At 65.9% G+C, this 57,671-nt stretch carries 27 protein-coding genes and 1 tRNA gene; 21 read left to right on the forward strand and 7 right to left on the reverse strand.

From position 1 onward, the window contains the following. Positions 1-515 precede the first annotated feature (515 nt). From HBE63_RS10470 to HBE63_RS10480, 3 genes are read left to right on the forward strand one after another with little or no spacing between them, the layout of a single operon-like run. Positions 516-746, forward strand: coding sequence for an MbtH family protein (locus HBE63_RS10470; protein WP_166904687.1), 231 nt, complete (start codon positions 516-518; stop codon positions 744-746). Continuing rightward, entirely contained in the window at positions 736-25,224 is a 24,489-nt protein-coding gene (locus HBE63_RS10475) for a non-ribosomal peptide synthase/polyketide synthase (RefSeq protein ID WP_371814953.1), read from the forward strand. Before HBE63_RS10470 ends, HBE63_RS10475 begins: the two co-directional genes overlap by 11 nt. Beyond that, a complete protein-coding gene (locus HBE63_RS10480; RefSeq protein ID WP_166904688.1) occupies positions 25,221-33,401 on the forward strand; it encodes a non-ribosomal peptide synthetase in 8,181 nt (2,726 codons plus the stop codon). The genes HBE63_RS10475 and HBE63_RS10480 overlap by 4 nt, the downstream gene beginning before the upstream one ends. Before the next feature lie 39 nt (positions 33,402-33,440). Here HBE63_RS10480 and HBE63_RS10485 read toward each other — a convergent pair whose 3' ends face one another. Beyond that, positions 33,441-34,115, reverse strand: a complete 675-nt coding sequence (locus HBE63_RS10485) for an isoprenylcysteine carboxylmethyltransferase family protein (RefSeq protein ID WP_166904689.1) — start codon at positions 34,113-34,115, stop codon at positions 33,441-33,443. 184 nt (positions 34,116-34,299) lie between these two features. Then, a tRNA-Leu gene (locus HBE63_RS10490) sits at positions 34,300-34,376 on the reverse strand. Positions 34,377-34,459: 83 nt separating this feature from the next. On the opposite strand from HBE63_RS10490, the gene HBE63_RS10495 reads away from it, so the two are divergent. The 7 genes from HBE63_RS10495 (at position 34,460) to HBE63_RS10525 (ending at position 40,726) form a co-directional block, all read left to right on the forward strand. Beyond that, complete coding sequence (locus HBE63_RS10495) at positions 34,460-35,086, forward strand: ANTAR domain-containing response regulator (RefSeq protein ID WP_166904690.1); 627 nt, start codon at positions 34,460-34,462, stop codon at positions 35,084-35,086. A 196-nt stretch (positions 35,087-35,282) separates the two neighbouring features. After that, a complete protein-coding gene (locus tag HBE63_RS10500) occupies positions 35,283-36,494 on the forward strand; it encodes a branched-chain amino acid ABC transporter substrate-binding protein (RefSeq protein WP_166904691.1) in 1,212 nt (403 codons plus the stop codon). An 84-nt stretch (positions 36,495-36,578) separates the two neighbouring features. Beyond that, positions 36,579-37,616, forward strand: a complete 1,038-nt coding sequence (locus HBE63_RS10505; RefSeq protein ID WP_166904692.1) for a branched-chain amino acid ABC transporter permease — start codon at positions 36,579-36,581, stop codon at positions 37,614-37,616. Then, positions 37,613-38,815, forward strand: a complete 1,203-nt coding sequence (locus HBE63_RS10510; RefSeq protein WP_166904693.1) for a branched-chain amino acid ABC transporter permease — start codon at positions 37,613-37,615, stop codon at positions 38,813-38,815. The genes HBE63_RS10505 and HBE63_RS10510 overlap by 4 nt, the downstream gene beginning before the upstream one ends. Further along, positions 38,812-39,666 carry an ABC transporter ATP-binding protein gene (locus HBE63_RS10515; RefSeq protein ID WP_166904694.1) on the forward strand — a complete coding sequence of 285 codons (855 nt, stop codon included), beginning with the start codon at positions 38,812-38,814 and terminating at the stop codon, positions 39,664-39,666. Before HBE63_RS10510 ends, HBE63_RS10515 begins: the two co-directional genes overlap by 4 nt. Then, complete coding sequence (locus tag HBE63_RS10520) at positions 39,650-40,396, forward strand: ABC transporter ATP-binding protein (RefSeq protein WP_166904695.1); 747 nt, start codon at positions 39,650-39,652, stop codon at positions 40,394-40,396. Before HBE63_RS10515 ends, HBE63_RS10520 begins: the two co-directional genes overlap by 17 nt. Before the next feature lie 3 nt (positions 40,397-40,399). After that, a complete protein-coding gene (locus HBE63_RS10525) occupies positions 40,400-40,726 on the forward strand; it encodes a YnfA family protein (protein ID WP_166904696.1) in 327 nt (108 codons plus the stop codon). A 5-nt stretch (positions 40,727-40,731) separates the two neighbouring features. Here HBE63_RS10525 and HBE63_RS10530 read toward each other — a convergent pair whose 3' ends face one another. Continuing rightward, complete coding sequence (locus HBE63_RS10530; RefSeq protein WP_166904697.1) at positions 40,732-41,451, reverse strand: FadR/GntR family transcriptional regulator; 720 nt, start codon at positions 41,449-41,451, stop codon at positions 40,732-40,734. A 123-nt stretch (positions 41,452-41,574) separates the two neighbouring features. On the opposite strand from HBE63_RS10530, the gene HBE63_RS10535 reads away from it, so the two are divergent. Both HBE63_RS10535 and HBE63_RS10540 read left to right on the forward strand, forming a co-directional pair. Beyond that, positions 41,575-42,090, forward strand: a complete 516-nt coding sequence (locus HBE63_RS10535; protein WP_166904698.1) for a gluconokinase — start codon at positions 41,575-41,577, stop codon at positions 42,088-42,090. After that, positions 42,087-43,535, forward strand: coding sequence for a GntP family permease (locus HBE63_RS10540; RefSeq protein ID WP_166904699.1), 1,449 nt, complete (start codon positions 42,087-42,089; stop codon positions 43,533-43,535). The genes HBE63_RS10535 and HBE63_RS10540 overlap by 4 nt, the downstream gene beginning before the upstream one ends. Positions 43,536-43,596: 61 nt before the next feature. Here HBE63_RS10540 and HBE63_RS10545 read toward each other — a convergent pair whose 3' ends face one another. Then, entirely contained in the window at positions 43,597-44,127 is a 531-nt protein-coding gene (locus tag HBE63_RS10545) for an RDD family protein (RefSeq protein ID WP_166904700.1), read from the reverse strand. A 9-nt stretch (positions 44,128-44,136) separates the two neighbouring features. After that, entirely contained in the window at positions 44,137-44,913 is a 777-nt protein-coding gene (locus HBE63_RS10550) for a DoxX family protein (protein ID WP_166909641.1), read from the reverse strand. A gap of 188 nt (positions 44,914-45,101) precedes the next feature. Here HBE63_RS10550 and HBE63_RS10555 point away from each other — a divergent pair, with 188 nt between their 5' ends. The 7 genes from HBE63_RS10555 (at position 45,102) to HBE63_RS10585 (ending at position 54,058) form a co-directional block, all read left to right on the forward strand. Further along, positions 45,102-45,920: an acyl-CoA thioesterase domain-containing protein gene (locus tag HBE63_RS10555; protein WP_166904701.1), complete on the forward strand. Its 819-nt coding sequence runs from the start codon at positions 45,102-45,104 to the stop codon at positions 45,918-45,920. Positions 45,921-46,348: 428 nt separating this feature from the next. Further along, complete coding sequence (locus tag HBE63_RS10560; RefSeq protein WP_243858597.1) at positions 46,349-47,983, forward strand: ABC transporter substrate-binding protein; 1,635 nt, start codon at positions 46,349-46,351, stop codon at positions 47,981-47,983. After that, positions 47,980-48,903, forward strand: a complete 924-nt coding sequence (locus tag HBE63_RS10565) for an ABC transporter permease (protein WP_166904703.1) — start codon at positions 47,980-47,982, stop codon at positions 48,901-48,903. The genes HBE63_RS10560 and HBE63_RS10565 overlap by 4 nt, the downstream gene beginning before the upstream one ends. Before the next feature lies 1 nt (position 48,904). After that, entirely contained in the window at positions 48,905-49,771 is an 867-nt protein-coding gene (locus tag HBE63_RS10570) for an ABC transporter permease (protein ID WP_166904704.1), read from the forward strand. After that, positions 49,768-51,477 (forward strand): ABC transporter ATP-binding protein, encoded by a 1,710-nt coding sequence (locus tag HBE63_RS10575; protein ID WP_208301340.1) that lies wholly within the window; start codon positions 49,768-49,770, stop codon positions 51,475-51,477. Before HBE63_RS10570 ends, HBE63_RS10575 begins: the two co-directional genes overlap by 4 nt. Then, complete coding sequence (locus HBE63_RS10580) at positions 51,474-52,844, forward strand: LLM class flavin-dependent oxidoreductase (protein ID WP_166904706.1); 1,371 nt, start codon at positions 51,474-51,476, stop codon at positions 52,842-52,844. The genes HBE63_RS10575 and HBE63_RS10580 overlap by 4 nt, the downstream gene beginning before the upstream one ends. Then, on the forward strand, positions 52,841-54,058 hold the full coding sequence (locus HBE63_RS10585; protein ID WP_166904707.1) for an acyl-CoA dehydrogenase family protein: 1,218 nt from the start codon (positions 52,841-52,843) through the stop codon (positions 54,056-54,058). The genes HBE63_RS10580 and HBE63_RS10585 overlap by 4 nt, the downstream gene beginning before the upstream one ends. A 48-nt stretch (positions 54,059-54,106) precedes the next feature. Here the strand turns inward: HBE63_RS10585 and HBE63_RS10590 are convergent, their stop codons facing one another. Both HBE63_RS10590 and HBE63_RS10595 read right to left on the reverse strand, forming a co-directional pair. Continuing rightward, a complete protein-coding gene (locus HBE63_RS10590; RefSeq protein WP_166904708.1) occupies positions 54,107-54,571 on the reverse strand; it encodes a hypothetical protein in 465 nt (154 codons plus the stop codon). 44 nt (positions 54,572-54,615) lie between these two features. Next, positions 54,616-55,968: an SRPBCC family protein gene (locus HBE63_RS10595; RefSeq protein WP_166904709.1), complete on the reverse strand. Its 1,353-nt coding sequence runs from the start codon at positions 55,966-55,968 to the stop codon at positions 54,616-54,618. 212 nt (positions 55,969-56,180) lie between these two features. Here HBE63_RS10595 and HBE63_RS10600 point away from each other — a divergent pair, with 212 nt between their 5' ends. Together HBE63_RS10600 and HBE63_RS10605 are read left to right on the forward strand one after the other, a co-directional pair. Continuing rightward, positions 56,181-56,798: a TetR/AcrR family transcriptional regulator gene (locus HBE63_RS10600; protein WP_166904710.1), complete on the forward strand. Its 618-nt coding sequence runs from the start codon at positions 56,181-56,183 to the stop codon at positions 56,796-56,798. Positions 56,799-56,833: 35 nt separating this feature from the next. After that, the gene (locus HBE63_RS10605; protein ID WP_166909643.1) at positions 56,834-57,667 is read left to right on the forward strand and encodes a DMT family transporter; all 834 of its coding nucleotides are present in this window, start codon (positions 56,834-56,836) and stop codon (positions 57,665-57,667) included. The last annotated feature ends 4 nt before the right edge of the window (positions 57,668-57,671 follow it).

Below are 57,671 nucleotides of genomic sequence, written 5' to 3' on the forward strand. Positions count from 1 at the left end.
AACCGTACGGTGTCGGGTTGGGTAACGGGCGCTTTCGGCGGAGACATCACCATCGCGGGTGACCCCGGCAGTGGCGGGCACGTTTGTCTTCAACCTGGTTCGGATGACGGCCATTAGTTCCCGTTCTCCGGGCGAAATGCTGTGCTGGCGCTCAGCATGTTTTGATCAGTTGAATTCGTCTCGCCGAAGGCTCGTAGGGGTCGAATCGGTGCTGCGATGTCGGCTCGCAGGGACCGGGGTTTCGTCGCTCAGCAAATATTTGTCCTGCGGCAGCAGCCACGTCAATCGGCGCTGGTGGCTGCGTGCGTAGTGGAGCAATGCGTTGCTGACCGTGCGCTAGTGGCTAATTCGCTATGTTAACGGTGCCGGTGGCGGAGCGCGCGGCATCGCGCGTAGTAGGCTGGGCGGCAGTCAGCAAATATTGACGATTTTCCTAAAACTGCTTGCTGACCCCCCTGTCTGCGTTAGGTTTAGAACGTGTTCCATTTAACTCGCCCTGATGGTCTGGAGAACTGGTGAGCATCAATCCATTCGACGACGACAACGGCAGTTTTTTCGTCCTGATCAACGACGAGGAGCAACACAGCTTGTGGCCGGCCTTTGCAGATGTTCCGGCCGGCTGGCGCGTGGTTTACGGCGAGGCGGATCGCGCCTCGTGCCTGGAGTACATCGAGCAACACTGGGCTGACATCCGGCCGAAGAGTCTCCGCGAGAGGTTGGCACAGGGTCGGACTGTTGATCAGTAAGTCGCCGGCTGGAACTTCTGGAAGTGATCGTGGGGCACTTCCGCTCACGCGAGGCCAGCTGGACATCTGGCTTTCCGAGGAGTCTGGGCGCGCTGGCGTCAAGTGGCAGCTCGGCATGCTTGCGCGGCTCGACGGCGCCATCGACCATGACGTGCTCGAACGGGCGATTCGTCACGTGGTCCGTGAGGCTGAACCCCTCAGAGCTACGTTTTCGGAGGTAGACGGCCAGGTTTTCCAGACGGTCGTCGACCACGATGTCGAGCTTGTGCGCCGTGACCTGATGGGCTCGACAGACCCGGTAGGGGACGCCTATCGGATGGTTTCAGCGATCCGGCGAACGCCGATGCCGCTTGACGGTCCGCTGTTCAAGTTCGCGTTGATGCAGACGCGGGCCGACGAGTTCTACTTTTTTGTGTGCTGCCACCACATCGCGATCGACGGCCTCGGCATGGGTCTCGTCATTCACCAGATTGCCGCTGCTTATACAGCAATCGATGCCGGCGAGCCGATACCGCCCACAATCTTCGGGCCACTGCAGAGCCTCATCGATTGCGAGTCCGAATACGAGGCTACCGACGATTACCTCGATGATCAGGCTTATTGGTCCAAGAATGTACCGCCTGAAGCTGAGCCTCGCCCCGGACCGGCCTCCGGAGTCGCAAACCCGGTCGATGAATACGAGCCTTCTGCGCCAATCCGATTGGATCGTTTCGCCGTCGGCAGGGCGCGCGAGCTGTCGAAAGCTCTCGGGGTGCGCCGGGCGTCGGTAATCGCCGCGGCGTACGGACTGCTGGTACATGGCGAGACCGGGGGATCCGAGGTTGTACTCGACTTTCCGGTGAGTCGACGGGTGCGTCCCGAAGTCATGCTGATGGCCGGGATGGTTTCCGGAGTTGTGCCACTGGTTTTGACAACGTCACCGGGGTCCACAGTCGCCGAGTTCTGCAAGCACGTCGACACGCGGATCCAGGAAGCGATGCGCCATCAGCGATTCCCGCTCCGCGCGATCGAGAACAAGGCGCGATTCCAAGGGACAGGACAGCCGTCGACCCGGGCCGCCATCAATTTCATCCCGACTATCCCGGTGGCCTATTTCGGTAGTGCTTTCGGGTCGGGGACGGTGACCCACACCGGCCTGGTGGATCAGTTCGGTCTGGTGTTCCTCCAGGAGGGTGAAGACCTCCTTCTCAGCATGACGGGCGTAGGGCAGCTGTTCGCCGGCCGTGATGCCCGCGATATCGCGGATCGTTTCGAACGGGTGCTGAGAGCGATGACGGCCGACTCGGGACGGACGATTTCGACGATCGACATCCGGGATGAGCTCGAAGAGCTTGACGGGTGGGGTAATCGGGCTGCCCTGGATGTGCCGGTCCTGCCGGCACTGTCGATTCCGGTGTTGTTCGCCGCGCAGGTGGCTCGCGATCCTGACGCGGTGGCGGTCAGTTTCGGCGATAGTTCGATGTCGTATCGCGGTCTTGATCATGCTGCGAATCGGTTGGCGCACTTGCTTGTCGAGCAGGGTGTCGGTCCGGGTCAGCGGGTGGCGTTGCTGTTTCCACGGTCCGTTGAGGCGATCGTGGCGATCTTGGGTGTGCTGAAAACGGGTGCGGCGTATGTGCCGATCGACCCGTCAGTGCCCGATGCTCGTCTGGAATTCGTGCTGGCCGATGCCCGCCTGGTCGTCGTCGTGACCACCGCCGAGCTGGCGGATCGGCTCGACGGACGTCCGTTGACGGTGATCGACGTTCACGACCGTGCGGTGTACGGCCAACCGAGTACTCCGCTGTCGGTGGTACCCGCGCCTGACGACATCGCGTATCTGATCTACACCTCGGGCACGACGGGTGTGCCCAAGGGTGTGGCGATTCCGCATCGGAATGTGACGCGGCTGTTGGATGCGATCGACGGTGATGTGGCGTTGTCGGCGGGTCAGGTGTGGACGCAGTTCCATTCGTTGGCGTTCGACTTCTCGGTGTGGGAGATTTTCGGGGCGCTGCTCCATGGTGGGCGGCTGGTGGTGGTGCCCGAATCGGTGACCCGTTCTCCTGAAGAATTGCACGCCTTACTCGTCGACCAACACGTCAGTGTGTTGAGTCAGACACCGTCGGCGTTCTACGCGCTGGCCGCGGTGGACACCGCCCGGCCGGAGAACCGGCTGGCACTCGAGGTGGTGGTGTTCGGTGGAGAGGCGCTGGAACCGGCCCGCCTGAGGCCGTGGCTGGCCGAACATCCGCGGTTGCCGCGGTTGATCAACATGTACGGGATCACCGAGACGACGGTGCATGCCACGTTCCGTGAGATCACCGCCGCCGATGCCGACGGCATCGCGAGTCCGATCGGCGTGCCGTTGGCCGATCTGGCGTTGTTCGTCCTCGATGACTGGATGCGTCCGGTGCCGGCCGGCGTGGTGGGCGAGTTGTATGTGGCCGGTGCGGGTTTGGGCTATGGCTATGTGGGGCGGGCACCGTTGACCTCGACGCGATTCGTGGCGTGCCCCTTCGGTTCACCGGGCACGCGGATGTATCGGACCGGGGATCTGGTCTGTTGGCATGCGGACGGGGAGCTCCAATACCTGGGGCGTGCCGATGAGCAGGTCAAGATTCGTGGCTATCGGATCGAGCTGGGTGAGATCGAGGCCGCGTTAACCGCTTTGGATGATGTCGAGCAGGCCGTCGTGATCGCCCGGGAGGACCGTCCCGGGGACAAACGGTTGGTCGGCTACATCGTTGGGACTGCCGATCCGTTCGCGGCGCGGACCGCGCTGGGGGAGATGCTGCCGTCCTACATGGTGCCCACCGCGGTGGTCGCCCTGGACGCCTTCCCGTTGACCGTCAACGGCAAGCTCGACAAGAAAGCCTTGCCCGCACCGGAATACCAACACATCGATGACTATCGGGCCCCGTCGACTCCCGTTGAAGAGATCCTGGCCGGCATCTACGCCCAGATCCTCGGACTCGAACGCGTCGGTGTCGACGCGTCGTTCTTCGAGATGGGCGGGGACAGCATCTTGTCGATGCAGGTGGCCTCACGCGCCCGGGCAGCAGGTCTGGTGTGTCGACCGCGAGACATTTTCGTCCAGCAGACCGTGGCCCGCCTGGCTCAGGTGGTCGGGACGTCCGGCATGGCGGACGGGCCGGCCGACGAGGGTCTCGGGCCCGTGTCAGCGACCCCGATCATGCGCTGGCTGAAGGGCCTGGAACGTACCGGCGGATCGATCGACGAGTTCAACCAGACGGTGCTGCTGCAGGCCCCCGCGGGCGTCACCGAAGCTGACGTCGTAATCCTGTTGCAGGCCTTGCTCGATCGGCACGGCATGCTCCGATTGCATGCCAGGGACGCCGCGGACGTGAGGAGCAAATCCTCTGCAGCCTCCGGCGGATGGTCGCTGACGGTGCCCGAGGCGGGTTCGGTCGACGCCGCTGGCTGCCTGCGCACGGTGGATGTGCTGTCGGACGAGTCACTGCTGGCGGCGAGGACGGCCTTGAACCCGTCCGCCGGTGCGATGTTGCGCGCACTCTGGGTGACCTCGACGGGTCAGCTGGTGTTGATCGTTCACCATCTGGCAGTCGACGGGGTGTCCTGGCGAATTATGTTGGAGGATCTCAACATCGCCTGGGCCCAGCACCGCGGCGGGCGGCCTCCGTCACTGCCGGAGGCGGGTACGTCGTTCGCCCGGTGGTCCGACCTTCTGTCTCATGCCGCGCAGCACCCGCAAGTTCTGGAGCAAGCGCAGGCGTGGCGGCAGATTGCCGCCACACGCGCAACGTTGCCCGCACCGCTACCTGCGGTTGATACTTACGCGACCGCCGGGCAGCTGTCGATGGCGCTGGACGCCGAGACCACTCACATGTTGCTCGGTGCAGTGCCCGCAGCGTTTCACGCTGGGGTGCACGACATCCTGTTGATCGCGTTCGGGTTGGCGGTGGCCGAATTCTCGCGCGCCGGCGCCGCGCCGATCGCCATCGATGTCGAGGGTCACGGTCGCCAGGAGGCGATGGCAGGTCTCGGTGGAATTCCCGCTCGGGATATCGACCTGTCCCGCGCGGTCGGATGGTTCACCACCAAATATCCGGTGTCGTTGAGCTTCGGCGGCCGTGGCGGCGGATTGTCGTGGGCCCAGGTGGTGTCCGGTGGTGCACCGCTCGGCGCGGTGGTCAAAGAAGCCAAAGAACAGCTTCGCGCCCTGCCTGAAGGGCTGACCTACGGCCTGCTGCGTTATCTGAACCCCGATACGGATCTGGCCGGACCCGACCCGGTAGTCGCGTTCAACTACCTTGGCCGCTTGGGTGGGGCCGCGGGCGATCCGTCCGGTGATGCCTGGCGGATCCGCCCCGACGGCTTGTCGTTGACCCGCGCCGCGGGGGCGGTGCCCACGTCACTCGGACATACCGTGGAACTCAACGCAGCCACCGTCGACACGGACACCGGGGTACAGCTGAACGCCGACTGGACCTGGGCGCTCTCGGCGCTCGATGACGAGCTGGTCAGTCGATTGGGCGAATTGTGGTTCGAGGCGCTGGCCGGTATCTGCGAGCACGTGCGACGCGGTGGCGGCGGGTTGACCCCGTCGGATATCGCCCCCGCCGAGCTGAGCCAGCCGCAGATTGACGAGCTGAGCGAGCAGTACCGGATCGCCGATGTGCTGCCGCTGACACCCTTGCAGCAGGGACTGCTGTTCCACGCCAGCACCGCACAAGGCTCAGACGACGTCTATGCGATGCAGCTCGACATCGCGCTGAGCGGCCCGCTCGATCAGCACCGCCTGTACGACGCGGTGCACACTGTGGTCGCGCGGCATCCGCATCTGGCGGCCCGATTCTGCGAACAGTTCGAGCAACCGGTCCAGGTCATTCTCGCTGATCCGGCGGTGCCCTGGCGGTATATCGAATTGGACGCCAAGGGCAGTGAAGTTGACGAACAGGTCCAGGGGATTTGTGCCGCCGAACGTGCCGCGGTGTGTGACCTCCGGAATGATTCTCCGTTTCGTGCCGCCCTCATTCGCGGTGCGGACGGCCGGCACCGGTTCGTCCTGACCACTCACCACATCGTCCTCGACGGCTGGTCGATGCCGATCATGCTGCAGGAGATCTTCGCAAGCGTCAGTGGACAGCGACTGCCCGCACCCGCGCCGTATCGCCGGTTTGTCACCTGGCTTGGTGAAAGGGATACCGCGGGCGCCCGTGCGGCGTGGCGTGAGATGTTGTCCGGCTTTGACACTCCGACGCTGGTCGGCCCGCCGGGACGAGAGGCACTGGGGCAGCGAGGCATTGAGTCATTCCGGCTGCCCGAAGGCATCACCCGGGCACTCGGCGACCTAGCCCGCTCGCAGCACACCACCGCCAACGTCGTGTTGCAGGGCGCCTGGGCGTTGTTGCTCAGCTCGCTGACCGGCCAGAATGACGTCGCATTCGGCACGACCGTCTCGGGACGCCCGGCCGAGGTCGTCGGCGTGGATTCGATGGTGGGACTGCTGATCAACACGGTGCCGGTGCGCGCCACCTTCACACCGGCAACCACCACCGCGGACTTGTTGCGTCAACTGCAAAGCGCGCATGTCGACACGCTCGAGCACCAGCACGTGGCGCTCAGCGAAATTCACCGTCTCACCGGCCAGGACAGGCTGTTCGACACCCTCCTGGTTTTCGAGAACTATCCGATCGACACGACCGCGTCGCTGGGCGTCGACGGCCTGAGCATCACCGAATTCGATTTCCGCGAGTCCAACCACTACCCGCTTGCGGTGCAAGCACTGCCCGGCCGGGAAATGCAGCTCCGCGTCGAATATGACACCGATGTTTTCGACCTCGGCACCATCGACGACCTGATGGAGCGGCTGAAGACCGTTCTGGCCTTTATGACCGCGGATCCAGGCCGGCCGTTGTCGTCGGTCGATCTGCTCGGTGAGGCTGCGCACACCCGCCTGGACGAGTGGAGCAACCTGGCGGCACTGACCGCTCCGGCTCAAACGTCGGCCTCGATGTCGATCCCGACGTTGTTCGCCGCGCAGGTCGCGCGCACCCCCGACGCGGTGGCAGTGACTTTCGACGGCCGGTCGATGACGTACCGGGAACTCGATGCGGCAGCCAACCGGCTCGCGCACCTGTTGTCCGGTCGCGGCGCCGGCCCGGGTGAAGTTGTGGCGCTGCTCTTCTCCCGGTCGGCTGAGGCCATCGTGGCGATTCTGGCAGTGCTGAAAACCGGTGCGGCCTATGTCCCGGTGGACCCTGCCCTGCCGCTCGCACGCATCGAGTTCATGGTGGCCGACGCCGCGCCGGTCGTCGCGGTCACCAACTCCGACCGGCGGTCACGCCTGGACGGGTGTGGCCTTCCCGTCATCGATGTCAACGACCCGGCCGTGGATGCCCAGCCCAGCACCGCGCCGTCGGGCCCGAGCTCCGATGACATCGCCTACATCATCTACACGTCGGGTACGACCGGTGTTCCGAAAGGCGTTGCCATCCCGCATCGCAACGTGCCCGGGCTGTTCGGATCGCTCGACGCCAACGTGTCGTCGGGACCCGACCAGGTGTGGACGCAGTGGCACTCGTACAGCTTCGACGTCTCGGTGTGGGAGATCTTCGGTGCGCTGCTGCACGGTGCGCGCTTGCTGGTGGTGCCCGAACCGGTGGCCGAATCACCCGAAGCCTTCCATCAGCTGCTGGTCGCCGAACGGGTCACAGTGCTGAGTCAGACGCCTTCGGCGGCGGGCATGATCTCGCCGCAGGGGCTGGAATCGGCGGCATTGGTGGTGGCCGGCGAGGCCTGTCCGCCTGAACTGGTAGACCGCTGGGCACCTGGTCGAGTGATGATCAACGCGTACGGCCCCACCGAGGCCACGGTGTACGCGTCGATCAGTGCACCGCTCGCGCCGGGGCCGGTGGTGCCGATCGGCCGTCCGGTGGCCGGGGGAGCGTTGTTCATCTTGGACGCCTGGTTGCGCCCGGTGCCGCCCGGGGTGGTCGGCGAGCTGTACATCGCGGGCCGCGGTGTGGGCGTTGGCTATTGGCGTCGGGCCGGTTTGACGTCGTCGCGCTTTGTGGCGTGCCCGTTCGGGGCGCCGGGATCCCGCATGTATCGCACCGGCGATCTTGTGCGGTGGGGCGACGACGGTGAAGTGCAATACCTCGGGCGTGCCGACGAGCAGGTCAAGATCCGCGGGTACCGCATCGAACTCGGTGAAGTGCAGGCCGCCCTGGCAGCTCTCGACGGGGTGACTCAAGCCGTCGTGATCGCGCGCGAGGACGACGGCGTCCCCGTACGTCTCGTCGGCTACATCACCGGCACCGCCGATCCGGTCCAGATCCGCGCCCAGGTGGCCGAGCGGCTCCCGAGCTACATGGTCCCGTCCGCGGTAGTGGCGATCGATACCGTGCCTCTGACGGTCAACGGAAAACTCGACAGACGTGCTCTACCGGCGCCGGACTACGTCGACTCCGATCACTATCGGGCACCGTCCAACCCGGTTGAAGAGATCCTGGCCGACGTCTATTCCCGTATCCTGGGCCTGCACCGGGTGGGCGTCGACGATTCGTTCTTCGATCTGGGTGGGGATTCGTTGTCCGCGATGCGCCTGGTCGCGGCGATCAACAAATCGCTGAATGCCGGCATTGCGGTGCGCTCGTTGTTCGACGCACCCACGGTCGCCGAGCTGGCCTCCCGTATCGGTGGGGAAGAGGCTCAGTTGGAGCCGTTGGTGGCCGGTGAGCGGCCCGCTGTGGTTCCGCTGTCCTTTGCCCAGTCACGGTTGTGGTTCCTGGACCAATTGCAGGGACCGTCACCGGTTTACAACATGACGGCCGCTTTCCGGATCAGCGGTGAACTGGATGTCGACGCGTTGCATGCGGCGCTGGCCGATGTGGTGGCCCGTCACGAGAGCTTGCGCACGCTGTTCGCCGCGCCCGAAGGCCTTCCCCGCCAGGTGGTGATCGCTACGGGACGTGAGGCAATCGCCTGGGACGTCGTCGATGCCACCGACTGGGCGCCGTCGCGACTGCAGGCGGCCATCGACGGCGCATCGCGTCATACCTTCGACCTCTCCACCGAGATTCCCTTGCGGGCGAGGCTGTTCCGCCTGGCCCAGGGCGAGCACGTGCTGGCGGCGGTGATCCACCACATCGCCGCTGACGGCTGGTCGATGACCCCGCTGGTAGCCGATCTGGGGGTGGCTTACGCCAGCCGGTGCGCGGGGCAGGCCCCCGACTGGGTGCCGCTGGCGGTGCAGTACGCCGATTACACGTTGTGGCAGCGCGCGCAGTTCGGTGACCTCGATGACTCCCAGAGCCGTATCGCCACCCAATTGACGTACTGGCGGGACGCGTTGGCGGGCATGCCCGAGCGCATCGACCTTCCGACCGATCGGCCGTACCCGCTGATGACCGATCAGCGTGGTGCCACGATCAGGGTCGACTGGCCGGCCGAGTTGCAACAGCAGGTGGCCCGGGTGGCGCGTGAGCACAACGCGACCGCCTTCATGGTTGTTCAGGCGGCGTTGCTGACCCTGATTTCCAAGCTCAGCGCGAGTTCCGATGTCGCGGTGGGTTTCCCGATTGCCGGTCGCCGTGATCCCGCGCTGGATGAACTGGTCGGCTTCTTCGTCAACACCTTGGTGCTGCGGGTCGACCTGGCCGGGGACCCGACTGTCACTGAGGTCCTGGCTCAGGTGCGCGCACGAAGCCTGGCCGCGTTCGACCACCAGGATGTGCCGTTCGAGGTGCTCGTCGAGCAACTGAACCCGACTCGGTCCCTGGCGCACCACCCGTTGATCCAGGTGGCGCTGGCATGGCAGAACCTCGGCGGGCACGACATCATCGATTCAACTGCCGGAATGACGTTGGGTGATTTACAGGTCACCCGGATGCCGGTGGATACCCACACCGCCCGAATGGATTTGAATTTCTCGCTGGCTGAACGCCGGACCGCGGCGGGTGAGCCTGCCGGCATCGGCGGCACGGTGGAATTCCGGACCGATGTGTTCGACGCCGAAACCATCGAAACACTGATCGCCCGGCTGCAGCGGGTGCTGACGGCCATGACTGCTGACCCGACGGTGCGGCTGTCGGCGGTGGACCTGCTCGACAACGATGAGCGCGCACGCCTGGCGGCGATCGGCAATCAGGCGACGCTGAACCGTCTGGCGTCCAGGGCCGTGTCGATTCCCGCGTTGTTCGCCGAGCACGTGGCGCGTACGCCCGAAACGGTGGCGGTCACCTGTGGTGCACGTTCGTGGACCTACCGGGAACTCGATGAATCCGCGAACCGGTTGGCGCACTTGCTGATCGGTCAGGGTGCCGCGCCCGGCCGGTGTGTCGCGCTGCTGTTCAGCCGGTCCGCCGAGGCGATTGTGGCGATCCTGGCGATCCTCAAAACCGGTGCGGCGTATCTGCCGATCGATCCGTCGGTGCCCGATACGCGGCTGGATTTCGTGCTGGACGACGCCTCGCCGGTGGCCGCGGTCACCACCGCCGATCTGGTCGACCGGTTGCAGGGGCGTGGCATGGCGGTCATCGACGCCGGCGCGACCCATCAGCCGGCGACCGGCAATCAGTCGAGCAGCGCACCGTCGATGCCGGGCGCAGACGACATCGCGTACCTGATCTACACCTCAGGCACCACAGGGGTGCCCAAGGGCGTTGCCATCACCCACCACAACGTGACGCAACTACTCGGGACGCTCGATGCCGGGTTGCCGTACCCCGGCGTGTGGCCGCAGTGCCATTCGTTGGCCTTCGATGTCTCGGTATGGGAGATTTTCGGCGCGTTGCTTCGTGGTGGACGGGTGGTGGTGGTGCCCGAGGAGATCACGGTCTCCCCGGAAGACTTCCACGCCTTGCTCGTTCGTGAACACGTCGACGTTCTCACCCAAACACCCTCGGCGGTACGGGTGTTGCCGACCGAGGGCTTGGAGTCGGCGGCGCTGGTCGTGGTCGGTGAAGCCTGCCCACCCGAGGTGGTGCAGCAGTGGGCTCCCGGGCGGGTGATGATCAATGCCTACGGTCCCACCGAGACCACGATGTGCGTGGCGATCAGTGCGCCTCTCGAACCTGGCCGCGGAGTGCCGATCGGCTCGCCGGTTCCCGGAGCCGCGTTGTTCGTGCTCGACGAGTCGTTGCGTCCGGTGCCGGCCGGTGTCGTCGGTGAGCTGTACGTCGCGGGCGTGGGCCTCGGATATGGCTATGTCGGCCGAAACGGGTTGACCGCCTCACGGTTTGTCGCCTGTCCGTTCGGCGGCTTTGGAACCCGCATGTATCGCACCGGAGACCTGGTGTGCTGGCGGCCCGATGGTCAGCTGGAATACCTGGGCCGCGCCGACGAGCAGGTCAAGATCCGTGGCTACCGCATCGAGCTCGGTGAAGTCCAGGCGGCTTTGGCCGGACTCGACGGCGTGGAGCAGGCAGTCGTGGTCGCCCGCGAGGACCGTCCCGGTGACAAGCGTCTCGTCGGCTACATCACCGGCACCGCCGATCCGGCAAGGGGCCGAGCAGAACTGGCCGAACGGCTGCCGGCCTACATGGTGCCCGTCGCGGTGGTGGTGCTGGATGCACTCCCGTTGACGGTGAACGGAAAACTCGACACCCGTGCACTTCCCGCTCCCGATTACCGTGAGGGCGAGCGTTATCGTGCCCCGTCCGACGCCGTGGAAGAGGTCCTGACCGGCATCTACGCCCAGGTTCTCGGGCTGGAGCGGGTCGGGGTCGACGACTCGTTCTTCGACCTTGGTGGCGACAGCATCTTGTCGATGCAGGTGGTTGCCCGGGCCCGGGCGGCCGGCCTGGTGTGCCGCCCGCGTGATGTCTTCGTCGAGCAGACGGTGGCCCGGTTGGCTCAGGTAACCGGAGCGGCCGCCGGATCGCATGGTCCGGTCGATGAAGGTGTCGGGCCGGTACCGGCCACCCCGATCATTCGGTGGCTGCAGGACGTCGAAGGCCCCGTCGATCAGTTCAACCAGACCCTGCTGGTGCAGGCCCCTGATGGGGTGACCGAGGCCGACGCCGTCATCATTTTGCAGGCCCTGCTGGACCGGCATGCCATGTTGCGACTGCGTGCCGGGGACGGCGGCGCCGGCAGATGGTCTTTGACTGCGCTCGAGCCGGGTTCGGTCGACGCGCGTGGATGCCTGCAATCAGTGGACGCACTGACGGACGACGAGCTGGTGGCGGCGCGGTCGCGATTGAACCCGGCCGCCGGGGTGATGCTCAGCGCGCTGTGGGTGTCCTCGACGACTCAGCTGGTGTTGGTGGTTCACCATCTCGCGGTCGACGGCGTGTCGTGGCGAATCATCCTCGAAGACCTCAACATCGCGTGGGCGCAGCACCGCGGCGGACAACCCGTAGCGCTGCCGCCGGCTGGAACGTCCTTCGCGCGGTGGGCAGAACTGCTGGACATCTGCGCCGGCCATTCGGACGTTGTGGCCCAGGCCTCGGTGTGGCGACGGGTGGCGGCAGCACCTCCGGTGTTGCCGGCGGTGCGCCCTGAGGCGGATACCTATGAGACCGCCGGGCAGTTGCCCGTGGCGTTGGACGTCGAGTCCACCCGCATGTTGCTCGGTGAGGTCTCGACGGCGTTCCACGCCGGCGTGCACGACATCTTGTTGATCGCGTTCGGGCTTGCGGTGGCTGAACTTTCAGGGACATTGGGCGCCTCGGACGTGCCGATCGCCGTCGATGTCGAAGGTCATGGGCGGCACGAAGACATCGCCGCTGACATCGACCTGTCGCGCACCGTCGGGTGGTTCACCACCAAATATCCGGTGGCTTTGAACTTCGCCGGCGGGTTGTCCTGGTCCCAGGTGATCGCGGGTGACGCGGCGTTGGGCGCCGTGGTCAAAGACGCCAAAGAGCAGCTTCGGGCCCTGCCGGACCCACTGACCTATGGGTTACTGCGCTACCTGAATCCCGAGGTTGACCTCGACGGGGCCGACCCGACAGTGGGATTCAACTACCTGGGGCGCCTCGGCGGCGGTTCCACCGACACGACCGATGGGCTGTGGCAACTCTGCGCCGAAGGCCTGTCCGCGACCGGCGCGGCCGCGGTGATACCGATGCCGTTGACGCACACCGTGGCGCTCAACGCCGGCACCGTCGACACCGATACCGGCCCGCATCTGCAGGCCAACTGGACCTGGGCGCGCTCGGTTGTCGACGAAGCTCAGATCGGCCGGCTCAGCCAACTCTGGTTGGAAGCCCTGGCCGGTATTTGCGAGCACGTCCGAAACGGCGGTGGCGGATTGACGCCGTCGGATATCGCGCCTGCCAGGCTCACCCAGCACGAGATCGACGAGTTGGCCCGGCAGTACCGGATCGCGGACATTCTGCCGCTGACCGCACTACAGCAGGGACTTGTCTTTCACAGCAGCACCGCAGAGGGACCCGACGACGATCTGTATGTCGTACAACTGGACATCACCGTCGCCGGCGTGCTCAACGAGCACCGGTTGCGCGATGCAGTACAGGCGGTGGCCAACCGCCATCCGCACCTGGCGGCCCGCTTCTGCGAGCAGTTCGATGAGCCGGTACAGATCATTCCGGCCGATCCCACTGCCGGTTGGCGGTATGTCGAATTGGGCACGGCGGCAACCGAGGAGCAGATCCAACAGGTCTGTGCCGAGGAACGCGCCGCGGTCTGCGATCTTGCACATCCGCCGGCCTTCCGGGTGGCGGTGATCCGCACGGCACACCACCGCCATCGGGTGGTGCTGACCAATCACCACATCGTGCTCGACGGCTGGTCGCTGCCGATCCTGCTGCAGGAGATCTTCGCCGGCTATCAAGGGCTTCGGCTGCCCCCGGCTGTGCCGTATCGCAGTTTCATCGAGTGGCTGGCCGATCGCGATGTCGCCGCCGCGCACGCGGCCTGGCGTGAGGTGCTGGCCGGCTTCGATACCCCCACCTTGGTCGGCCCGTCGCAGAAGTCGGGGCTGGGGCGTCGTGGCGTGCGGGCGCATCGGTTGTCGGAGCAGACCACCCGGGCGCTCAATGATCTGGCGCGCTCACACCACACCACCGTCAACATCGTGCTGCAGGGTGCGTGGGCGGTGCTGCTGAATTCCCTTACCGGCCAGCGTGACATCGCCTTCGGTACGGTTGTCTCGGGGCGGCCGGCCGAGCTGACCGGCGCGGAATCGATGGTGGGCCTGCTGATCAACACGGTGCCGGTGCGGGCAGACATCACCGCGGCGACCACCACCACCGATCTTCTCGATCGCCTGCAACGCGCGCAGACCAGAACCCTTGAGCACCAATATCTCTCGCTCAGCGAGATCCATCGCATCACCGACCACGACAGACTGTTCGACACCTTGTTCGTGTTCGAGAACTACCCGGTGGACGCCAGCGCCTTGTCCGGCGCGGACGACGGGCTGGAGATCACCGAGTTCACCAGCCACGAATCCACCGACTATCCGCTGACGATGCAGGCGATACCCGGCGACGAACTACGGCTGCGTCTCGAGTACGACACCGATGTTTTCGACCCGGCCGGCATCGAAGCCCTCACCAAGCGGATAGAGGCGGTCCTGGAGGCGATGACCGCTGCTCCCGGTCGCCAGTTGTCGGCGCTGGACCTGCTCGACGACGCCGAGCGGGCGCGCCTGGCGCGGTGGGGCAATCGCGCGGTGCTGTCCGACCTGGCGCAGCCTGCCTCGGTACCGGAGTTGTTCGCCGTGCAGGTGGCACGTGCGCCGGAGACGGTGGCAGTGGTCTGCGGGGACCGATCCCTGACCTACCGCGAACTCGACGAGGCCGCGAATCGGTTGGCGCACTTGCTCGTCAGCCAGGGCGTAGGCCCCGGCGAACGGGTGGCGTTGATGTTCCCCCGTTCGGCAGAGGCGATCGTGTCGGTCTTGGCGGTGCTCAAGGCCGGCGCGGCCTACCTGCCGATCGATCCGGCGCTGCCGACGGCCCGGGTCGAGTTCATGCTGACCGACGCCGCCCCGATCGCCGCGGTCACCACCGCAGAACTGATCGACCGGTTCGACGGGCACGGACTGATGGTTTTCGACGGCAGCAATATCAGCGACCCCGCCGTAGCGGCCCAGCCCAGCACGGCATTGACCCTGCCGGCTCCTGACGACCTGGCCCACATCATCTACACCTCGGGCACGACCGGCCAGCCCAAGGGAGTCGCGGTCACGCAGCGCAACGTGGCGCAGCTGTTCGACTCGCTGCAGATCGGCGTGCCGCTGGAGCCGGGACAGGTGTGGACGCAGTTCCACTCGTATGCGTTCGACTTCTCGGTGTGGGAGATCTGGGGTGCGCTGCTGCACGGCGGACGGCTGGTGGTGGTGCCCGACTCGGTGACGCGGTCACCGGAGGACTTCCACGCCATGTTGATCCGTGAACAGGTCACGGTGTTGACGCAGACCCCGTCGGCGGTGAGTGTGCTGCCGGTGCAAGGCCTGGAACGCACAGCGCTGGTGATCGGGGCCGAACCCTGCCCGCCGGCGTTGGTGGACCGCTGGGCGCCGGGGCGGGCGATGGTCAACGTCTACGGCCCCACCGAGACCACGATGTGGTTGTGCGCCAGCACGCCATTGGAGACGGGTTCGGGGGCGCCGCCGATCGGATCTCCGACGGCCTGGGCGGCATTCTTCGTACTGGACGAGTGGCTGCGCCCGGTGCCCGCAGGTGTGGTCGGCGAGTTGTATCTGTCGGGTGCCGGTGTCGGCGTGGGGTATTGGCGTCGCACGGGATTGACCGCGTCGCGTTTCATGGCGTGTCCGTTCGGAGAGCCCGGGTCGCGCATGTACCGCACCGGTGATCTGGTGCGCTGGCGCGCCGATGGGCAGCTGGACTACCTCGGCCGCGCCGATGAGCAGGTCAAGATCCGCGGGTACCGCATCGAGCTCGGCGAGATCCAGTCGGCGCTGGCCGCGCTCGAGGGAGTGGACCAGGCGGCGGTGATCGCCCGCGAGGACAAGCCGGGCGACAAGCGGCTGGTCGGCTACATCACCGGAACCGCCGATCCGATCGAAGCGCGCGCCGCGCTGGCCGAACGGCTGCCGGGTTACATGGTTCCCGCCTCGGTGGTCGCCCTGGCCGCGCTGCCGGTGACGGTGAACGGCAAACTCGATGCCCGGGCGCTGCCGGCCCCGGACTTTCAGGACGCCGGTCATTACCGCGCGCCGGCCGGCCCCGATGAGGAGATCCTGGCCGGAATCTTCGCCCGTGTCCTCGGCGTGGAGCGAGTGGGTGCCGATGACTCCTTCTTCGATCTGGGCGGCGATTCCGTCTCGACGATGCGCCTGGTGTCCGCGATCAACGCCGGCCTGGGCACGGAACTTTCGGTACGCACGGTGTTCGAAGCGCCTACCGTCGCCCAATTGGCGTTGTATGTCGGTGAACGCGCAGGGCGGCTGGAGCCGCTGGTGGCAGGTGAACGCCCCGACGTGATCCCACTGTCGTTCGCCCAGAACCGGTTGTGGTTCGTCGACCAGTTGCAGGGGCCGTCCCCGGTATACAACATGCCGGTCGGTCTGCAACTGCACGGGCGCCTCGACGCCGACGCGTTGGGTGCGGCGCTGGCCGATGTGGTGGCTCGCCACGAGAGCCTGCGGACGGTGTTCGACGCGCCGGATGGAACACCTCGGCAGGTGGTGACGTCCGTCGACACGGTCGACTTCGGTTGGGACGTCGTTGATGCCGGCGGATGGCCGGCGGGCGCCTTGGAAGAGGCCATCGGCGCCACGGTCCGGTACAGCTTCGACCTCGCTGCCGAAATCCCCTTGCGGGCAAAGCTGTTCCGCGTCGCCGAGGATGAGCACGTGCTGGTGGCGGTGGTGCACCATATCGCCGCCGACGGCTGGTCGCTCACCCCGCTGGTGCGTGATCTGAGCGTGGCGTACGCGGGCCGGAGCAGGGGAGAGGCTCCCGATTGGGAGCCGCTGGCGGTGCAGTACGTCGACTACACGTTGTGGCAGCGCGCGCAGCTCGGTGACCTCGACGACGCCGCCAGTCCGATCGCCGCACAGTTGGACTACTGGGAAGAGGCGCTGGCGGGCCTCCCTGAACACCTGGCGCTTCCCACCGACCGTCCCTACCCGCCGGTTGCCGACCAGCGCGGGTCCACTGTGGCGGTGGACTGGCCGGTCGAGTTGCAGCAGCGGGTGAACGAGGTGGCCGGCGAGTACAGCGCGACCAACTTCATGGTGATGCAGGCCGCGCTCGCCGTACTGTTGTCCAAGCTGGGCGCGAGTTCAGATGTGGCCGTTGGTTTCCCGATCGCCGGGCGCGGTAACGCAGCTCTTGATGAGCTGGTGGGCTTCTTCGTCAACAATTTGGTGCTACGGGTGGATCTGGACGGGGATCCCACGGTGGCGGAGTTGCTGGCCCAGGTGCGGATGCGCACCCTGGCCGCCTTCGAGCACCAGGACGTGCCGTTCGAAGTTCTGGTGGAGCGGCTCAATCCGACCCGGAGCCTGACCCACCACCCGGTGGTACAGGTGGCGTTGGCCTGGCAGAACCTTCCCTGGCAGGACACCGGTCCGGCGGATGGGCTGAGCCTGGGCGATCTGCAGGTGACGCCGCTTCCGGTGGACACCCAGACCTCCCGCATGGACCTGACCTTCTCCCTCGGAGAGCGTTGGACCTCCGACGGTGCGCCCGCCGGGATCGGCGGTGCGGTGGAATTCCGCACCGATGTGTTCGACGCGGGCAGTATCGAAACGCTGATCGCGCGGTGGCAGCGTGTGTTGGCGGCGATGACTGCGGACCCCACCCAGCGGCTCTCGTCCCTCGATCTGCTCGACGCGGCCGAGCATGCGCGCCTGGACGGCTGGGGTAACCGAGCGGTGTTGACGACGCCCGAGTTTGACCGGGCCGCCGTGTCGATTCCGGCCCTGTTCGCCGGGCAGGTTGCCCGTGCGCCCGAGGCGGTGGCGATCACCGTCGACGGTCGCAGCATGACCTATCTGGAACTCGATGATGCCGCAAACCGATTGACCCACAAGCTGACTGCCCATGGTGTCGGCCCGGGGGCGTGCGTCGCGTTGCTGGCCGAGCGCTCCGCTGAAGCGGTGGTGGCCATGCTGGCGGTGCTCAAGACCGGGGCGGCATATCTGCCGATCGACCCGGTTCAACCCGATGCGCGGATCGAATTCATGCTCGCCGATGCAGCGCCGGCCGCCGCGATCATCACCACCGGTCTGGCCGACCGGCTGGCCGGATGCGACGTACCGGTCATCGATGTCAGTGATACCGCCGATGCCGCACACCCCGAGCTCGACGGGCTCGCCGGCCTCCAACTCGCAGCGCCGAACCCGGACGATATCGCGTATCTGATCTACACCTCGGGCACCACCGGTGTCCCCAAAGGCGTGGCGATCACCCACCGCAACGTGACCGAACTGCTGGGGACACCGGACACCTTCCTGGCCGGGCGGACATGGACGCAGTGGCATTCCTACGCCTTCGACGCCTCGGTCGAGGAGATCTGGGGCGCGCTGTTGCACGGTGGACGGCTCGTCGTGGTGCCCGAATCGGTGGCTCGCTCACCAGAGGACCTGCAGATCCTGCTCGTTGCCGAACAGGTCGACGTGTTGAGCCAGACTCCGACGGCGGTGGCGATGCTGTCACCCGAGCGTCTGGGTGGGGTGACGTTGTTGGTGGCCGGTGAGGCCTGCCCGGCCGACGTGGTGGACCGTTGGGCACCCGGCCGCGTGATGGTCAACGCCTACGGCCCGACCGAGACCACGATATGTGCCTCCAGGACTACGCCTTTGAGCCCCGGGTCCGGGGCGCCGTCGATCGGTGCGCCGGTAGCGGGTGCGGCGCTGTTCGCGCTGGACGGATCGCTGCGCCGGGTGCCGCCCGGCGTGGTCGGCGAGTTGTACGTGGCGGGCCGCGGCGTGGGTCTCGGGTATGTCGGCCGGGCCGATCTGACCGGCTCGCGCTTTGTGGCCTGCCCGTTCGGGGCGCCAGGAACCCGCATGTATCGCACCGGCGACCTGGTGTTCTGGGACGCCGACGGTCAGTTGCGCTACGTGGGACGTGCCGATGAGCAGGTCAAGATCCGCGGGTATCGCATCGAGCTCGGCGAAGTTCAGGCCGTGCTGGCCGGGCTGGACGGTGTCGAGCAGGCGGCGGTGATCGCTCGTACGGACCGCCCCGACTCCTTGCGGCTGGTGGGCTACGTGACCGGAACAGCGGAGCCGGCCAAGCTGCGCGCCCAGCTGGCCGAGCAGCTCCCGGCCTACATGGTTCCGGCTGCCGTCGTGCAATTGGCGGCGTTGCCGTTGACCCCCAACGGAAAACTGAACACCCGTGCCCTGCCGGCACCCGAGTACCAGGACATCGACCACTACCGCGCCCCGGCGACCCCCACCGAGGAGATCCTGACCGAGATCTACGCCCGCGTGCTCGGCGTGGAGCGGGTCGGGGTCGACGATTCGTTCTTCGATCTCGGCGGAGATTCGCTTTCCGCGATGCGTCTGGTCGCCGCGGTCAACACCGCCCTGGACACGGGTCTTGCGGTGCGGGTGCTGTTCGAGGCACCCACGGTGGCACAACTGGCGCCCCGCATCGGAGGGGAAACGGCACGCCTGGATCCGCTGGTGGCTGCTCAGCGGCCCGCGGTGATTCCGCTGTCGTTCGCGCAGTCGCGACTGTGGTTCCTGGACCAATTGCAGGGCCCGTCACCGGTTTACAACATGGCGACCGCGCTCCGGATCGGCGGCGCACTGGATACCGAGGCGTTGGGTGTGGCGCTGGCCGATGTGGTGGCCCGTCACGAAAGCCTGCGTACCGTGTTCCCGGCCGTCGACGGAATTCCGCGGCAGTCGGTCCTGTCCGTCGAACACGCCCAGTTCGGCTGGGATGTTGTCGACGCCGCCGATTGGACGGCGGAGCAGCTGCACGCGGCCATCGGCGAAGCGGCCCGTCACACCTTTGACCTGTCCGCCGAAATACCGTTGCGGGCCCGGCTCTTCCGCCTCGCCGATGACGAACACGTCCTGGCAGCAGTCGTGCACCACATCGCTGCCGACGGTTTGTCGGTCACTCCACTGGTGGCGGATCTCGGGGTGGCCTACGCCGGCCGAAGCGCCGGACAAGCCCCCGGCTGGGCTGAATTGGCAGTCCAGTATGTCGATTACACGCTGTGGCAGCGCGCGCAGTTCGGCGACCTCGCCGACAGTCAGAGCCGGATCGCCTCGCAGCTGGCCTACTGGCAGCATGCTCTGGCCGGGATGCCTGAACGCGTGGCGTTGCCCACCGATCGGCCCTACCCTCCTGCCGCCGATCAGCGCGGTGCCACCGTCACCCTGGACTGGTCCGCAGAACTACAGCAGCAGGTGGCTCGGGTGGCGCGGGAGCACAACGCGACCAGCTTCATGGTGATCCAGACCGCCTTGCTGACCGTGCTGTCCAAGCTCAGTGGAAGTTCCGACGTTGCAGTCGGCTTCCCGATCGCCGGACGCCGCGACCCGGCGCTGGATGAGCTGATCGGGTTCTTCGTGAACACCCTGGTGCTCCGGGCCGACCTGAGTGGCGACCCCACCGTGGCCGATTTGTTCGCCCAGGTCCGTGCCCGCAGCCTGGCCGCCTACGAACACCAGGATGTGCCGTTCGAGGTGCTCGTCGATCGGCTCAACCCGACGCGGTCGCTGACGCATCATCCATTGGTTCAGGTGGCGCTGTCGTGGCAGAACGTCCCGGGGCAGGCCGGCAACGCGTCCGGTTCCGGCCTTGGGCTCGGCGATCTCGAGGTCAGCCAGATGCCGGCGGACACCCACACGGCGCGAATGGATTTGAGCTTCTCCCTGGCTGAACGCCGGACCCCGGCCGGCGCCCCCGCCGGCATCGGCGGAACGGTGGAGTTCCGCACCGATGTGTTCGACGCGGCAAGCATCGAAACGCTGATCAATCGGTTCGAGCAGGTGCTGGTCGCGATGACCAACGACACCGACCGGCGTCTGTCCTCGCTCGACCTGCTCGATGCCGTCGAACACGCTCGGCTCGACGTGATCGGCAACCGGGCCGCCCTCGCCCGGTCCACCAGCGCACCGGTGTCGGTTCCCGCGCTGTTCGCCGCACAGGTCGCCCGCGCCCCGGAGGCCGTCGCGGTGACCTTCGATGGACAGTCGCTGACGTACCGCGGACTCGATGAGGCCGCAAACCGGTTGGCCCACCGGATGATCGGGTACGGTGCCGGTCCCGGGACCTGCGTGGCCCTGCTATTGGACCGCTCGGCGGATGCGATCGTCGCGATGCTGGCGGCACTGAAGGCCGGAGCGGCGTACCTGGCGATCGACCCCGCGCTGCCCGCGGCCCGGGTCGAGTTCATGTTGGCCGACGCCGCGCCGGTCGCCGCGGTCACCACCGCTGCTCTCGTTGACCGGCTGGACGGACATCGCTTGCAGGTCATCGACATTCACGATCCTGCGGTGGCCGATCAACCGGTCACGCCACTTCCGGACCTAGCACCTGACTCCGCCCCGGACGATCTGGCCTACCTGATCTACACCTCGGGCACCACCGGTCTGCCCAAGGGAGTTGCCGTCACCCACGACAACTTGACGCACTTGGCACGGTCCACGCCTGAGGATCTGCCCGCGAACCAGGTGTGGACGCAGTGCCACTCGTACGCCTTCGACTTCTCGGTGTGGGAGATCTGGGCCGCGTTGTTGCGCGGCGCGCGCCTGGTGGTGGTGCCCGAATCGGTCGTGAGCTCACCCGACGATTTCCACGCCCTCCTGGTCCGCGAGCAGGTCAACGTGCTCACCCAGACTCCGTCGGCCGCCGGGGCACTGTCGCCGCAGGGGCTGGAGTCCGTCGCGTTGTTGCTCGGCGGCGAGGCCTGCCCCGGTGAGGTGGTTGATCGCTGGGCACCCGGCCGGGTGGTGATCAACGCCTACGGACCCACCGAGATCACCGTGTACGCCTCGATGAGCGCGCCACTTCTGCCCGGGTCCGGCGCCGCACCGATCGGGGCGCCCGTCGCCACGTCGGCGCTGTTCGTCCTGGACGAGTGGCTGCGCCCGGTGCCGCCCGGAGTGGTTGGTGAGCTGTATGTCGCCGGCGACGGAGTGGCGTGCGGTTACCTGGGCCGGTCGGGTTTGACCGCAGCGCGGTTCGTGGCGTGCCCGTTCGGTGAGCCGGGGGAGCCTGCGACACGCATGTACCGCACCGGGGATCTCGTGAGCTGGCGTGCCGATGGGCAGCTGCAGTACCTCGGTCGCGCCGATGACCAGGTCAAGATCCGCGGGCACCGCATCGAACTCGGCGAGGTTCAGGCTGCACTGGGTGGGTTGGACGGCGTGGGGCAGGCCGTGGTGATCGCCCGCGAGGACCATCCGGGTATCAAGCGCCTGGTCGGCTATGTCACTGAAGGGACAGCCGGGCCGGTGGATCCGGCCGGGATGCGAAATGCGTTGGCGGACCGACTGCCCCCGTACATGGTCCCGGCCGCGATCGTGGTGCTGGATGCGTTGCCGTTGACGGTCAACGGCAAACTCGACACCCGTGCCTTGCCGGCACCGGAATATCAGGACGCCGATCAGTACCGCGCACCTGCGACCCCTGTCGAGGAGATCCTGGTCGGCATCTATGCCCAGGTTCTCGGCCTGGAGCGGGTCGGGGTCGACGACTCGTTCTTCGACCTTGGCGGCGACAGTATTCTGTCCATGCAGGTGGTGGCCCAGGCCCGGGCGTGCGGCGTGATGTGCCGTCCGCGTGACATTTTCGTCGAGCAGACCGTTGCCCGACTGGCGCACGTGGTCGGGGTGACCAGCGATGATGACGGCCCCGTTGACGAGGGTGTCGGTCCGGTGGCGGCGACCCCGATCATGCGCTGGCTGGAAGAGGTGGACCGCGCGGGCGGCGCGACCGACCAGTTCAACCAGACAGTCGTGATCCAGGCCCCGCCGGGGGCCACCGAGTCCGACGTCGAGTTGGTCTTGAGTGCCCTGCTGGACCGGCATGCCATGCTGCGGCTGCGTGCCACTGCGCACGCGAGGAGCAAATCAGCAGAGGACGACGAAGCCGGTAACTGGTCACTCCTGGTGCCCGAGAAGGGTTCGGTACGAGCACATCTGCAGTCGGTGGACGCGCTGTCCGACGCGGCGGTGCTGGCCGCCCGGTCCCGGCTGAACCCGGCCACCGGCGAGATGGTGAGCGCCCTGTGGGTGGAATCCACCGGCCAGCTGGTGCTGACCATTCACCACCTGGCAGTCGACGCGGTGTCCTGGCGAATTCTGCTCGAAGACCTCAACATCGCCTGGGCCCAGCACTCCCAGGGACAGGCCGTCGCATTGCCGACGACGGGTACCTCATTCGCACAGTGGACGGCACTGCTCGGTGAGCGTGCGCGCTCCGCGGCCGCGGTGGATCAGGCCGACAGCTGGCGACGAGCGTTGGCGTCCCCGTCGCCGCTGCCGGCGGTGCGGCCCGAACTGGACACGTACGCCACCGCCGGCCACCTCACCGCTTCACTGGATGCCGAGACGACCCGCGCACTGCTCGGCGAAGTCCCGGCAGCGTTCCACGCCGGGGTGCAAGACATTCTGCTGATCGCCTATGGGCTGGCGTTGACCGAATTCCTGGGAATCACCTTGCCGGTGACCATCGATGTCGAGGGCCACGGCCGGCAAGAGGAGCTGGCAGAACTGGGTGGAATTTCTGATCGGGCCGTCGACCTGTCCCGCACCGTGGGCTGGTTCACCACCAAGTACCCGGTGAAATTGAGCGTCGCGGCAGACGTCGGGCAGCGTCGGGCCGGGCTGAGCTGGTCTGCGGTGATGGCCGGCGATCCGGCACTCGGCCGGGTGGTCAAAGACGCCAAGGAACAACTGCGTGCCCTACCCGACGGAATGACCTATGGACTCCTTCGCTACCTCAACCCCGACGTCGACCTGTCCGGGGCTGACCCGACCATCGGATTCAACTACCTCGGCAGGTTGGGCGCGTCCGGCTCTGCGCAGCAGGCGGACATGGCTGGGCTGTGGCAGGTCAGCGTCGATGGGGCGGCGCTTGCCGCGACCGCCGCGGCGATTCCGATGCCACTTGGGCACACCGTGGAGCTCAACGCGAGCACAGCCGAAACTGATGCCGGCCCAAGTCTTTACGCGTCGTGGACCTGGGCTCCCTCGGCTCTAGATGAGACCCAGGTCAGCCGGCTCAGCCAGCTCTGGTTCGAAGCGCTCACCGGTATCTGCGCGCATGTCCGCGAGGGTGGCGGCGGTCTGACCCCGTCCGACGTCCTTCCGGCCCGCCTCACCCAGCCCGAGATCGAGGAGTTGAGCCAGGACCACCACCTTGCCGATGTGCTGCCGTTGACCCCGCTGCAGCAGGGACTCCTGTTCCAGGCCAACGCAACTCACGGCAATGACGACGATGTCTACGCCATGCAACTCGACATCACCGTCACCGGTCCACTGGATGCGCACCGGCTGCGTGAGGCCGTGCGCACGGTGGTCGGCCGCCACCCGAACCTGGCGGCCCGGTTCGACAAACGATTCGACCAACCGGTCCAGATCATCCCTGCCGACCCCGATGTGCCGTGGCAGTACGTCGAGATGGCAACGGACACAGATGTGCAGCGGTTGTGTGCCGGCGAACGTGCCGCGGTCTGCGATCTGGCCCACCAGTCGGCGTTCCGGGCGGCGCTGATCCGGATCGCCGACAACGAGCACCGGTTCGTCATGACCTATCACCACATTGTGCTCGATGGTTGGTCACTGCCGATCCTGCTGCAGGAGGTTTTCGCCAGTTACTACGGCCAGCGCCTGCCGTCCGCTGCGCCATATCGCCGATTCGTGACATGGATGACCGATCGGGACGTCGATGCTGCCCATGCCGCGTGGCGGGAGGCCCTGGCTGACTTCGCCACCCCAACCCTGGTCGCCCCGAACCGGACCCGACCGGGGCGACGCGCCACCGAGACGTTCCGGTTGCCTGCCGGAATCACCCGTGCCGTCAACGAGCTCGCCCGCTCGCAGCACACCACCGCCAACACCGTGCTGCAAGCCGCCTGGGCGCAGGTGCTCATGTGGCTCACCGGCCAGCAGGATGTAGCGTTCGGCGTTGCCGTCTCGGGACGATCAGCAGAAGTGGCAGGCGCGGATTCGATGGTCGGCTTGCTCATCAACACCGTGCCGGTTCGGGCCGCCGTCACCCCGGACACGACCATCGCCAACCTGCTCGGCGAACTGCAACGCCGTCACAGCGACACCCTCGACCATCAGCATCTGGCACTCAGTGAGATCCACCGGGCTGTCGGCCACGATCAATTGTTCGACACCCTGTTCGTCTACCAGAACTATCCGGTGGAGACCGTGGCGGCATCGATGGCCGACGGACTGGCCATCACCGAGGTCAATGGCCGCGAATACAACCACTATCCGCTGACCCTGCAAGCCATGCCGGGGACGGAACTGGTTTTGCGTGTCGAATTCGATACCGACGTGTTCACCGCCAAACGCGTGAACAAAGTTGTCGCGCGGTTCCAGCGGGTGCTGGAGGCCATGACCGGGGAGGAACAGCAATCGTGAGTGCCGATGCCAACCGGCGATTGTTGTCAATGGATCTGGACGACGACGACGAGCTCGAAGAGCTGGATGAGTGGGGTAACCGCGCAGCCCTAGATGTGCCGGTTGCGGCGTCGCTGTCCATTCCGTTGCTGTTCGCCGCGCAGGTGACTCGTGATCCGGGTGCGGTGGCAGTCAGTTTCGACGGAAACCACGTCACCTATGGCGCGCTGGACGCGGCGGCGAATCGATTGGCGCATCTGCTTGTCGAGCAGGGCATCGGGCCCGGACAACGAGTGGCACTGCTGTTCTCGCGGTCGATCGAGGCGATCGTGGCGATCATCGGTGTGCTGAAAACCGGTGCGGCATATGTGCCGATCGACCCGTCAGTGCCTGCTGCGCGATTGGAATTCGTCCTCGCCGATTCGGCGCCGATAGCGGTGGTCAGTACCGCTGATCTGCTGGACCGGCTGAGCGGGCGCGGGTTGACGGTAATCGACGTCGACGATCCGGCGGTGGCCAGCCAACCCGCCACCACACCGCTGATCGAGCCGGCCGGCGATGATGTTGCGTACTTGATCTACACCTCGGGCACGACGGGCGTGCCCAAGGGTGTGGCAATTCCGCATCGGAATGTGACACGGCTGTTGGATGCGATCGATCGTGATGTGGCGTTGTCGCCGGGCCAGGTATGGGCACAAAGTCATTCGTTGGCGTTCGACTTCTCGGTGTGGGAGATTTTCGGGGCGCTCCTCCATGGTGGGCGGCTTGTGGTGGTACCCGAATCGGTGACACGTTCGGCCGAAGAGTTCCACACGCTGTTGGTCGCTGAGCGGGTCAGTGTGCTGAGTCAGACGCCGTCGGCGTTCTACGCGCTGGCCGCGGTGGACACCGCCCGGCTGGAGGACCAGCTGGCGCTCGAGGTGGTGGTGTTCGGTGGAGAGGCGCTGGAACCGTCGCGCCTGAGGCCGTGGCTGGCTGAGCATCCCGAGTTGCCGCGGTTGATCAACATGTACGGGATCACCGAGACGACGGTGCACGCCACGTTTCGTGAGATCACCACAGCCGATGTGGAGAACGCGGTTTCGCCGATCGGCGTGCCGTTGGCCGATCTGGCGTTCTTCATCCTCGACGGCTGGTTGCGTCCGGTGCCGGCCGGTGTGGTGGGCGAGTTGTATGTGGCCGGTGCAGGTTTGGGCTATGGCTATGTGGGGCGGGCATCGTTGACGGCGACGCGATTTGTGTCGTGCCCGTTCGGCAATGCGACCGCACCGGGAATACGCATGTACCGCACCGGGGATCTGGTGCGCTGGGGCTCTGATGGGCAGCTGCAGTACCTGGGGCGCGCCGACGAGCAGGTCAAGATTCGTGGCTATCGGATCGAGCTGGGTGAGATCCAGGCCGCGTTAACCGCTTTGGATGATGTCGAGCAGGCCGTCGTGATCGCCCGGGAGGACCGTCCCGGGGACAAGCGGCTGGTCGGTTACATCACCGGTACCGCCGATCCGTCCGCGGCGCGGACGGCGCTGGGGGAGAAGCTCCCGTCGTACATGGTGCCCACGGCGGTGGTCGCGTTGGAGACATTGCCGTTGACCGTCAACGGCAAGCTCGACAAGAAAGCCTTGCCCGCACCGGAATACCAACACATCGACGACTACCGGGCTCCGTCGACTCCCACCGAGGAAATCCTGGCCGGCATCTACGCTCAGATCCTCGGACTCGAACGCGTCGGCGTCGATGTCTCGTTCTTCGATCTCGGCGGGGATTCGCTGCAGGCCATGCGCCTGGTCGCCGCGCTCAACAGAACTCTGGACGCCGGCCTTGAAGAGCGCGTCGTGTTCGATGCTCCAACGGTCGCCCAGTTGGCACTCCGCCTCGGTGCTGATGAAGGCCGCCGGCAGCCCTTGCTGGCCGGCGAGCGACCGGCGGTGATGCCGCTGTCGTTTGCTCAGAGCCGGTTGTGGTTCGTCGACCAATTGCAGGGCCCTTCACCGGTTTACAACCTGACGGCCGGGCTACGGCTGGACGGGCCGCTCGACGTCGATGCGCTGGGCGCGGCCTTCGCGGACCTACTCGATCGTCACGAGAGCCTGCGCACGGTGTTCCCGACGGTCGACGGGACGCCTCAGCAGCTGGTCGTTCCCGCCGATCAGACCGGATTCACCTGGGGCGTCGTCGATGCCGCCGGGTGGCCGGCAAGCCGGTTGCAGGAAGCGGTCGAGGAGGCAGTGCGACACAGTTTCGACCTGGCTGCCGAGATCCCCTTCCGGGCGAAGATTTTCCGCGTCGCTGCCGAGGAGCACGTGCTGGTGGCCGTGGTGCACCACATCGCCGCCGACGGCTGGTCGATCACCCCGCTGGTGGCCGATCTGGGAGTCGCCTATGCCAGCCGGCGTGTGGGGGAGGCTCCCGGCTGGGAACCGTTGGCGGTCCAATATGCGGATTACACGTTGTGGCAGCGCGCGCAGCTCGGCGATCTGGAGGACAGCGACAGCCGCATCTCCCAGCAGCTGAAATACTGGGCGGACGCCCTGGCCGGGATGCCCGAGCGCTTGGCGTTACCGACGGACCGCCCCTGTCCCTTGGTGGCTGACCAACAAGGCGACCGGGTAGATGTGGAGTGGCCGGCTGATCTGCAGCAACACGTCGCTCGACTGGCTCGCGATCACAACGCGACCAAATTCATGGTGGTCCAAGCGGCGCTGCTGACGCTGCTTTCGAAACTGAGCTCGAGTTCCGATGTGGCGGTGGGCTTCCCGATCGCGGGGCGCCGCGATCCAGCCCTTGATGAGCTGGTCGGGTTTTTCGTCAACACGTTGGTGTTGCGGGTGGATCTGGCAGGAGATCCCAGTGTTGCCGAGGTGCTGGCTCAAGTTCGTGCCAGCAGTCTCAGCGCTTTCGAGCATCAGGATGTGCCCTTCGAGGTACTCGTCGAGCGGCTCAATCCGACCCGTTCGCTGACCCATCATCCGCTGGTGCAGGTGATGTTGGCCTGGCAGAACGTTCCCGGACAGACCCGCGTTTCCGGTGGCGGGTTGGCGCTGGGGGATCTGCAGGCCACCCAGCTACCGCTGGACACCCATACCGCCCGGATGGATCTGTCGTTCTCCTTGGCCGAGCGCTGGACTGAAACCGGGGAGGCCGCAGGGATTTCGGGGACGGTGGAGTTCCGCACCGATGTGTTCGACACCGCCACCATCGAAGCGCTGGTCGATCGGCTGCACCGGGTGCTCGAGGCGATGGCTGCCGACCCCTCTCGGCGGCTGTCTGCGATTGATGTGCTCGATGCCGATGAGCAGCTGCGCCTGGACACGGTGGGCAATCGGGCGACGCTGACCCGTCCAGCTGCTCAACCGGCGTCGATTCCGGTTTTGTTCGAGGCCCAGGTGGCCCGCGATTCCGGTGCGGTGGCGGTCAGTTTCGACGGAGGCCACCTCACCTACGGAGACCTCGATCAGGCCGCGAATCGGTTGGCGCATCTGCTGATCGAGCGGGGCGTGGGTCCGGGACAGCGCGTCGCCGTGCTGTTTTCCCGGTCGGTCGAAGCGATCGTTGCGATTTTCGCGGTCCTCAAGACCGGTGCGGCGTATGTGCCCATCGATCCCGCGGTGCCCGATTCACGGTTGGAGTTCGTCCTCACTGATTCCGCGCCGGTGGCCGCGGTCACCACCAATGATCTGGCCGATCGCCTGGACGGGCGTCAGTTGATGGTGATCGCCGTCGACGACGTCGCGGTGGCCGGACAGCCGAGTAGCGCGCCGACGGTGGGTCCGGCACCTGATGATGTCGCGTATCTGATTTACACCTCTGGCACCACGGGTGTGCCCAAGGGAGTGGCGATCCCGCACCACAACGTGACCCGCCTGCTAGAGGCGCTGGATGCCGACCTGGAGTTGTCGGCGGATCAGGTTTGGACGCAAAGTCATTCGTTGGCGTTCGACTTCTCGGTGTGGGAGATTTTCGGGGCGCTCCTCCATGGTGGGCGGCTGGTGGTGGTGTCCGACACGGTGGCGCGGTCTCCGGAGGAGTTCCACGCCTTGCTGGTCGATGAGCGCGTCAGCGTGCTGAGTCAGACGCCGTCGGCGTTCTATGCGCTGCAGACCGTGGATGAACTCTCGCCGGGGGCTGAACTCCAGCTTGAATTGGTGGTCTTCGGCGGTGAGGCGCTGGACCCCACACGGCTGGCGGAGTGGCTGCAGGATCATCCGGTGTTACCGCGGCTGGTCAACATGTACGGGATCACCGAGACGACGGTGCACGCCTCGTTTCGTGAGATCACCGCCGCCGATGTCGACGTCGCGGTCAGCCCGATCGGCGTTCCGCTGAAGCATCTGGCCTTTTTCGTGCTCGACCGATGGTTGCGGCCGATGCCGGTCGGTGTCGTGGGCGAGTTGTATGTGGCCGGTGCGGGTCTGGCTGCCGGGTATGTCGGCCGGCCCGGGTTGAGCGCGTCGAGGTTTGTGGCGTGTCCTTTCGGTGCGCCGGGACAAAGGATGTATCGCACCGGGGATCTGGTCTGTTGGCGCCCGGACGGGGAGCTGCAGTATCTGGGGCGTGCCGACGAGCAGGTCAAGATCCGCGGCTACCGCATCGAGCTGGGTGAAATCCAATCGGTACTAACGGCTTTGGACGGTGTTGAGCAGGCGGTCGTGATCGCCCGTGAGGACCGCCCCGGGGACAAGCGCCTCGTCGGCTACATCACCGGGGTCGCCGATCCCGCCGCCTTACGTGCCGCGCTGGGGGAGAAGCTGCCCTCCTACATGGTGCCCACGGCCGTCGTCGCGATTGACTCGTTGCCGCTGACGGTCAACGGCAAACTCGACACGCGTGCCCTGCCTGCACCCGAATACCAGGACGTCGATCACTACCGCGCCCCGGCCACTCACCTCGAGGAGATCCTGGCCGGCATCTTTGCTCAGGTCCTCGGGCTCGAGCAGGTCGGAGTCGACGACTCGTTCTTCGACCTTGGCGGCGACAGCATCTCGGCCATGCAGGTGATATGGCGGGCCCACCATGCCGGCCTGACCGGCCGCCCAAAAGACATCTTCGTCCAGCAGACCGTGGCCCGGCTGGCGCGGGTGGTCAGGATGGCAGACAGCGCAGGCAGCGTGATCGACGAGGGGCTCGGACCTGTCGTGGCAACCCCGATCATGCAGTGGTTGAAGAGCCTGGAAAGTGCCGACGGCCCGATCGACGAGTTCAACCAGACCGTGGTGTTGCAGGCACCCACCGGCGCCTCCGAGGACGACGTCGTAATCCTGTTGCAGGCCTTGCTCGATCGGCACGGCATGCTCCGGTTGCGCGCCGAGGACGACGGTGAGGGCGGCTGGTCTCTGACGGTGCCCGAGGCAGATACGGTGGACGCCCGCGCGTACCTGCAGACGGTGGACGTCTTGACGGAAGACGCGCTGGCGGCGGCACGGTCGCGGTTGAATCCCGCTGCCGGAGCGATGTTGAGCGCGTTGTGGAGTTCTTCCACGGGCCAATTGGCGTTGGTGGTTCACCATCTGGCTGTTGACGGTGTGTCGTGGCGAATTATGTTGGAGGACCTCAACATCGCCTGGACTCAGCATCGCGGGGAACAGCCCGTGCTGTTGCCGCCGGCGGGCACGTCGTTTGCGGGATGGGCCGGCCTGCTGGCCGAGTACGCGCGCCACCCCGACGTGGTCGGCGAGGCGAACGTGTGGCGGCAGGTGACGTCGATCCCGGCCGCGTTGCCGGCACCGCGGCCGGCGGAGGATACGTTTGCCACGGCCGGATACCTGACGGAGTTTCTGGACGCCGAGACCACCCACATGCTCCTCGGCGACGTGCCTGCGGCGTTTCACGCCGGGGTGCATGAGATCTTGTTGATCGCCTTTGCCCTCGCGTGGGCGCAATACCTGGGGACCGGTGGAGCGCCGATCGCGATCGATGTGGAGGGTCACGGGCGCCAGGAGGAATTAGCGGATGTCGGTGGAATTGACGGTCGAGATGTCGACCTGTCACGCACGGTCGGCTGGTTCACCACCAAGTACCCGGTGTCGTTGAGCTTCGGGGGCCGCGGAGGTGGGCTGCGCTGGACGCAGGTGGTGGCTGGTGATGCGGCACTCGGCGCGGTGATCAAAGACGCCAAGGAGCAGCTTCGAGCCCTGCCCGACGGGCTGACCTACGGTCTGCTGCGCTATCTCAACCCCGACGTGGACCTGGCTGGATCCGATCCCGTCATTGGGTTCAACTACCTCGGACGGCTGGGTTCTCCGGCGGCTTATGCGTCTGGTGACGTGTGGCGTTTCAGTCAGGCCGGTTTGTCCATGACGGGCGCGGCCGGGGCGATGCCCATTGCGCTGGCGCACTCCGTGGAGCTCAACGCGGTCACGATCGACACCGACACCGGCCCGCATCTGAATGCGACCTGGACGTGGGCGCCGTCGGCGCTGGATCGCACGGCCGTCACCCGGATCAGCCGGTTGTGGTTCGACGCTCTCGCGGGTATCTGCGCCCACGTCAGGCGGGGTGGGGGCGGGTTGACCCCGTCGGATATCGCCCCGGCCCGGCTCAGCCAACAGCAGATCGATGCGCTGCACGGCGAATTCCCCGTTGCCGACGTGCTGATGTTGACGCCGTTGCAGCAGGGACTGCTGTATCACGCCGGCATTGCGAACAGCTCCGGCGACGACGTCTACGCGGTGCAGCTGGATCTGGCATTGAGCGGCCCGCTCGACGTGCACCAGCTCCGCGATGCCGTTCAGGCAGTCGTAAACCGGCATCCGCATCTGGCGGCCCGCTTCTGCCCACAATTCGAGCAACCCGTGCAGGTCGTTCCCGCTGATCCCGTGGCGCCCTGGCGGTATATCGAATTGGACGCCAACGGCATCGGCGTCGACGCACAGATCGAGGAGATCTGTGCGGACGAGCGTTCGGCGGTGTGCGACCTCGAGAACCAGCCCGCCTTCCGTACCGCGCTCGTTCGCATCGCGGCCGATCGGCACCGTTTCATCCTGACCAATCACCACATCGTGCTCGACGGCTGGTCGATGCCGATCCTGATGCAGGAGATCTTCGCCGGCTACCACGGGCTACGGTTGCCCGCGGCCTCGCCGTATCGCAGTTTCATGACGTGGCTGGCCGAACGCGATCATCATGCCGCCCACGCAGCGTGGCGCGAGGTGTTGGCCGGTTTCGACACCCCGATTCTCGTCGGGCCGCCGCAGAAGTTGCGGTTCGGGGAGCGTTGCGTCGATTCGTATCGGGTACCCGCGAAGACCACCCGCGCGCTCACCAAGCTGGCGCGCTCGCATCACACCACGGTCAACGTGGTGTTGCAGGGTGCCTGGGCACTGCTGCTCAGCTCACTGACCGGTCAGTCCGACGTCGCGTTCGGCACTGTCGTTTCGGGCAGACCTGCCGAGGTGGACGGCGCGGATTCGATGGTGGGCCTGTTGATCAACACGGTGCCGGTGCGGGCCACCTTCACACCGGACATGACGACGGCCGATCTGCTGGATCAGCTACAGAATGCTCACAACGAGACACTCGAGCATCAGCACGTGGCACTCAGCGACATCCACCGCATCACCGGCCAGGACAGACTGTTCGACACCGTCTTCGTCTATGAGAACTATCCGACTGAGTCCGGGACGCAACCGGGTGGAGACGGATTGGCCATTACGGGTTTCAGCAGCCGCGACTACTACCACTACCCGATCTCGGTGCAGGCCGGGCCGGGCCGCGAGTTGGAACTGCGGGTTCAATATGACACCGATGTGTTCGATGCGGAAACCATCGAAGCACTGATGGAGCGGTTCAATAAGGTGTTGGTGGAGATGGCCGCCCATCCGGGTCGCCGCTTGTCGTCCACGGACGTCCTGAATGGGTCCGAACACCCACGGCTGCACCGGTGGGGAAGAAAGGCGGTCTCGGCTCAGCCCGAGACCACGGCGGTGCCGGCCCCCGACGGTCGCGAGACCAATGGCGCCTATTGCCCTCCGTCCACCCTGATCGAGCAGATCGTGGCCAGTATCTATGCCGAGGTGCTGGGCGTGGACCGCGTCGGAGTGGAGGAGTCGTTCTTCGATTCGGGCGGCGATTCGATTTCTGCGATGCGTGCCATCGCTGCAATCAACGGGGCCCTCGACGTCGAACTCACGATGCTCACGCTGTTCGACGCCCCGTCCGTGCGGAGCTTGGCGCAGCAGTTGGCAAACGCACCCGCTCAGTGAATGCTCGCCGCGTCGACCCCGTGGGGGCCGGTGCGGCGGTCACCACATGTAGGGCACCAGGCGATAGCGCGCCTTCTTCGTGTATTCGCGATATCCGTCCAGCTCTTCGACAAGCAGCTTTTCTTCATCGCGGATGCGAACGATGAGCATGATGAGGCCGGGTACGACGGGCAGCAGCCCCCAATAGGACCCGAGCGCGAGGGGGAAGCCGACGATGGTCAGTACGTTGCCGGTGTACATGGGATGGCGCACAAGCCCATACAGGCCGGTGGAGGCAAGCTGCTGGCCTGTCTCCACCTGAACGGTGGAGGCCGCGAAGCTGTTCTGGATGACGACGAGGCTCGTGACGCCCAGCCCGACGGCTACCAGAACATCGCCGGCCACGCAGATCGCCGGCGGCACCGAGGACCAACCGAAGCGATGGTCCAGGGCGCTGACCACGACCATTGCTGCCAGCGATGCGTACCACGCCGCAATGAGGACCTTCTGCAGCGTTCGGCTTTCGGCGGCCGGCCCTGCGTGCTTGCGCCGTTGGTGCGCAGCGGGGTCCGCGCGTTGCAGGTAGATGCTCGGGATCCACGTCGAAAGAGCGAACACCACCAGAAACGCCCACGCCTGCCAGAAGTTGAATGTTCCGGCGAGTGAGAACAGCACCAAGCCGAACACGATGAGCTCAACGAGCCCGAATCCCACAACTCTCGCAACGGCTTTCACGATCCTCCTGTGGTCCGTCGCAGCATCGGCTGCCGGCAGCCGATGCTGCGCACGCTTAACCTACCGGCGGTTGCCGGGGAGGCGGGTGCGTTTGGCACTGAGTGTTGTTCTGACGATCCTCGGCTGCGGCGGATTGATCCGGGCTGCGGTTACTTCGTCTGCGCAGCTGCCTTCCAAGACAGCGTGGTGCCCTCGGTGAGATTCGAACTCACACTGTACGGGTTTTGAATCCGTTTCCTCTGCCAGTTGGGATACGAGGGCGTGCCGATCAGTACTGCGGCCTATCACCATAGATGATGCCCCCGCGGTCGCCGAACGGCGCCCTCCACGACACAATGTTTCTCATGACCGGGTCACCAACAGACGCTGACAGACCACGCCGCGTGCTCATCGCCGAGGATGAGGCGCTCATCCGCCTCGACCTCGCCGAGATGCTCAGAGAAGAGGGCTACGAGGTTGTCGGTGAGGCAGGTGACGGTCAGGTGGCCGTCGAGCTCGCCGAGGCCCTGCACCCGGACCTGGTGATCATGGACGTCAAGATGCCGCGCCGCGACGGTATCGACGCCGCCTCTGAGATCGCCAGCAAGCGCATTGCCCCGATCGTCATCCTCACCGCGTTCAGCCAGCGAGAATTGGTCGAGCGTGCCCGTGATGCCGGGGCGATGGCCTATCTGGTCAAGCCCTTCAGTGTCACCGACCTGGTCCCGGCGATCGAGGTGGCGGTCAGCCGGTTCAGCGAGATCGCCGCGCTGGAAAACGAAGTCGCGACGTTGGGGGACCGGCTGGAGACCCGCAAGCTGGTCGAGCGGGCCAAGGGTTTGCTGCAGAGCAAACACCAGATGACCGAGCCCGAGGCCTTCAAGTGGATTCAGCGGGCCGCGATGGACCGCCGTACCACCATGAAACGGGTGGCCGAGGTGGTGCTGGAAACCCTGGACGAATCCGAGGAAGCGCCCGCTCCGGAGAACTGACCGACCGGGCCGGTTGTTAATTGTGGGTTTCTGCCGGGCCGAAATTCCACGTTTGGCCAGTACGCGCGGAAGAAGCCTCACTCAACATCCCGCGCTCGGGCCGGTGGTTGGCTATGTTCTACCCGAAGCTCCGGCGCCCCGTCCTCGCAAGGTCAGGGCGCCGGTACCGCTGACAACTCTGACCCGGAGGTGAAGCGTGCGCGGTCGCGTGGCACGGAAAGCGTTTGCTCTCGGAAGTGCGGGTGTGGTTGCCCTGGCGATTGCCGGCTGTAACCAATCCTCGCCAGAAGGCGAGGCATCGCAGACCAATTTGAAGATCGTCGAGAAGGTTCAGATCGACGAGAACGGTGCAGAGGTCAAGGCGGCCCAGGACGTCACGCCTGCTGATCCTGCCGGCGACGGCAAGGCCGCCTGCCCGCCGGTGATGATCGGCATGATGGGTGCGCTCAACGGTCCGGACGCCGCCCTGGGCATCAACATCAAGAACGGCGTGCAGCTGGCGATCGACAAGCACAACGCCGCCAACGCCGGCTGCCAGGTGCAGCTCAAGAGCTTTGACACCGAAGGTGATCCGCAGAAGGCCACCGGCGTGGCGCCGCAGATCGTCGACGAGGCGTTCATCATCGGCCTCATCGGGCCTGCGTTCTCCGGCGAGACCAAGGCCACCGGTGACGTGTTCAACCAGGCCGGTCTGGTCGCGGCCACCGCATCGGCCACCAACGTCACGTTGAGCGAGAACGGGTGGCGGACGTTCTTCCGCGGCCTGGCCAATGACGGCGTGCAGGGCCCCTCGGTGGCCAATTACCTCAAGAACACGCTCGGCAACACGAAGGTGTGCGTTGTCGACGACAGCACCGACTACGGTCTCGGCCTGGCCGAGGCCGTGCGTGAAACCCTTGGCCCGGTTGCCGATTCGTCGTGCAACATCTCGGTGAAGAAGGGGGACAAGGAGTTCTCCGCCGCCGTCACCCAGATCAAGGGCGCCGCCCCGGATTCGGTCTTCTACAGCGGTTACTACTCCGAGGCCGCACCGTTCGTGCAGCAACTCAAGGACGGCGGTGTGACGGCGACCTTCGTCAGCGCCGACGGCACCAAGGATCAACAGTTCGTCGACCAGGCCGGCGAATCATCGAAGGGCGCCTTGCTGTCCTGCCCGTGTGGTCCGGCCACCGGGGCGTTCGCCGATGAGTACACCCAGAAGTTCGGGCAGGCGCCCGGCACCTACAGCACCGAGGGCTATGACCTGGGCACCATCCTGCTCAAGGGCATCGACTCCGGTGCGATCACCCGGCCGGCGCTGCTGGACTACGTCCGCAAGTACGAGGGCCAAGGCGTGGCGCGCAAGTACCAGTGGACCGACAAGGGCGAGCTGACCACCAACCTGATCTGGATGTACGAAGTCAAGTAGTCCTCACACGAAACGCGTCCGAGACCGTCCCCGGGACTCGGACGCGTTTCGCTTCACATCACTTCAGTCAGGAGCCGCCGCCGGATGATCCACCAGTGCGTCGAGCAGTTCGCCTGCCTGGCAGCCAACATCAGCTTCAACTTGGATGGTCTGCGAGACGGGTTCTGGCAGTTGACGATCGACGGCCTCTCCTGGGGTGCGATCTATGCACTGGTGGCGGTGGGCTATACCCTGGTCTTCGGCGTGCTGCGCCTGATCAACTTCGCCCATTCCGAGATCTTCATGCTGGGCATGTTCGGCGCCTACTTCTGTCTGGATGTGATTCTCGGTTTCACCCCGAGCGGCAACACCTACAACAAGGGCGTCGCGTTGACTGTGCTGTATCTCGGCATCGCGTTGCTGTTCGCGATGCTGGTCTCGGGATCGGCGGCAGTCGGTCTGGAACTCATCGCCTATCGACCGCTGCGAAAACGCAATGCCCGCGCCCTGACCTTCCTCATCACGGCCATCGGTATGTCATTCGTCCTGCAGGAGTTCGTGCACTTCGTGTTGCCGAAGCTGATGAAGGGCTACGGCGGGAGCAACGCGCAACAACCCATCGTCCTGGTCCAGCCGAAAGCCCAGTTCACGATTTTCGGCGCGACGGTGTCGAACGTGACGCTGGTGGTCGTGGGCGCCGCGCTGGTGTTGGCGCTGCTGACCGACATCGCGATCAACCGCACGAAGTTCGGACGTGGGATCCGTGCGGTGGCGCAGGATCCGACCACCGCCACGCTGATGGGCGTCTCCCGGGAGCGCATCATCATGCGGACCTTCCTCATCGGCGGGTTGCTGGCCGGGGCGGCGGCGCTGCTGTACACGCTGAAGGTGCCGCAGGGCATCATCTACTCGGGCGGATTCCTCCTCGGCATCAAGGCGTTCTCGGCGGCGGTGCTCGGCGGTATCGGGAATCTCCGTGGAGCCCTGCTGGGCGGTCTGCTGCTGGGCATCATGGAGAACTACGGGCAGGCGGTATTCGGGACGCAATGGCGTGACGTCGTGGCGTTCGTGTTGCTGGTGCTGGTCCTGTTGTTCCGGCCGACCGGCATACTCGGTGAAAGCCTCGGGAAGGCACGGGTATGAGCGAACCTCACGGTTCAGCATCCGCCGGTTCGGTGACCAAGACCCTGCTGGCCCCCGGCGACGCCATCCGCGAATCCTGGTCCACCCTGCCCAGGGCGGCCAAATGGGTTGTGGGCATTGTGGGATTCGGGTTGCTGGCACTGCTGCCGTTGTTCACCCCGAGCTTTCTCAACACCCCTGGCATCAGCTTCGGCGGCACCATGGCACAGTTCGCGATGGTCGCCATCATCGCGATCGGCCTCAACGTCGTCGTCGGTCAGGCCGGCCTCCTCGACCTCGGCTACGTCGGCTTCTACGCCGTCGGCGCCTACACCGTCGCCTTGTTGACCAGCCCCGACAGCCCGTGGAACAAGGTGGGCCCCAACGGTTTCTTCAGCAAGGACTGGGCCTGGCTGTCCTGCGTGCCGTTGGCCATGGCCGTCACCGCGCTGGCCGGGTTGATCCTGGGGACGCCGACGCTGCGCTTGCGCGGCGACTACCTGGCCATCGTCACCCTCGGTTTCGGTGAGATCATCCGGCTGCTGGCCGACAATCTGTCCGACATCACCAACGGTTCACGCGGGCTCAATCAGGTTGCCTATCCTCGGATCGGGGAGAGCGAGAAGTTGCCGAACGGCGTGTTCTCGAGCGGCAACTCGGTCGGTGAGGCCAACTATGGCACCTGGTGGTTCTGGCTCGGCCTGATCCTGATGATCGGCATCCTGCTGTTGGTCGGCAATCTGGAGCGCAGCCGGGTCGGGCGCGCCTGGGTAGCCGTTCGGGAGGACGAGGACGCCGCAGAGGTGATGGGCGTCAACACCTTCCGGTTCAAGCTGTGGGCCTTCGTGATCGGCGCCGCGATCGGTGGGCTCTCCGGTGCGCTCTACGCCGGTCAGGTCCAGTACGTTGCGCCACCGACGTTCAACATCATCAACTCGATGTTGTTCCTGTGCGCGGTGGTGCTCGGCGGGCAGGGCAACAAGCTCGGCGTGATCTTCGGCGCCTTCATCGTCGTGTATCTGCCGAACCGCCTCCTGGGGGTCGAGTTCCTCGGGATCAACCTCGGTGACCTGAAGTACCTGTTCTTCGGTCTGGCGCTGGTGGTGCTGATGATCTTCCGGCCGCAGGGGCTGTTCCCGGTGCGCCAACAACTGCTGACCTACGGCAGAGCGGCCCGACAGTTGTTGCGCGGCACCACAGACAAGGAGCCGGTGGGATGAGCGAGCCCATGCCCGGCGTCACCGAGAGCGTCGAGGAGCTGGCCGGGGTACACCGTGAGATCCAGGCCGCCGAGGGCGAGGTCCTGCTGGAGACGCGGGATCTCACCGTGAAGTTCGGTGGCCTGGTGGCGCTGGACTCGGTCAGTTTCAACATCCGGCGCGGGGAGATCCTCGGCCTGATCGGACCCAACGGCGCGGGCAAGACCACCTGTTTCAACGCGATCACCGGTGTGTACCGGCCCAGCTCGGGGTCGGTCATGTTCGATGGCGCTCCACTGGGCCGGATCAAACGTCACCAGATCACACGACGTGGCATCGCCCGCACCTTCCAGAACATCCGCCTCTTCGGTGAGATGACCGCACTGGAGAACGTCATGGTGGGAACCGATGCGCGGCACAAGACCTCGGTGCCGGGTGCCCTGGTGCGGTCCCCACGACACCGTCGCGAGGAGCGGTCCGCGGTCGAACGCGCCGTGGCCTTGCTGCACTTTGTCGGAATCGCGCATCGCGGGGAGGAGAAGGCCAGAAACCTTCCCTATGGAGATCAGCGGCGCCTGGAGATCGCCCGCGCGCTGGCCACCGAGCCCAAGCTGTTGTGCCTGGACGAGCCGGCTGCGGGGTTCAACCCGGCCGAGAAGGCATCGCTGATCGAGTTGATCCGAAGGATCCGCGACGACGGCTACACGGTGCTGCTGATCGAGCACGACATGCGCCTGGTGATGGGCGTGACCGACCGCATCGTGGTGCTGGAATTCGGCCGCAAGATCGCCGACGGATTGCCATCCGAAATCCGCGAGGACCCGAAGGTCATCGCCGCGTATCTGGGGGTGCCCGATGACGAGCTCGGCTGAGACCAGCCGTCCGGTGCTGCTCGAGGTGCGCGACGCGGTGGTGCACTACGGCAGGATCAAGGCGTTGCACGGGGTTTCGCTGGTGGTGCATGAGGGGGAGTTGGTCACGCTGCTGGGCTCCAACGGGGCCGGCAAGACCACGATGATGCGGGCGATCTCGGGCTTACGGCCGCTGACGTCGGGCTCCGTATGGTTCGAAGGCCGCGACATCTCGCGCGTGAAAGCCCATCAGCGCGTCATCGACGGACTGATCCAGGCTCCGGAGGGACGCGGGGTCTTTCCGGGCATGACGGTGGTGGAAAACCTGGAGATGGGTTGTTATGGGCGCAAATTCGCGTCCCGCCATGAGCACGACGAGCGATTGGACTGGGTGTTCCAGACGTTCCCGAGGCTGGCTGAACGGCGATCCCAGGTGGGCGGCACCCTCTCCGGCGGCGAACAGCAGATGTTGGCCATCGGCCGCGCGCTGATGTCCCGACCCAGGGTGCTGTTGCTCGACGAGCCGTCGATGGGGTTGGCGCCGATGGTGATCTCGCAGATCTTCAGGATCATCTCCGAGATCAACTCTCAGGGCACCACCGTGTTGCTGGTCGAGCAGAACGCCCAACAGGCGCTGAGTCGCTCGGACCGGGCCTACATCCTGGAGACCGGCAACGTCACCCGAACCGGTGATGCGCGGGAGTTGTTGGCGGATGACAGCATTCGTGCCGCCTACTTGGGTGTCGCGTAGCCCATGTTAGGCAAATCGATCGCGCTGTTCGTCCTCGCCGCGGTGCTCGAGATCGGCGGAGCCTGGCTGGTGTGGCAGGGCGTGCGCGAGCATCGCGGCTGGATGTGGATGGGCGCCGGGGTGATCGCGCTCGGCGCCTATGGCTTCGTCGCGGCATTTCAGCCCGACGCTCACTTCGGCCGGGTCCTGGCCGCTTACGGCGGAGTGTTCATCGCCGGATCATTGTTGTGGGGCATGGCCGCCGACGGCTTCCGGCCCGACCGTTGGGATGTCACAGGTGCACTCGTGGCCCTGCTCGGCGTCGGGCTGATCATGTACGCGCCGCGCTGAGCCCGTCAGCTCAGATGGGCGCTGTCGTCGTCGATCACCGCGGTGGCGGCCTCATCAATGATCGCCCGCATCGCGCGTTCGGCGGCCGCCTCGTCGCGCAGCCGAATGGCCCGGGCCACCTCGTCGTGCAACTCGATGGCCGCCGGGTTGGGGGAGTCCGGCATCAGGCCGTGTTCGGTGCGCCCGGCCAGGACCTCGGCCACCACGTCAGTGAGTGCGCGGAACATCTCGTTGCCGCTGGCGTCCAGGAGGGTCTGGTGGAAAACCTTGTCCGCCAGCAGGTATGCGTCGAGGTTGCCGGACCGTCCGTGCACCACCATGTCGGAGACGGCGGCAGCCAAGATTCGGCATTGGTCGGGGTTGGCCCGCCGTGCGGCGAGGGCCGCGGCGGCCGGTTCGAAACCTCGTCGCAGCTCGGACAGTGATGCCAGGAACGGCACTCGGTCCCCGGCGTCCAAGCGCCAGCGAATCAGTCTGGGATCGAACACATTCCACTTGCGTGACGGCTGCACCGTGATCCCGACCCGACGCCGCGACTCCACCATGCCCATCGACTCCAGCACCCGGATCACCTCGCGCGCGACGCTGCGGGACACCTCGTGCTCGGCGCTGACTCGGTCCAGGGTCAGCACCTGCTCGGCCGCCAGTGCGCCGGAGACGATCCCGGTACCGAGCGCCGTCAGCAGGTTGGCATGCAACGCGCCGACGTTTGAGGGCGAGGACACGGTTACATCCTGTCATATCGTGGACATGCGGGCTAAAGAACCGATGTAACCAGCTGAGTGTTGCAAACATATGCCTTTTAAGTCATGCTGTGTGACGACAGACACACAGCATGAGGCGGATGTATGGGTTCACCAGTCGTGGTCATGGGCGTATCGGGGTCCGGCAAATCGACAGTCGGCGCCGCGCTGGCACAGCGGATGCGGGTGCCGTTCGCCGACGCCGATGACTTTCACCCCGCCGCCAACATTGCCAAGATGTCTGCCGGCCATGCCCTCGACGACGACGATCGCTACCCGTGGCTGGAGTCGATCGGTGAGTGGCTCGCCAAGCACCACGATGGCGGCGTGATGAGCTGCTCGGCGCTCAAACACAAGTACCGCGACCAATTGCGCCGGCACTGCCCCGATGTGGTGTTTCTCCATCTGAGCGGATCACCAGAGGTGATCCGCCGACGCCAGGCCAGCCGACCAGGGCATTTCATGCCGGCCGCCCTGCTGGACTCGCAATTCGCGACGCTGGAGCCGCTCGGTCCCGATGAAGCCGGTGCCGCCATCGACGTGGATCAGAGCATCGACGCCATTATCGATGAATATATGGTCCAATCCGACACTGCGACAACAGGACAGGAGAAGCGATGACCTCGGCGCTCACTCATCTCGCGGCCGGGACGGAGCTGGTCGAGCCGGTGGCGGGCGGCGCGCAGTTGATCCTGGCCGCACTGGCCGGCATCGCCCTGATCGTCGTGCTCATCACGATCGTCAAACTGCATCCGTTCCTGGCCCTGATCTTCGGCGCGCTGACCGTGGGCATGGCATCGGGCGAAAACATGAGCGACGTGCTCGCCTCGTTCTCCAGCGGCTTCGGGTCAACTGCTGCCAGCGTCGGGATATTGATCGCTCTCGGCGCGATGTTCGCCAAGCTGTTGGCCGACACCGGGGGAGCGGACGAGATCGTCGACACCATCGTCGGGCACGCGTCACCGCGGGCGCTGCCATGGGCAATGGCGTTGGTGGGCGCGATCATCGGACTGCCGATGTTCTTCGAGATCGGGCTGGTGCTGTTGATGCCGGTGATCTATCTGGTGGCCCGCCGTTCTCAACTGTCCCTGATCACCGTCGGCATCCCCGCGCTGGCGGGCTTGTCGGCCATGCACGGATTCGTTCCACCACACCCGGGACCGGTCGCCGCGATCTCATTGCTCAACGCCGATCTCGGCGTCACGCTGGCGCTGGGTGTGCTGGTCGCAATCCCGACGATCGTGGTGGCAGGTCCGTTGTTCGGCAAATTGGCTGGTCGCTGGGTGGTCTTGGAAGTCCCGGACCGGTTCGACGCGGCGGACTCTGCGAGCGCTGACGCCGGTGGCGGTGCCACGGCCAGTGCGGCGGGGACGACTACGACCACCACCACGAAGGCGCGACCGACGTTCGTGATGACCATGTTCAGCGTGCTGCTGCCGGTGGCACTGATGATGGGCAAAGCGCTCGTCGACATCCTCGTCGACGACAAGTCGCATCTGTTGCGTCAGACGTTCGACATCCTCGGCCAACCCTTGATGGCGTTGCTGATCGCGGTGGTCGTCGGCATGTTCACTCTCGGTGGCGGCGCCAAGATGAGTCGCGACCAGATCGTGAAATGTATTGAGTCATCGCTGCCTCCGGTGGCCGGCATCATCCTGATCGTGGCGGCCGGTGGCGGATTCAAGCAGGTTCTGGTCGACACCGGGATCGGCACCCTGCTCGCCGAATGGGCCAAGGGCGCGAACCTGTCGGTCGTGCTGCTGGCGTGGGTGCTGGCGGTCCTGATCCGGCTGGCCACCGGGTCGGCCACCGTGGCCACTATTACCGCCTCGTCACTGATGCTTGGCCTGGTCGAGGGGATGAGCACCGGCGAGGTGTCCCTGGTGGTGCTCGCGGTGGGTGCCGGGTCGTTGTTCTTCTCGCATGTCAATGACGCCGGATTCTGGCTCGTGAAGGAATATTTCGGGATGACCGTGGGCCAGACCATCAAGTCCTGGTCGCTGATGGAAACCGTGCTGTCGGTGTCCGGTCTGGTTTTCGTCCTCTTGCTGGGACTGGTGGTCTGAGCCGGTAAACCGAGCCCCTACGTGGGGCGCCCGTGCGAACGGGCACCCCACGTAATGGCTCTCAGCCGCGGACCACCTGTGTTCCGCCGGCGAGTTCGTCGTGCTTGCCCTGTTTGGTGGGGCTCGAGCTGATGGTCACCGCGATGATGATCATCGCGACGACGGCCAGGAGGCCGCCCACCCACGGAATGATCGTCAGGAGGGTGAAGGCATTGCGGATCGCCGACTGCGCGGCCGTCGGCTTGGCCGCCGTGCCCGGACCGTGCACGGCGAGCCCGAGCAGCTTCTTGCCCGGTGTCGCGCCCATCGACACCTCGAAAGCCACGTAATAGACGAACATCAGCAGTCCGGTGAACAGGCCGGTCACCCAGTAGCTCGACAGCGAGTCGGTGACGAACGACAGGAAGAACGCCCCGATCATGACGAAGATCCCGTCGATCACCCTCGCGAACCAGCGCCGGCCCAGGCCGCCAGGCGCTTGCCCGCCGTAGGCCGGGGGGTACCCACCCGATGGTTGGCCGCCATAAGGCGGCGGATAGCCGCCCGGTTGTCCGTACTGACCGAATTCCGGTTGATAGTCACCCGTGCTCATGCCCCAACGCTACCGATCACGGCGCTGGTCGAGTTGCGCTCGCGCGATATCGGCCACCGCGGCAGAGCGTTCGCGGGCCGCCTCGGCGAGTTCGGGTGCGCGCTCACGGGCGATGTGCGCGAGCTCGGTGGCGCGTTCGCGGGCCGCGTCGGCCACCTCGGGTCCGTGTTCCCGCGCGAGTTGCGCCAACTCGGAGGCCAATTCGGTCGTCCGCTCCACAGCTGCATCGGCCAGTTCGCGGCCCCGTTCGGCGCCGACGGCCAGGCCGTGCCCGACCTTCTCGGCGAACGCGCTGTCGGCGAGCGCATTGCCGTTGAGGCTGCCGGACGTCACACCGGGAACAGCGGCGGCGACGCTGGCCGAGACCTGCCGTGCAGCCCGGCGTCCGCGCCAGGCCAGGGACGGTTTGCCCGCGGTGTCCGCCGCCGCGATGATCAAGCCGCCCAGCAGGCTCACATCGGTGAGAAACTCACGGCGCTGAGCCGCGGCGTGTTGCGGGTCGGAATCTTTCATGAATGCCTGTGAGCCAACGCTTCTCGGAATCATCGTGACGGCCAGCGCCGTCGCGGTCAGCCGCGGTGCCCGGCCGAGCGCCAGGAGGAGCCCACCTGCCACCTGAACCACCGCGTTGACCCGGGTAACCGCGTCTGCGTTGTTTGGCACCCCGGCCCCGACCGGGCCGGGTAGTGCACTCAACACCCCGAGAGTTCTGTGCGTCGTCTCGGTCGAGGTACTCGGGTCGCGCAGGGTGTCGACGCCTCGGGCAATGAAGGTCGCAGACAACATGGGGCGGGCGATTCGTCTGATCAACATGGGCTAGGAGTTCCCAGAGCCCGCCAGGGCAAACCTGTCCGGTCAGGTCAACGGTGCCCGGCCAGCAGCCCGCGGTGAGGACGGAGTGTTCGTTCCCGGCCACGGCGCCCTTCGTGATGCCCGCTGACAAATTTAGTTAGCCCATATGCGACGATTCGCCGATGACCGAGGTTGTCGCCCATTTCGTGCAGTCCGAGCAGGACAGATTCCATCCGACTCGCTTTGCGCAGAGCCACTGGGGTGCGGATCATCTCAACGGGCCGGCCCTGGTCGGCCTGGCTGCTCGGGCGTTGGAGTCAGCGTTCGGGCTTCCCGAGTTTCTTCCGGCCCGGTTGACGGTCGACCTGTTCAAAGCCGCGCGCGGGCTAAAGACCACGACAAAGGTGGCGTTGATCCGTGACGGCAGGCGGGTCCGCAACTCCGAGTGCGAGCTGGTGCAGGACGGCGTGACAGTGGCACGTGCGACATTGGTGCAATACCGGCTGAGTGCTCCGCCACGGGGTGAGGAATGGACTGCGGCTACCGACTTCGAACCACCCGCCGCACTCGATGGGAACCGGACGACGTACATGGGCAGTGACGCGGGAGGATGGGGTCGCGCCATCGCCGACCACCAGAACGCGTCGCGTAAGCGGTTCATGAACCGCACCATCACGGTGGTGCAGGGACATCCGAATTCGCCGTTCGTGCGGGCGGCGATGGCTGCCGAGGGCACCAGCCTGGTCACGAACTTGGGCACCGCCGGCGTCGGCTACATCAACGGTGACCTCACGGTCGCGCTGTCCCGGCTTCCGGGAGACGAGTGGATCGGCGTGGAGGCGGATTCGCATCGGGCCGCTGACGGCATCGCGGTTGGCGCCTCGACGTTGTACGACAGTTCCGGGGCGTTCGGCACCGGCCTGGTCACTGCGATCAGCAACCCGGCGGCTCAGATCGATTTCAACAACGACCCGTTCCCGGATCGCACCGCACCACGGTGACCGCCTGACCTGGCACTGAGGTTTCCAGACCGGCCGCAGCGGCCATATAGCAGACATGGCCGGGGTGGAGGACGGATTCGAGCGCGCGCTGTTGCAGCCGCCGGGAACCTCGTCGCCCTGATCGAAGGGACGAAGCCGGGCGCCGCAACCACTCGGATACTGGCCACCGCCATGTCCGGCGGTGACGGACGTACTGGTCGATTTTGTAGTCCATTTTTGATCGACCCGATTTGATCTCTTGCTTCCGGCTGTCGGGTTGGGCATCGTGGCGAGGCTTCTGTACCACCCCTTGAACCCCTGATCAGCGCTCACTCACCACCGATCGGCACGGTCATGTCCACCGCCGGCTCGGCCACCCAGTGCTCGACGCTCTTCGACCGACCGAAAGAACGCATGACATGCCTCGTACCGTCCTTCGCCATGCCCTGATGACGTCCGCCATTGCCTTTTCGGTTGCGATGGTGGCTGCCGGCTGCGGAAGTGGGGCGCAGAACGAATCCTCGGGCGAGGGCGGCACGCCGGTGAGCGGCGGGTCCATCGTGTACGGCGCAGACCGTGAGCCGACCTGCCTGGATCCGCACAACTTCGGCGACATGCCGCAGACCTACGTTGCCCGGCAGTACCTGGACTCACTGGTGTCCGAGCGACCCGACGGCTCGGTGGTGCCGTGGCTGGCCGATTCGTGGACGGTGTCCCCGGACGGACTGGTCTACACCTTCGCGATCCGCTCCGGAGTGAAATTTCACGACGGCACCCCACTGGATGCCGCTGCGGTGCAGGCCAACTTCGAGCAGATCCTGGATCCGGCCACCCAGTCGCAGACCGATACGGGTTACCTGAGGCCGTACTACAAGTCGTCGCGCGCGGTGAATACGTCCACGTTCGAGCTCACCTTGTCCTCACCGTATTCCGCTCTGCTGCCGGTGCTTTCGCAGGCGTTCTTCGGAATCGAGTCACCCAAGGCGATGGCCCGTGGGCTGGAGGCCAACTGCCAGTCGCCGGTCGGCACCGGACCTTTCATCGTCAGACAGTGGATCCGCGGCCAGAGCGTCGAACTGGACCGCAACCCTGACTACGACTCGGCCCCGCAAGACGCCAAACACCAGGGACCGGCCTACCTCGAGCACGTCAGTTGGAAGTTCCTCGAAGACGGATCGGTCCGCTTCGCGGCGGTGCAGGGACGCGACGCCGACATCATCTTCAACCCACCGCCGCAGCAGAAGGCGGCGCTGGAAGCCGACCGCAACCTGGTTCTGCAGGCCTTCACCCACACCGGGCTGCCCAACGGCATCGCGCTGAACACCAGCCACAAGCCGTTCGATGACAAGGCGGTGCGTCAAGCGTTCATCCACGGTGCCAACGCCGAAGCGGCCGTTCGCAGCGCGTATCTCGGCGTTTTCGACTGGGAGCCGGGCCCGCTGTCGTCGACCACGCCCTACCTGCGCGAAGACCTGCGCGACCACTACGCACATGACCCGGACAAGGCCAACTCGCTCCTGGATTCCGCGGGATGGACCCAGCGCGATGCCGACGGCTACCGCACCAAGGACGGCCGGCGGCTGACCGCACAACTGGTCTACTCGTCGGACCCGGGAGACACGCCGCCCGCCGATGTGACGCTGTTCCAGAACATTCAGGCCGCCGAGAAGGAGATCGGCTTCGATGTGGTGCTCAAGCCGCTCCCAGCCGACCAGTACTACGCGGCATTTACGAACAAGGATGCCTATGACGGCCTGACCGGCGCGTACTGGAACAGCCCGACGCCCGCCGTGCTCTCGATCGTGTACTCCAGCGATTCGCTGAAAGCTGCTCCGGGCAACAACATGTCGTGGGTTTCGGACCCGAAGATCGATGATCTGTTGCACCAGGCGGCAGCGTCGATCGACGTCGAGCAGCAGAAGAAGCTCTATGGCGAGGTCGAGCAGATCGTCGCCGAGAACGCCTATCACCTCGGGCTGTACCCGCAGACCACCCGACTGGTCGCCAAGAAGCGGCTCAAGGATGTCTGGATCGAGCCCTCGGAGGGTGAGCCGGTGCTGCACGACGCCTGGTTGGCACCATGAAGCGGGTGCTGATCCGGATCGCCGGGATGATCGGAGTGCTCTGGGGCGCAGCGACATTGACGTTTCTCGCCCAGCACCTGATGCCGGGCGACCCGGCCCAGACGATCCTCGGCGGCGCCGGCTCCAAACCCAGCCCCGAGCAACTGGCAGCAGTCAACGCACAGTACGGATTCGACCGGCCACTGCTGATGCAGTATGTCGACTATCTCGGTGGGCTACTGCGCGGCGATCTGGGGACGTCGTACGTGCTCAAGCAACCGGTCGCCGACATCATCGCGCAGCAGGTCGGCCCGACCCTGGTGTTGACGATCACCGCGTTGGTGGCCTCGTGGGGGATTGCGGTGGTGGTCACCCTGCTGACCGCGCATCGCAGTCGGGCGCTGGCTGCGCTCGGTTCGGGCGTGGAGATTTTTCTGGCCGCGTTGCCGCAGTATTGGCTGGGCATTGTGCTGTTGGTAGTCTTCGCATTCCAGTTGCACCTGTTCCCGGTCGTCGGTGACGACGGAGTGGCCGGTCTGGTGCTGCCCGCGTTGACCCTGGCGCTGCCTTTGGCCGGTTTCCTCGGCCAGGTGACCCGCGACGAGTTCTCCACGGCCATGGAGCAACCATTCGCCGTGTCGGCACGCGCGCGGGGGATGAGTGACTGGGGTGTGCGCTGGCGACATGCGTTGCGGCACGCGGTGTTACCTGGCCTGTCTCTTTCGGGCTGGGCCCTGGGATCGTTGTTCTCGACGGCTGTGATCGTCGAGATCGTGTTCGTCCGACCCGGTTTGGGCCGCATCCTGGTCGACGCCGTCTCCAAGCAGGACATGCCGGTGGTGGTGGGCGTGACGCTGCTGGTGGCGTTGGTCTACGTGGTGGCGAACCTCTTGGTCGACGTCGCCTTCGTCCGGGTCGATTCCCGCCTCAGGAGGGCGTGACATGGCAGTGCGGATCATCGACCGGCCCACGGCAGGGTCGGGCCTCGGCGCCTGGGCTGGCGGGCGGTTTCGACCGGCGGTGTCGATCGCCGGGACCTACCTCGCACTGATGTTGGCCTGGGCGCTGGCCCCGTCGCTGTTCACCAGCGAGTCGCCGTATGACACCGATATCGAGGCACCACTGCAGGTCCCGTCCTGGGAGCACTGGTTCGGTACCGATGCCTCCGGGCGCGACATCTACACCCGGGTCGTCTACGGCACCCAGAGTTCGCTGGCGATCGGGGTGGGGGCCACCGCGTTGGCGCTGAGCGTCGCGATCGTGTTCGGCCTGGCGTCCGGGCTGGGCGGTCGGTTCACCGACGGAGCCATCAGCCGGTTCCTGGAGGTCGTCCTCGCCCTGCCCGGCATGCTGGTCGCGCTGCTGTTCATCGCGATGCTGGGCCCGGGCGCAGCCACCCAGATCGTGGCTGTCGCGATCGGTTCGGCGGCGGGGTACGCGCGGATGATCCGGGGGCAGGTTCTGGCGGTGAAGGACTCCGGATATGTCAGCGCGGCAATCGCTCTGGGGCATCCACGACATCGCATCGTCAGCCGCCACATCTTCCCCAACGCGATGCGCCCCCTGGTGGTGTTGGGAACCATGGGCGTGGGTCAGTCGATCGTGTGGGCGTCCTCGCTGAGCTTTCTCGGGCTGGGCGTCGCACCGCCGGCACCGGAGTGGGGCGCCATGCTCAACGCGGGACGCGACTTCGTCTCTACCGCATGGTGGCTGGAAGTGTTTCCGGGCCTGGCGATCGTCGGCTGCACCCTCGCAGTCACCGTCGTCGGCCGCTACCTGCAGCAACGTCTGGAAGGACGGCTGACATGACCGAGGTATTGCCCGCTCGGGCTAGAAGCGCCGAGCAGCCGTCGGACCGGTTGGTGGAAGTCTCGGGTCTCGACGTCGCCTTCGGCACCGGCCGCCATCGCCGCCAGGTGGTCCACGGGATCTCACTGCACGTCGACGCGGGGGAGTGCCTGGCCATCGTCGGAGAATCCGGGTCCGGCAAGAGCGTCACCGCGCGCACCCTGCTGGGGCTGACCGGCGCGGGCCCGAATTCTTCGGCGCAGGTGACGGCGAACCGTCTTGATGTCGCAGGCGAATCGGTACTGGGCTACCGCGACCGGGACTGGCGTGCGGCGCGCGGCAAGAAGATCGGTTTCGTGTTGCAGGACGCCCTGGTGTCTCTGGATCCGCTGCGCAGCGTGGGCCGCGAAATCGCCGAGACGCTGCGGCTGCACCGGTTCGGTAACCGTGCTAGACGGGCTGACCGGGTGATCGAATTGCTCACCGCCGTGGGGGTTCCGGAGCCGCAGGTGCGGGCCCGGCAGCTCCCGCATGAGTTGTCCGGTGGTCAACGCCAGCGGGCGTTGATCGCATCGGCGCTCGCCCTGGATCCGCCGCTGCTGATCGCGGACGAGCCGACCACCGCGCTGGATGTCACCGTGCAGGCGCAGATCCTCGACCTGCTTGCCGAGATGAAGGACCGTGGCACCGGTCTCATCGTGATCAGCCACGACCTGGCGGTGGTGAGCCGATTGGCGGACCGGGTGGCGGTGATGCGGGACGGCTGTGTGGTGGAACAGGGTTCGGTGACCCAGGTGCTCTCGGCGCCGTCACATCCCTACACGCAATCGCTGTTGGATGCGGTACCCGCGGCGCACCGCAAGGGCACGCGGCTGTCGACCGTGCTGCCGCGACCGGTCCATCCGGTGCCGCGCAGTGCGCCCCCGTCCGACGGGATCCTGTTGCGGGCAGAGGGTTTGGTGAAGAGGTTCACCGGGCCGGACGGGGTGGTCCGCACGGCGGTGAACGATGTGTCGTTCAGCCTGGCTGTCGGTGAGACGCTGGGCATCGTCGGGGAATCCGGATCGGGCAAGACCACCACCGCCCGGCTGGCCCTGGCCCTGCTGGAACCCGATGAAGGCACCGTGCGGTTGGCCGGTGAGCCGTGGAGTGCGGCGGCCGAGGCCCAACGACGGTCCCGCCGCCGCCGGATCTCGGTGATCTACCAGGACCCGCTCGGATCATTCGACCCGCGTTGGACGGTGCGTCGAATCATCGAGGACGCACTGCCGGTCGACCGGTTCGCCGACGCCGACGCCCGCCGGCGTCGTACCGAGGATCTGCTAGCCGACGTCGGCCTTGGCCACGAACACCTGGACCGTCGACCGCTCTTGCTGTCCGGCGGTCAACGTCAGCGGGTCGCGATTGCCCGGGCCCTGGCTCCCGAGCCGGACGTGATCGTCTGCGACGAACCGGTATCCGCGCTCGATGTCACCATCCAGGCTCAAGTGCTCGACCTGCTGGCCGACCTGCAAGACCGACTCAAGCTGTCCTACCTGTTCATCTCGCACGACCTCGGTGTCATTCACCACATGGCCGACCGGGTTCTGGTGATGCGTCACGGCCGAGTCGTCGAGTCCGGCCCGGCTGCAGACATTTTCGACAATCCACAGGATCCCTACACCCGTGATCTGCTCGCGAGTCTGCCGACCGGCGAGCCCGAACCCGTTGCCGGAGGTTTACCGTGACTCGCAAGATCGTGCTCAATGCGTTCGACATGAACTGCGTCGCCCATATCGTGGCCGGGACGTGGCGGCATCCTGAGTCTCAAGCCGTGCGCTACAAGGACATCGACTACTGGCTGGACCTGGCCAAGGTGCTCGAGCGAGGGCTCTTCGACGGGTTGTTCATCGCCGATGTGCTCGGCATCTACGACGTCTACGGCGGTGGGCCGGCGGCCGCCCTGCGCTCGGGTGCCCAGGTGCCGGTGAACGACCCGCTGCTGGTGGTGCCTGCAATGGCCGCTGTCACCAAGAATCTCGGCTTCGGCATCACCGCAGCCACCTCGTTCGACCATCCGTATTCATTCGCCCGCCGGATGTCGACACTGGATCACCTCACCAAGGGCAGGGTCGGCTGGAACATCGTCACCGGGTACCTGGAGAGCGCTGCGCAGAACCACGGCCTGGACACCATCACCCCGCACGCCGATCGCTATGACATCGCCGACGAGTACACCGAGGTGTTGTACAAACTATGGGAGGGCTCGTGGGAGGACGACGCGGTCGGCGGCGCACCGGACCGGGCCAGCTATGCCGATCCGGCCAAGGTGCATCCGATTGCGCATGACGGCAGGTATTTTCGAGTCCCCGGTATCCACCTGTGCGAGCCATCTTTGCAGCGCACACCGGTGTTGTACCAGGCCGGGGCATCGAGCCGCGGTCGGCAGTTCGGCGCCGAGAACGCCGAGGTGATCTTCATCGGCGCACCCACCAAGGAGATCTTGCGTGAGGCAGTGGCCGATATCAGAGGCCGTGCCGCGGCGGCAGGCCGTGACCCCTATGACGTGAAGATCGTCAACGGCCATGTGGTGGTGACCGGTGCCACCGAACAGGCCGCGCAGGCCCGCTATGACGAGTTTCGCCGCTACACCGATCCCGAAGGCGCCCTGGCGCTTTGGTCCGGTTGGCTGGGGACCGACCTGTCCCGCTTCGATCTCGACGATCCGGTTGCGGTCACCGACAACGAGTTCTTGAAGTCCTCGGTGGAGATGTTCGGCCAGGGACAGTGGACTCTCCGGGACTTCATCGACGCGAAAGCCATCGACGCCGAGGGCGGATTCACCGTCGGCTCACCGAGCCAGGTGGCAGACGAGTTGCAGGAGTGGGTGGAGGAAACCGACGTCGACGGGTTCAACCTCACCAATGTGATCACCCCGGGTTCTTTCGTCGACTTCGTCGATCACGTGGTGCCGGAGTTGCAGCGGCGCGGCGTGTACAAGACCTCGTATGACGAGGGAACCCTGCGCCACAAGCTGTTCGGGCGCGGCGCCCGACTGCCCGAAACTCACCGCGCGGCCCGCTACCGCCACGCAAACCAGGAGGCCATCCGATGACATCGACCACCGTTCAGCCTGTCACCTACGGATCCGAGCGGCTGACCAAGCTGATCGCCGCGATCGGCGAGGGTGCGGTCGAGCGAGAGCGCACCGGCGAACGGCCCTTCGCTGCAATCGAACTCATCCGGAGCGAGCGTCTGGGTGCCCTGCGAGTTCCCAGCGCCGACGGTGGCGGCGGGGCGACACTGCGAGAACTTTTCGCTCTGGTGATCGAATTGGCCACGGCCGATGTGAACGTCGCCCACATCCTGCGCGGGCATTTCTCTCACGTCGAGGAGCGGCTGCGACTCGACGCCGAGCAGCGTCGCCGGGTGACCGAGCTGGCCTTGTCCGGTGCCATCGTGGGCAATGCCTCGACCGAACTGGGCTCCGCGCCGGCCGGTGGGTTCACCTGGCAGACCAAGCTCAGCCGCGACGGTGACGGCTACCGGCTCAACGGGCGGAAGTTCTTCACCACCGGCACGCTGTACGCGGACTACGCCGAGGTGCTGGCCAGCAATCCCGAGGGCGCGTCGGTGATCGCCCTGATTCCTACCGACCGGCCCGGCTTCACGGTGATCGACGATTGGGACGGCATGGGTCAGCGTGCCACCGGGACCGGCACGGCGACGTTCCAGGACATCGCGGTATCCGCCGATGAAGTACTGGAGTTCGCCCCGCCGAACGCCGACGACGAAGAGCAGTCGCTCTACCTGTCCGGCGCGTTCTTCCAGCTGTACGTGACGGCACTGGAAGTCGGTGTGGTGCACGCACTCCGCAATGATGCGGTGGCGCACGTCCTTCAGCGGCCCCGCAGCTTCGCCTGGGCGCCCAACCCGACGGCCGCCGATGACCCGCTGCTACAGCGCGAGATCGGTGAGATCGCGGCCGCCGCCTACGCCGGACAGGCCACGGTGCTGGCCGCCGCCGATGCCCTGGCCGTGGCGTTCGAGGCCGACAGCAACGGGACCGACCCGGGCCTCGAACTCGCCCATGAAGCGTCCGCGCAGGCTGCGGCTGCCAAGATCGTCGTCGACGGGCTGGCGCAGAAGGCCGCATCGCAGATCTTCGATATCGGCGGGGCCTCGGTGGTGCGGCAGTCGTATCTGCTCGACAGGCATTGGCGCAACATCCGGACGCTGGCCTCACACAACCCGGCGTCCTACAAGGCGCAGGCGCTCGGTGCTCTGTACGTGCGGGGTACCCGGCTGCCGGGCAGCGGATACTTCTGATCCGCCCGCGCTGCGGAGTCGGCGAACTCCGGTCAAGCCCCGGGAAACTCACTCCGAGATCGCTACGCCCTCATAGCTGGTCAGCATCTCGGTGTTGGGTAGCGCCATCTGCAGATAGAGGTCGATGCGGCGGATCTTGTCGTCGGCGGTGAACTCGTACACCGAGATCGAGTTCACCACCGACTCGAAGGCCCCCATCGTGGTGCGTTCCTCGAGTTCGAGAAACACGACGCCGTCGACCTCGCTGACGCGCTTGAACAAGCCGTCCCATTCGGAAGCAGCGGCCCAGTTGGTCATGAAGTCGATGTACTGCTCCCAGTTCATGACCTCCTTGAAATTGCCGACGCGTTCGAACTCGTCAACGGCGACCAAGGCGGCCAGCGGGGCCCAACCGTCGGTCCCGAAACCGGGTTGTTTGGCGGCGCCCACCAATTGCTTGGTGGTGACCGCGTACTGCACCACGGTGCGGCGGCGGCCGGTGTATTCGTCGACAACTTCACTGACGTCTTTCAACGGGGAAGTTCCTCTTCTGTGGTCGGATTGGAGGCGGGTACGGGTCACGATCCGGTTGCTGCCAGGTACTTGTCGACGACCGAATGGAAGTGCGCGATGACGACTTCTTCCTTGACCAACGCCATGTGCTTCAGGGCCGTGTTACGCAACCCGATCTGCTGCCGTGGCATCTGCTCGTAATCCTGTTGCAGCGCTTCGAAATACTTGTAGCTGCCCGCCTGGTCGACGACGATCGGTTCCGCGGTGAACGCGGCTTTGTGCTCGTCGGGCAACCACATGTAGCTGGCCACGTGCCAGATGCACCGGTTGGGGTCACCGTCCGGGTGCGGCAGCGACATGATGATCGTGGCTTCCCCCGCTCGGATGGTCATGAAGAAATTGGGGAACCACACCCAGCCGTGGTTGTCGCTCATCTGGGCGTCGGTCAGCTCGCTGACGTCAAGTCCCATGCCGGTCAGCGTGTCTCGCGTGGCCCGTTGCAGGAGTGTCCGGGCGGTGACGCCGTCGGGGAAGTTCAGCGATCCGTCCTCGCCGCGGTACTCGGCGACGAGTTCGGAGAAGCGGGGGAGCACCGCAACCGTCGACGGGAAGGTCTCGGGTAGGTCCATGATGCCGTCGACCTGCTGCTCCGGGGTGGCTCCCACGACGTCGAACGGTGCCATCGACACGCTGTGCTGTTCGAAGAACCGGTACCGGCTCGTGGCGGGATCGATATTGATCACCCGCAGCAACTGCGGGTGGATGCCGTCGATGTGGTAGCCCTCCTGGAAGGCATCGAGGACGACCTTCCAGTTGCAGTCGATGGACTCGGTCACGTCCATCACGGTGACCATCTCGTCGAGGTGATACGGCGCCAGCATGGTCGCGACCTCGTCGCCGATGAAGTCCGCCAGCGGTTTGGCATTCGGATCCGGGTTGAGAAAGATGAACCCGGCGAAGGTGCCCACCGAGACCTCGATGAGCCCGTGGGTGTCTTTGTCGATCGGCCCGGCCAGTGCTTCCCGCAGCATTCCCTTGAGCCGGCCGTCGAGGTCGTAAGACCACAGGTGGTACTGACAGATGAAGCCGCGTTTGGCGTTCCCCCGGGCCTCGCCGCACAGCATGTTGCCCCGATGCCTGCAGGCATTGACAAAGCCTCGGATCGTGTCGTCCTTGCCACGCACGATCAAGTAGGACTGATCGAAGATCTGGTACTGCTTCCAGTCGCCGGAGTTGGTCAACTCGTCCACCCGGCCGACCACCTGCCAGACTTTCTTCCAGATCGAATCACGTTCCTGAGCAACGAATTCCGGCGCAACGTAGCGGCTCGTCGGAACCTGCATCCGGTACACGTCGGGTCCGATGTCGTCCAGGCGGGTGGCGTTGTCCACCCAGTTTCCGGGGCGTGCTGTCTGCACGAGCGGGCCTCCTCATTTGATGTCCGGGCTGCGAGGTGTCGCTGAGGGTGGGGCGCACCCGGGCTTGTCGACATGGAACGTGGGCTGTGACTGCGATCACTACTATACATATACGTATATTCAATACAAGGATGCATATGGAGGGTTCGAGTAGCGACGATCGTGGAGGAGTACCGACGCGCCCGCTGGCTAACGTTTGACAGGATGGGGTCATGGCCGAACGCTGGACGAAGCAACGCCGCTTGGAGCACACGCGCAACGTTCTGCTGGATGCTGCCGAAGAGGTATTTGCGCGCAAGGGGTTTGACGGCGCCGCGCTCGAAGACATCGCCGAGGTCGGGGGATACACCCGGGGCGCCATCTACTCCCACTTCGGAAGCAAGGCCGAGTTGTTCCTGGCTGTGGTGGAACGGCAACGTCAACAGTTCCTCGACGGCTTCGCCGATGTCATCGCGACATTTCACCGACTCGACGATCTCGACGCCGACGAACTCGGTGACCGCTGGCGGGATCTGGTCGCCGTCGAGGGGCCCGACCGGGCCGTTCTCGGATCCGAGTACACGCTGTTCCTGCTGCGCAATCCCGAGGCGCGGGACCGGGTGGCCGCACAGCGGGAGGAGACCGTTCGCGCCCTCGCCGACTACATCTCGAAAGGCGCCGCCCGTTTGGGTGGTCACCTGAGCATCCCGGCGCAGGATCTCGCCCGGGTGGTTCTGGCCGCCAACGACGGCGTCACCCTCAACAGCCTGCTTGATGAGCAGGCGGTCTACCGACCGTTTCTCCGCATGGTGCTGGCGAACATCGTTGTCCCCAAGGGGAATAGCGGGTGACCCAGGTCCGACATCCGGCGCGCACGGGCGCGCTGATGGCCATGGCCTCCATGCTGTGCGTGCAGATTGGTCTGGCCGTGGCCGTCGGCCTGATCGACGACATCGGTGCCGAGGGCGCCGCGTGGCTGCGCCTGGCCTGGGCCGGAGTGCTCATATTGCTGATCGTGCGGCCGCGCCCTTCAGCGTTCACGAAATCTGCGTTCTGGGCCTGCGTCGCGCTCGGCGTGGTCACCGCCGGGGTGACCATGCTGTTCATGGCTGCCCTGTCCCGAATCCCACTCGGGACAGCCAGCGCGCTGGAGTTCCTCGGCCCACTCGGGGTTGCTATCGCGCATGGGAAAGGGCGCAGCCGAGTGCTCTGGCCCGGGCTGGCAGCGGCCGGCGTCGTGCTGCTCACTGAGCCCTGGACGGGCGACGTCGATCTCGTCGGTGTGCTCTACGCGCTGACCGCCGCGTTGTGCTGGGCCTGCTACATCCTGCTGACGCAGCGAGTCGGCGACGAGGTCGCCGGAATCAAGGGTCTGGCGGTGTCCATGCCGGTTGCCGGTCTGGTGGGCACCGCGGTGGTCGGACCGTCGGTGATTCCCGAGTTGACGCCGCAGCTGCTCCTGATCGGGGTGGGCCTGGCGATCCTGCTGCCGGTGGTTCCGTTCGCTCTGGAGATGTCTGCCCTGCGGTATCTGAGCACCGCCGCATTCGGCACGCTGATGGCCCTGGAGCCGGCCTTCGCGATGCTGGTCGGTTTCGTGCTGCTCCACCAGATCCCGGCTTCGGCCGCGGTAATCGGCATCTGCCTCGTGGTGGCTGCGGGAATCGGCGCAGCGCGCACCGGAGCGCGCTCCACGCCGGTCCCTGCCGAGATCGGCTGATCCG

Origin of the sequence: Mycobacterium sp. DL440 (assembly GCF_011745145.1) — a bacterium.
In the GTDB taxonomy this organism is placed as follows: domain Bacteria; phylum Actinomycetota; class Actinomycetes; order Mycobacteriales; family Mycobacteriaceae; genus Mycobacterium.

Bases quoted from the DNA above. Each gene is read 5' to 3' on its own strand.
- HBE63_RS10495 (WP_166904690.1), top strand. From the start codon at position 34,460: ATGACCGGGTCACCAACAGACGCTGACAGACCACGCCGCGTGCTCATC.
- HBE63_RS10505 (WP_166904692.1), top strand. From the start codon at position 36,579: ATGATCCACCAGTGCGTCGAGCAGTTCGCCTGCCTGGCAGCCAACATC.
- HBE63_RS10510 (WP_166904693.1), top strand. From the start codon at position 37,613: ATGAGCGAACCTCACGGTTCAGCATCCGCCGGTTCGGTGACCAAGACC.
- HBE63_RS10515 (WP_166904694.1), top strand. From the start codon at position 38,812: ATGAGCGAGCCCATGCCCGGCGTCACCGAGAGCGTCGAGGAGCTGGCC.
- HBE63_RS10520 (WP_166904695.1), top strand. From the start codon at position 39,650: ATGACGAGCTCGGCTGAGACCAGCCGTCCGGTGCTGCTCGAGGTGCGC.
- HBE63_RS10525 (WP_166904696.1), top strand. From the start codon at position 40,400: ATGTTAGGCAAATCGATCGCGCTGTTCGTCCTCGCCGCGGTGCTCGAG.
- HBE63_RS10535 (WP_166904698.1), top strand. From the start codon at position 41,575: ATGGGTTCACCAGTCGTGGTCATGGGCGTATCGGGGTCCGGCAAATCG.
- HBE63_RS10540 (WP_166904699.1), top strand. From the start codon at position 42,087: ATGACCTCGGCGCTCACTCATCTCGCGGCCGGGACGGAGCTGGTCGAG.
- HBE63_RS10545 (WP_166904700.1), bottom strand. From the start codon at position 44,127: ATGAGCACGGGTGACTATCAACCGGAATTCGGTCAGTACGGACAACCG.
- HBE63_RS10550 (WP_166909641.1), bottom strand. From the start codon at position 44,913: ATGTTGTCTGCGACCTTCATTGCCCGAGGCGTCGACACCCTGCGCGAC.
- HBE63_RS10555 (WP_166904701.1), top strand. From the start codon at position 45,102: ATGACCGAGGTTGTCGCCCATTTCGTGCAGTCCGAGCAGGACAGATTC.
- HBE63_RS10560 (WP_243858597.1), top strand. From the start codon at position 46,349: ATGACGTCCGCCATTGCCTTTTCGGTTGCGATGGTGGCTGCCGGCTGC.
- HBE63_RS10565 (WP_166904703.1), top strand. From the start codon at position 47,980: ATGAAGCGGGTGCTGATCCGGATCGCCGGGATGATCGGAGTGCTCTGG.
- HBE63_RS10570 (WP_166904704.1), top strand. From the start codon at position 48,905: ATGGCAGTGCGGATCATCGACCGGCCCACGGCAGGGTCGGGCCTCGGC.
- HBE63_RS10575 (WP_208301340.1), top strand. From the start codon at position 49,768: ATGACCGAGGTATTGCCCGCTCGGGCTAGAAGCGCCGAGCAGCCGTCG.
- HBE63_RS10585 (WP_166904707.1), top strand. From the start codon at position 52,841: ATGACATCGACCACCGTTCAGCCTGTCACCTACGGATCCGAGCGGCTG.
- HBE63_RS10600 (WP_166904710.1), top strand. From the start codon at position 56,181: ATGGCCGAACGCTGGACGAAGCAACGCCGCTTGGAGCACACGCGCAAC.
- HBE63_RS10605 (WP_166909643.1), top strand. From the start codon at position 56,834: ATGGCCATGGCCTCCATGCTGTGCGTGCAGATTGGTCTGGCCGTGGCC.